The sequence below is a fragment of the Micromonospora sp. NPDC020750 genome (assembly GCF_044334565.1).
In the GTDB taxonomy this organism is placed as follows: domain Bacteria; phylum Actinomycetota; class Actinomycetes; order Mycobacteriales; family Micromonosporaceae; genus Micromonospora.
In genome coordinates, this window is record NZ_JBIRTH010000002.1 from 677,584 (window position 1) to 734,492 (window position 56,909).

49 protein-coding genes and 2 tRNA genes (2 of these 51 only partly in view) are annotated in these 56,909 nt (G+C 73.8%); 32 read left to right on the plus strand and 19 right to left on the minus strand.

Annotation, left to right across the window (positions count from 1 at the left end; translation table 11 throughout):
- Window positions 1-113, plus strand: partial view of a succinyldiaminopimelate transaminase gene (gene dapC / locus ACH4T9_RS08390; RefSeq protein ID WP_396670741.1) — the 3' portion only. Its footprint begins 1,003 nt before the window's first position; the window shows 113 of its 1,116 coding nt (coding positions 1,004-1,116); its start codon lies beyond the left edge, outside the window; the stop codon is at window positions 111-113.
- A 49-nt stretch (window positions 114-162) separates the two neighbouring features.
- Here dapC and ACH4T9_RS08395 read toward each other — a convergent pair whose 3' ends face one another.
- Complete coding sequence (locus tag ACH4T9_RS08395; protein ID WP_396670202.1) at window positions 163-2,040, minus strand: M48 family metallopeptidase; 1,878 nt, start codon at window positions 2,038-2,040, stop codon at window positions 163-165.
- A 213-nt stretch (window positions 2,041-2,253) separates the two neighbouring features.
- Between ACH4T9_RS08395 and ACH4T9_RS08400 the strand changes: the two genes are divergently transcribed.
- The 3 genes from ACH4T9_RS08400 (at window position 2,254) to ACH4T9_RS08410 (ending at window position 4,700) form a co-directional block, all read left to right on the plus strand.
- On the plus strand, window positions 2,254-3,273 hold the full coding sequence (locus ACH4T9_RS08400; protein WP_396670201.1) for a prephenate dehydrogenase: 1,020 nt from the start codon (window positions 2,254-2,256) through the stop codon (window positions 3,271-3,273).
- A 138-nt stretch (window positions 3,274-3,411) separates the two neighbouring features.
- Entirely contained in the window at window positions 3,412-4,056 is a 645-nt protein-coding gene (locus ACH4T9_RS08405; protein ID WP_396670200.1) for an SIMPL domain-containing protein, read from the plus strand.
- A complete protein-coding gene (locus tag ACH4T9_RS08410) occupies window positions 4,056-4,700 on the plus strand; it encodes a nucleoside/nucleotide kinase family protein (RefSeq protein WP_396670199.1) in 645 nt (214 codons plus the stop codon). Before ACH4T9_RS08405 ends, ACH4T9_RS08410 begins: the two co-directional genes overlap by 1 nt.
- Before the next feature lie 48 nt (window positions 4,701-4,748).
- Here ACH4T9_RS08410 and ACH4T9_RS08415 read toward each other — a convergent pair whose 3' ends face one another.
- Entirely contained in the window at window positions 4,749-5,306 is a 558-nt protein-coding gene (locus ACH4T9_RS08415; RefSeq protein WP_396670198.1) for a sugar O-acetyltransferase, read from the minus strand.
- 193 nt (window positions 5,307-5,499) lie between these two features.
- On the opposite strand from ACH4T9_RS08415, the gene ACH4T9_RS08420 reads away from it, so the two are divergent.
- Complete coding sequence (locus tag ACH4T9_RS08420; RefSeq protein ID WP_396670740.1) at window positions 5,500-8,823, plus strand: S8 family serine peptidase; 3,324 nt, start codon at window positions 5,500-5,502, stop codon at window positions 8,821-8,823.
- Between the two features lie 136 nt (window positions 8,824-8,959).
- On the opposite strand, the gene dapD is transcribed toward ACH4T9_RS08420, so the two are convergent.
- Entirely contained in the window at window positions 8,960-9,919 is a 960-nt protein-coding gene (dapD, locus tag ACH4T9_RS08425; RefSeq protein ID WP_396670197.1) for a 2,3,4,5-tetrahydropyridine-2,6-dicarboxylate N-succinyltransferase, read from the minus strand.
- Window positions 9,920-9,943: 24 nt separating this feature from the next.
- Between dapD and dapE the strand changes: the two genes are divergently transcribed.
- A complete protein-coding gene (gene dapE, locus ACH4T9_RS08430) occupies window positions 9,944-11,017 on the plus strand; it encodes a succinyl-diaminopimelate desuccinylase (RefSeq protein ID WP_396670196.1) in 1,074 nt (357 codons plus the stop codon).
- A gap of 137 nt (window positions 11,018-11,154) precedes the next feature.
- Here the strand turns inward: dapE and ACH4T9_RS08435 are convergent, their stop codons facing one another.
- On the minus strand, window positions 11,155-11,322 hold the full coding sequence (locus ACH4T9_RS08435; protein ID WP_387015379.1) for a hypothetical protein: 168 nt from the start codon (window positions 11,320-11,322) through the stop codon (window positions 11,155-11,157).
- 178 nt (window positions 11,323-11,500) lie between these two features.
- Here ACH4T9_RS08435 and ACH4T9_RS08440 point away from each other — a divergent pair, with 178 nt between their 5' ends.
- The 7 genes from ACH4T9_RS08440 to ACH4T9_RS08470 all read left to right on the plus strand — a co-directional run bounded on the left by ACH4T9_RS08440 (window position 11,501) and on the right by ACH4T9_RS08470 (window position 22,748).
- On the plus strand, window positions 11,501-12,352 hold the full coding sequence (locus ACH4T9_RS08440) for a TIGR00730 family Rossman fold protein (protein WP_396670195.1): 852 nt from the start codon (window positions 11,501-11,503) through the stop codon (window positions 12,350-12,352).
- A gap of 4 nt (window positions 12,353-12,356) precedes the next feature.
- The gene (locus ACH4T9_RS08445) at window positions 12,357-12,902 is read left to right on the plus strand and encodes a TIGR00730 family Rossman fold protein (RefSeq protein WP_396670194.1); all 546 of its coding nucleotides are present in this window, start codon (window positions 12,357-12,359) and stop codon (window positions 12,900-12,902) included.
- A 391-nt stretch (window positions 12,903-13,293) separates the two neighbouring features.
- Complete coding sequence (locus ACH4T9_RS08450) at window positions 13,294-16,920, plus strand: ATP-dependent helicase (protein WP_396670193.1); 3,627 nt, start codon at window positions 13,294-13,296, stop codon at window positions 16,918-16,920.
- Entirely contained in the window at window positions 16,917-20,297 is a 3,381-nt protein-coding gene (locus ACH4T9_RS08455; RefSeq protein WP_396670192.1) for an ATP-dependent helicase, read from the plus strand. The genes ACH4T9_RS08450 and ACH4T9_RS08455 overlap by 4 nt, the downstream gene beginning before the upstream one ends.
- A gap of 249 nt (window positions 20,298-20,546) precedes the next feature.
- Window positions 20,547-20,750, plus strand: a complete 204-nt coding sequence (locus ACH4T9_RS08460) for a cold-shock protein (RefSeq protein WP_161685538.1) — start codon at window positions 20,547-20,549, stop codon at window positions 20,748-20,750.
- A 230-nt stretch (window positions 20,751-20,980) separates the two neighbouring features.
- Window positions 20,981-22,357, plus strand: coding sequence for a DEAD/DEAH box helicase (locus tag ACH4T9_RS08465; protein ID WP_396670191.1), 1,377 nt, complete (start codon window positions 20,981-20,983; stop codon window positions 22,355-22,357).
- Between the two features lie 169 nt (window positions 22,358-22,526).
- Window positions 22,527-22,748, plus strand: coding sequence for a hypothetical protein (locus tag ACH4T9_RS08470; protein ID WP_396670190.1), 222 nt, complete (start codon window positions 22,527-22,529; stop codon window positions 22,746-22,748).
- A gap of 46 nt (window positions 22,749-22,794) precedes the next feature.
- On the opposite strand, the gene ACH4T9_RS08475 is transcribed toward ACH4T9_RS08470, so the two are convergent.
- Genes ACH4T9_RS08475 through ACH4T9_RS08490 form a run of 4 tightly spaced genes read right to left on the minus strand, consistent with a single transcriptional unit; the run spans window position 22,795 to window position 26,029 of the window.
- Window positions 22,795-23,313, minus strand: a complete 519-nt coding sequence (locus ACH4T9_RS08475) for an RrF2 family transcriptional regulator (RefSeq protein ID WP_396670189.1) — start codon at window positions 23,311-23,313, stop codon at window positions 22,795-22,797.
- A 1-nt stretch (window position 23,314) separates the two neighbouring features.
- Window positions 23,315-24,199, minus strand: a complete 885-nt coding sequence (locus ACH4T9_RS08480) for an ABC transporter permease (RefSeq protein ID WP_396670188.1) — start codon at window positions 24,197-24,199, stop codon at window positions 23,315-23,317.
- Window positions 24,189-24,968 carry an ABC transporter ATP-binding protein gene (locus tag ACH4T9_RS08485; RefSeq protein ID WP_396670187.1) on the minus strand — a complete coding sequence of 260 codons (780 nt, stop codon included), beginning with the start codon at window positions 24,966-24,968 and terminating at the stop codon, window positions 24,189-24,191. The genes ACH4T9_RS08480 and ACH4T9_RS08485 overlap by 11 nt, the downstream gene beginning before the upstream one ends.
- The gene (locus ACH4T9_RS08490; RefSeq protein ID WP_396670186.1) at window positions 24,965-26,029 is read right to left on the minus strand and encodes an ABC transporter substrate-binding protein; all 1,065 of its coding nucleotides are present in this window, start codon (window positions 26,027-26,029) and stop codon (window positions 24,965-24,967) included. Before ACH4T9_RS08490 ends, ACH4T9_RS08485 begins: the two co-directional genes overlap by 4 nt.
- Before the next feature lie 184 nt (window positions 26,030-26,213).
- Here ACH4T9_RS08490 and ACH4T9_RS08495 point away from each other — a divergent pair, with 184 nt between their 5' ends.
- The 4 genes from ACH4T9_RS08495 to nudC all read left to right on the plus strand — a co-directional run bounded on the left by ACH4T9_RS08495 (window position 26,214) and on the right by nudC (window position 31,173).
- Window positions 26,214-27,308: an LLM class flavin-dependent oxidoreductase gene (locus ACH4T9_RS08495; RefSeq protein WP_396670185.1), complete on the plus strand. Its 1,095-nt coding sequence runs from the start codon at window positions 26,214-26,216 to the stop codon at window positions 27,306-27,308.
- Window positions 27,309-27,364: 56 nt separating this feature from the next.
- Window positions 27,365-28,675 carry a M16 family metallopeptidase gene (locus ACH4T9_RS08500; protein ID WP_396670184.1) on the plus strand — a complete coding sequence of 437 codons (1,311 nt, stop codon included), beginning with the start codon at window positions 27,365-27,367 and terminating at the stop codon, window positions 28,673-28,675.
- Between the two features lie 174 nt (window positions 28,676-28,849).
- Window positions 28,850-30,193 (plus strand): M16 family metallopeptidase, encoded by a 1,344-nt coding sequence (locus ACH4T9_RS08505; protein WP_396670183.1) that lies wholly within the window; start codon window positions 28,850-28,852, stop codon window positions 30,191-30,193.
- Between the two features lie 14 nt (window positions 30,194-30,207).
- Window positions 30,208-31,173, plus strand: coding sequence for an NAD(+) diphosphatase (gene nudC / locus ACH4T9_RS08510; protein WP_396670739.1), 966 nt, complete (start codon window positions 30,208-30,210; stop codon window positions 31,171-31,173).
- Between the two features lie 156 nt (window positions 31,174-31,329).
- On the opposite strand, the gene ACH4T9_RS08515 is transcribed toward nudC, so the two are convergent.
- The 3 genes from ACH4T9_RS08515 to ACH4T9_RS08525 all read right to left on the minus strand — a co-directional run bounded on the left by ACH4T9_RS08515 (window position 31,330) and on the right by ACH4T9_RS08525 (window position 33,138).
- Window positions 31,330-31,599, minus strand: a complete 270-nt coding sequence (locus tag ACH4T9_RS08515; RefSeq protein WP_396670182.1) for a hypothetical protein — start codon at window positions 31,597-31,599, stop codon at window positions 31,330-31,332.
- Between the two features lie 245 nt (window positions 31,600-31,844).
- A complete protein-coding gene (locus tag ACH4T9_RS08520; RefSeq protein WP_387015417.1) occupies window positions 31,845-32,084 on the minus strand; it encodes a DUF397 domain-containing protein in 240 nt (79 codons plus the stop codon).
- A 76-nt stretch (window positions 32,085-32,160) separates the two neighbouring features.
- A complete protein-coding gene (locus tag ACH4T9_RS08525) occupies window positions 32,161-33,138 on the minus strand; it encodes a helix-turn-helix domain-containing protein (protein ID WP_396670181.1) in 978 nt (325 codons plus the stop codon).
- A 202-nt stretch (window positions 33,139-33,340) separates the two neighbouring features.
- On the opposite strand from ACH4T9_RS08525, the gene ACH4T9_RS08530 reads away from it, so the two are divergent.
- Window positions 33,341-34,648, plus strand: a complete 1,308-nt coding sequence (locus tag ACH4T9_RS08530) for an MFS transporter (protein ID WP_396670180.1) — start codon at window positions 33,341-33,343, stop codon at window positions 34,646-34,648.
- Window positions 34,649-34,755: 107 nt separating this feature from the next.
- Here the strand turns inward: ACH4T9_RS08530 and ACH4T9_RS08535 are convergent, their stop codons facing one another.
- Window positions 34,756-34,998, minus strand: coding sequence for a mycoredoxin (locus ACH4T9_RS08535; protein ID WP_396670179.1), 243 nt, complete (start codon window positions 34,996-34,998; stop codon window positions 34,756-34,758).
- Window positions 34,999-35,088: 90 nt separating this feature from the next.
- On the opposite strand from ACH4T9_RS08535, the gene ACH4T9_RS08540 reads away from it, so the two are divergent.
- The 3 genes from ACH4T9_RS08540 (at window position 35,089) to ACH4T9_RS08550 (ending at window position 38,140) form a co-directional block, all read left to right on the plus strand.
- Window positions 35,089-37,299: an ATP-dependent DNA helicase UvrD2 gene (locus ACH4T9_RS08540; protein WP_396670178.1), complete on the plus strand. Its 2,211-nt coding sequence runs from the start codon at window positions 35,089-35,091 to the stop codon at window positions 37,297-37,299.
- 90 nt (window positions 37,300-37,389) lie between these two features.
- On the plus strand, window positions 37,390-37,644 hold the full coding sequence (locus ACH4T9_RS08545; protein WP_396670177.1) for a hypothetical protein: 255 nt from the start codon (window positions 37,390-37,392) through the stop codon (window positions 37,642-37,644).
- A gap of 130 nt (window positions 37,645-37,774) precedes the next feature.
- A complete protein-coding gene (locus ACH4T9_RS08550) occupies window positions 37,775-38,140 on the plus strand; it encodes a WhiB family transcriptional regulator (RefSeq protein ID WP_396670176.1) in 366 nt (121 codons plus the stop codon).
- Between the two features lie 371 nt (window positions 38,141-38,511).
- Here the strand turns inward: ACH4T9_RS08550 and ACH4T9_RS08555 are convergent, their stop codons facing one another.
- The 3 genes from ACH4T9_RS08555 to ACH4T9_RS08565 form a co-directional block, all read right to left on the minus strand.
- Window positions 38,512-39,843 (minus strand): ABC1 kinase family protein, encoded by a 1,332-nt coding sequence (locus tag ACH4T9_RS08555; protein ID WP_396670175.1) that lies wholly within the window; start codon window positions 39,841-39,843, stop codon window positions 38,512-38,514.
- 202 nt (window positions 39,844-40,045) lie between these two features.
- Window positions 40,046-41,098 (minus strand): hypothetical protein, encoded by a 1,053-nt coding sequence (locus ACH4T9_RS08560; protein ID WP_396670174.1) that lies wholly within the window; start codon window positions 41,096-41,098, stop codon window positions 40,046-40,048.
- Between the two features lie 205 nt (window positions 41,099-41,303).
- Window positions 41,304-41,471, minus strand: coding sequence for a DUF5679 domain-containing protein (locus tag ACH4T9_RS08565; RefSeq protein WP_198347997.1), 168 nt, complete (start codon window positions 41,469-41,471; stop codon window positions 41,304-41,306).
- Between the two features lie 514 nt (window positions 41,472-41,985).
- Here ACH4T9_RS08565 and ACH4T9_RS08570 point away from each other — a divergent pair.
- Both ACH4T9_RS08570 and ACH4T9_RS08575 read left to right on the plus strand, forming a co-directional pair.
- The gene (locus tag ACH4T9_RS08570; RefSeq protein ID WP_396670173.1) at window positions 41,986-42,516 is read left to right on the plus strand and encodes a M48 family metallopeptidase; all 531 of its coding nucleotides are present in this window, start codon (window positions 41,986-41,988) and stop codon (window positions 42,514-42,516) included.
- Window positions 42,517-42,583: 67 nt separating this feature from the next.
- Window positions 42,584-43,183 carry a hypothetical protein gene (locus ACH4T9_RS08575; RefSeq protein WP_396670172.1) on the plus strand — a complete coding sequence of 200 codons (600 nt, stop codon included), beginning with the start codon at window positions 42,584-42,586 and terminating at the stop codon, window positions 43,181-43,183.
- A 63-nt stretch (window positions 43,184-43,246) separates the two neighbouring features.
- Here ACH4T9_RS08575 and ACH4T9_RS08580 read toward each other — a convergent pair whose 3' ends face one another.
- Window positions 43,247-44,479 (minus strand): zinc-dependent metalloprotease, encoded by a 1,233-nt coding sequence (locus tag ACH4T9_RS08580; protein ID WP_387015448.1) that lies wholly within the window; start codon window positions 44,477-44,479, stop codon window positions 43,247-43,249.
- A gap of 182 nt (window positions 44,480-44,661) precedes the next feature.
- On the opposite strand from ACH4T9_RS08580, the gene ACH4T9_RS08585 reads away from it, so the two are divergent.
- The 5 genes from ACH4T9_RS08585 (at window position 44,662) to ACH4T9_RS08605 (ending at window position 49,715) form a co-directional block, all read left to right on the plus strand.
- Window positions 44,662-45,675 carry a PDZ domain-containing protein gene (locus tag ACH4T9_RS08585; RefSeq protein WP_396670171.1) on the plus strand — a complete coding sequence of 338 codons (1,014 nt, stop codon included), beginning with the start codon at window positions 44,662-44,664 and terminating at the stop codon, window positions 45,673-45,675.
- A gap of 104 nt (window positions 45,676-45,779) precedes the next feature.
- On the plus strand, window positions 45,780-48,773 hold the full coding sequence (locus ACH4T9_RS08590; protein WP_396670170.1) for a UPF0182 family protein: 2,994 nt from the start codon (window positions 45,780-45,782) through the stop codon (window positions 48,771-48,773).
- A 71-nt stretch (window positions 48,774-48,844) separates the two neighbouring features.
- Window positions 48,845-48,918, plus strand: a tRNA-Met gene (locus ACH4T9_RS08595).
- 253 nt (window positions 48,919-49,171) lie between these two features.
- A tRNA-Met gene (locus tag ACH4T9_RS08600) sits at window positions 49,172-49,245 on the plus strand.
- 224 nt (window positions 49,246-49,469) lie between these two features.
- A complete protein-coding gene (locus tag ACH4T9_RS08605) occupies window positions 49,470-49,715 on the plus strand; it encodes a hypothetical protein (protein WP_396670169.1) in 246 nt (81 codons plus the stop codon).
- A gap of 56 nt (window positions 49,716-49,771) precedes the next feature.
- On the opposite strand, the gene ACH4T9_RS08610 is transcribed toward ACH4T9_RS08605, so the two are convergent.
- Window positions 49,772-51,100: an ABC transporter substrate-binding protein gene (locus ACH4T9_RS08610; RefSeq protein WP_396670168.1), complete on the minus strand. Its 1,329-nt coding sequence runs from the start codon at window positions 51,098-51,100 to the stop codon at window positions 49,772-49,774.
- Between the two features lie 235 nt (window positions 51,101-51,335).
- On the opposite strand from ACH4T9_RS08610, the gene ACH4T9_RS08615 reads away from it, so the two are divergent.
- Entirely contained in the window at window positions 51,336-52,169 is an 834-nt protein-coding gene (locus tag ACH4T9_RS08615) for a phosphoribosylaminoimidazolesuccinocarboxamide synthase (protein WP_396670167.1), read from the plus strand.
- Between the two features lie 37 nt (window positions 52,170-52,206).
- Here the strand turns inward: ACH4T9_RS08615 and glpK are convergent, their stop codons facing one another.
- Window positions 52,207-53,691: a glycerol kinase GlpK gene (gene glpK, locus ACH4T9_RS08620; RefSeq protein ID WP_396670166.1), complete on the minus strand. Its 1,485-nt coding sequence runs from the start codon at window positions 53,689-53,691 to the stop codon at window positions 52,207-52,209.
- A gap of 63 nt (window positions 53,692-53,754) precedes the next feature.
- On the opposite strand from glpK, the gene ACH4T9_RS08625 reads away from it, so the two are divergent.
- Window positions 53,755-54,693: a ribose-phosphate diphosphokinase gene (locus tag ACH4T9_RS08625; RefSeq protein ID WP_396670165.1), complete on the plus strand. Its 939-nt coding sequence runs from the start codon at window positions 53,755-53,757 to the stop codon at window positions 54,691-54,693.
- A gap of 12 nt (window positions 54,694-54,705) precedes the next feature.
- On the opposite strand, the gene ACH4T9_RS08630 is transcribed toward ACH4T9_RS08625, so the two are convergent.
- A complete protein-coding gene (locus ACH4T9_RS08630) occupies window positions 54,706-55,161 on the minus strand; it encodes an ATP-binding protein (RefSeq protein ID WP_396670164.1) in 456 nt (151 codons plus the stop codon).
- A gap of 121 nt (window positions 55,162-55,282) precedes the next feature.
- Here ACH4T9_RS08630 and macS point away from each other — a divergent pair, with 121 nt between their 5' ends.
- Window positions 55,283-56,410 (plus strand): MacS family sensor histidine kinase, encoded by a 1,128-nt coding sequence (macS, locus tag ACH4T9_RS08635; protein ID WP_396670163.1) that lies wholly within the window; start codon window positions 55,283-55,285, stop codon window positions 56,408-56,410.
- A protein-coding gene (locus ACH4T9_RS08640) for a response regulator transcription factor (protein ID WP_350887014.1) crosses the window boundary here: on the plus strand, window positions 56,407-56,909 show its 5' portion. The gene runs 151 nt beyond the window's last position; 503 of the gene's 654 nt are visible here — the first part of the coding sequence; its start codon is at window positions 56,407-56,409; its stop codon lies beyond the right edge, outside the window. The genes macS and ACH4T9_RS08640 overlap by 4 nt, the downstream gene beginning before the upstream one ends.

The following is a 56,909-nucleotide window of genomic DNA, read 5'->3' on the forward strand; positions in this document are numbered from 1 at the left end:
TGGTCGCGGCCGGCGTCTTCTACGGCCCGGGCGGCGCGCAGCACATCCGGGCGGCGCTGACCGAGTCCGACGAGCACATCGCGGCGGTCGCCGCGCGCCTCGCCCTGCCCTGAGTCGAGCGGGTGCGCCGGTGCCCCGGCCCGGCCGGGGCACCGGCGGAGGTCACCCGCCGATCCGGCGGAACACCGTCAGCAGCGCGTCCCGGCTGTGCTTCCCCAGCAGCTCGCTGGAGAACAGCTCCTGCATCTCCATCGTCCGCCCGCCGTGCAGGGTCAGCCCGGCCTTCAGCGGCACCTCCCGCTTCACCGCGACCGAGGTCATCTCCTCGTACGGCAGGAAGGTGTGTCGGGCCGCGAGCTCGGCCACCGGCACCGATCCGAGCAGCGCCCGCAGCCGCTCCTCGCCCTTGCTCGCCTTGCCCGGGTCGGCGATCAGCACCAGCCCACGGTCCAGGACCAGCACGTCGTGCTCGGCGCCGTCGACCTTGATGTTGGCCAACGCGCCGACGAGGTCGGCGTCCTGTCCGGAGACCCGCCGCTGCACCACCGTCGCGCAGTCCGGGTCGACGCCGGCCTCGGCGAGGCGGGCCAGCGCCTCGTCCAGGGTCTCGGGGTCGACCGCGAGCTTGGCGACCTCGGTCAGGTCCCACGGCTCGCCGTCGGGGCCGACCAGCCGGGCGGGGGCGGACCAGGACAGCTGCCAGTGCGCCTGGCCGGCGCGAATCGCGGCGTTGACCAGCAGCGAATTCATCGGGCCGGCGAAGCGGGCGGCGGCCTCCTCGCGGGAGGAGTCCGAGTAGAACTGCTCGGCGAACTCGCCGAGCCGACCCGCGCGGACCAGGTCCAGCACCGTGGGCAGGCCGGGCTCCGCCGCGCCGGTGAACCGGCCCGCGGCCCGGTAGACGGCGTCGGCCTCGCGCTGCCCGCCGGCGGCGATCGTCGCCGCGATGAACTCGGGCCAGGCCAGGACCTGCCGTCCCTCGTGCGCGATCACGTCCGCCTGCAACGCCAGACCCGCCGCGCCGATATCGGCCAGCAGGCCGGCGGCCGGCCGCTCGTCCGGCGCGGGCGCGGGCGCGTCGGCCGGCGCGTCGGCCATCGCGGCCACCCGAATACCGACGGGCGGGTGGGTGTCCCAGCGGGACGGCTTCTCGTCGGGCGCGTTCTCCCGCAGCGCGGTGATCTCGTCCCGGCGGGCGGCGAGCAGCTGGCCGAAGCCGCCGAACAGGTCGTCCGGGGCGAGCCCCGCCGACCAGCCCGGCTCAACGTACCGGCCCATGTAGAACGACCAGGCGGCGCCCAGCGCCGGCAGGGTGCGCAGCGCGGACGTGGCTGCGTCCCGGCCGGCCAGCCGCACCGCGGAGCGGTCGGCCTCCAGCTCCTGGCGGCGCGACGCGGCGTTGTCCACCAGCAGGTAGAGCTTCGCGTACCCCCGGAAGACCCAGCCGATCGGGTTGCGCCCGCCGATCCGACCGATGGTCTCGGCGATCGCCAGCCGCCCCCGGTAAGCCACTGCGCCGAGCCGGGTGTGCCGGCCCGAGTAGTGACCCAGCTCGTGTGCCAGCACCGCGCGGAACTGGTCGACCCGCATCGCCTGGAGCAGCGGCAACCCGACGTACATGGTTCGCCGGCCGCCCACCAGTCCGAGCATGCTGCTCTGTTCGGCGACGGCCGCGTTCACCTCGGGCACCAGCCGGATCTCGTCCGGGGCGCGGGTGCCGACCTCGGCGGCCAGCTCACGCACGGCGGCCCAGAGCGCAGGGGCGGCCCGCTCGTCGAGGACCAGGCCCGGCGCGGGCTCGCTCTTGGTGCGGACGGCTCGCCAGAGCCCGACCAGTACGGCGCCGAGCGCCAGCAAGAGCGGGATTATGAGCTTGGCGGTGGCGAGACCGCTGGCCCACTGGTGGATCCAGAAGCCGAATGTGACGACGGCGGCGAGCTGGAGCAGCGCGACGACGTAGAAGCCGATCAGCATGAGCACCGAGGCGAGAGCCCGGTACGTCGCGGCGGACATGATGTTGCCCTTTCCCCGTACGGACACCGATGTGGTATCCGGCGGGAGGGACCGTACTTCGTCGATCTTCGTTGAGCATCCCCCGTCCGGTCAGCGCCGGGCGGCCTGAGATCCAGGACGCCGGGCGCTCGTCCCGGGAGGCGGGCACACGAGGGGGCCGGGGTCGGGCGGGCGATATCCTCGGGGCCGAACGGGCCGAGGTGACCTCGACGCGTACCGACCGAGACGCCGAGGTGGGTGATGGTGGACAGGCCCGGTGGCAACCCGCGGGCCGCGGTGGTGGGCACCGGGCTCATCGGCGGCTCGGTCCTGCTCCGCCTGCACGAGCGCGGGACCGACGTCACCGGCTGGGACCCGGACACCGCCACCCGCGCGGAGGGACGCGCCCGGGGCATCACCTTCCCCGACGAACTGGCCGACGCTGTCCGCGGCCGGGACGCGGTGTTCCTCTGTGGCCCGCTGTCCAGCCTGCCGGAAACCCTGCTCACCGTCGCCAGGCACACCGGTCCCGACTGCGTGCTCACCGACGTGGGCAGCACCAAGGGCGGGATCGCCGGGTTCGCCGCGGCACAGGGGTTGAGCGGTCGGTTCGTCCCTGGGCACCCGATGGCCGGGGCCGAGCGCGCCGGGCTGACCGCCGCCGTCCCCGAGTTGTTCGACGGCGCGGCCTGGGTGCTCTGCCCCACGGCGGAGGGCGTCGAGCGGTTCCGTACGCTCGCCGCCCTGATCATCGACGTCTTCGACGCGCGGGTCGTCCCGATGACGCCGGACGCGCACGACGCGGCGGCGGCCCTCGCGTCGCACGTTCCCCACCTGCTGGCCGGCAGCCTGGCCGGCGCGGTGGCGGACGCCGCCCTGCGGGACGCCGTGCTGGGCCTGGCCGCCGGCAGCTTCCGGGACGGCACCCGGGTCGCCGGCACCCCGGCTGCCCGGACGGCGGACATGCTGCTGAACAACCGCGACCAGGTGCTCGCCCAGCTCGGCCGGGTGACCGGGGTGCTCGACCGGCTCGCCGCCGCGCTGCGGTCCGGCGACGCGGCGGCCCTCGTCAGGCACTACGAGCGGGCGCGAGGGCTGAGGCTGGCCCTGCTCGACCGCGAGCTGCCCCCGGTCGTCCGTGACTTCTCGCTCGGTGGGGATGTCGACGGCGAACTGGCGTACCTGCTGTCGCTCGGCGCTGCCGGCGGGCACCTGACCGGCTGCCGGGTGGCGGCGGGGACGGTGACCTACACCGGCCACCTCCCGACCTCCCCGGCCTGAGCCCCGCCCGCCCGCCCGAGCCCCGCCCGCCCGAGCTCTCACCGTTGCGCCGTCTCGTCCTCCGGCGCGGGTGCCGACAAGGGCCCCGCATCACGCAGGCGTTGATGAGGTGCCCTTTCCTTCCTCTAGGGTGAGGGCATGGTGGACGGACCAATCGTGGCGGTACGCGGCGAGGCGTACCGGGAAGTGGCTCCCGAGCTGGCCCGGTTCACGGTGACCGCGACGGCGCGGGACCGGGACCGGGAGGCCGTCCTGGCCCGGCTCGCCGAGCGGGCCGCCGCCGTGCGGGTGCTGCTCGACGCCGCCGACCCGGCCGTGGACCGCCGGGAGACCGGCGACCTGCGGGTCTGGCCGGAGACGAAGCGCTCCGGCGAGCGGGTGGTGGCCTGGCACGGCAGCGTCGCCACGACTGTCACCGTCACCGACTTCACCGCGCTGGGCGAGCTGATGCTCCGCCTGGCCGATCAGGACCAGGTCGAGGTCGCCGGCCCGTGGTGGTCGCTGCGGCCGGACAGCCCGGCGTACCGGGAGGCTCGGCACGCCGCCATCGCCGACGCGCTGGCCCGCGCCCGGGAGTACGCCGAAGCGCTGGGCTCCCGGGTGACCGCGCTGCTGGAGCTGGCCGACAACGGGCTGACCCCGCAGCCGATGATGACCCGCGCCGCGTTCAAGTCCGGCGGGCCCCCGGACGCCCCGCCGGAGCTGGAACTGGACCCGCAGCCGCAGAGCGTGCACGCGGCGGTGGAGGCCCGGTTCACGATCACCGCGCCGGTCCTCGGCTGATGCCGGACGCCCGGGTCCTTTCCCTCGGAGAGCTGGTGGCCCGCGCCCGGGCCCTGGCCGGGGCCGGGCCCCGTCAGCTCCTCGGCATCGCCGGAGCGCCGGGGGCGGGCAAGTCCACCCTGGCCGAGCGGGTCGTCGCCGAGGTGGGTGCGACTGCCCGGCTGGTGCCGATGGACGGCTTCCACCTGGCCCAGGCGGAGCTGCGCCGGCTCGGCCGGGACGCGCGCAAGGGCGCGGTGGACACCTTCGACGTCGGTGGGTACGTCGCGCTGCTGCGCCGGTTGCACCGGCTGGAGCCGATCTCGGTCTGGGCCCCGGGGTTCCGTCGGGACCTGGAGGAGCCGGTCGCCGGGGCGGTCGAGGTGCCGCCCGAGGTGCGGTTGGTGGTGACCGAGGGCAACTACCTGCTGCTGTCCGGGGACTTGTGGGACGAGGTGCGGCAGTTGCTGCACGAGGTGTGGTTCCTCGACCTGGACGCCGAGCTGCGGCACCGCCGGCTGACCGCCCGGCACGAGTCGTACGGGCGGTCGCCCGAGCAGGCGCGGGCCTGGGCGCTGGGCAGCGACGAGGCCAACGCGGCTCTGGTGGCAGGCACCGCCGTGCGCGCCGATCTGGTGGTCCGGCTGGCCGATACGCCTGCCTGAGGGACGGTGCCGGCGGCGGTGCCCCGGGCCGCGACCCGGGTCGACGGGTCAGGCGATCTCGCGTACGACCCGGGCGGGGTTGCCCACCGCGACGACGTTCGCCGGCAGGTCGCGGTTCACCACGGCGCCCGCACCGACCACCGTGTTGTCGCCGATGCTCACCCCGGCCAGCACGATCACCCCACCGCCGAGCCAGACGTTGTCCCCGATCGTGATCGGCTGCGCCGCCTCCCACTTCTCCCGCCGGGGCTCCGGGTCGACCGGGTGGGTGGCCGTCAGGAGTTGCACGTTCGGTCCCATCTGGACGTCCGCGCCGATGGTGATCCGGGCGACGTCGAGGAAGACCGCGTTGAAGTTGACGAATCCGCGCGGCCCCAGGTGGATGTTCCAGCCGTAGTCGCAGTGGAACGGCGGGCGGACCCAGGCGCCCTCGCCGACCGAGCCGAGCAGCTCGCGCAGCGCGGCCAGCCGCTCCTCGGGGTCGGCCGCCGAGCTGCGGTTGAACGCCTCGTTGAGGCGGGTGGCCCGGTCCAGGTCGGCCAGGATCTCCGGGTCCTCGGCGCGGTACAACTCGCCGGCGAGCATGCGGTCCTTCATGGAGGTCATCGGCCGATCATCCCTCGGTCGGGCCTCCACTCAGTGCCAAGTTTGTCACTTTCCTGACTTCTCCTATGCATACCAAGTATGCGATCCTTCTCTGTGCCTGTGCGACCTCTGTCAGTGATGACGCCTCACGAGGAGGAATCCGTTGCATCGAACAGGAAGAAAGTCGGCCGGCCTGGCGCTGGCCCTCGGTCTGGTGCTCGCCGCGCCGCTGACCACCCCGGCCGGGGCCGCCCCGGCCGCGTCCCCCGCCTCCGCCACCCCCGCCTCCGCGACCGCCGGTGCCGCGCCGGCCGGCCGGGCCGCCGGACGCCCGGCCACGGTCACGCTGGTCACCGGTGACCGGGTCACCGTCGCGGCCTCCGGCGCGGTGTCCGTCCGGCCCGGCTCCGGCCGCGACGACCTGCGGTTCCTGATCCAGCGGGACCGGGGCCACGTCACCGTGCTGCCCCAGGACGCGCTGCCACTGCTCCGCTCGGGCAAGGTGGACCGGCGGCTCTTCGACGTCACCGGGCTGATCGAGGCCGGCTACGACGACGCCCACCGGGACAGCCTCCCGCTGCTGGTCTCGTACCGCTCGGGTGAGGCCCGCCGGGCCGTCGCCGGCATCGCCGGCACCCGGGTGACCCGCGACCTGCCCGCGATCGGCGGCGCGGCGGTGACGGCCGAGAAGGCCCGCGCCGGCGCGGTGTGGGACGCGATGACCACGGGCCGGGCGTCCGCCCGGGTCGACACGGCGGAGGGTGTCGACCGGCTCTGGCTGGACGGCCGGCGCAAGGTGACCCTTGACCACAGCGTGCCCCAGATCGGCGCGCCCGTCGCCCACGCGGCCGGGCTCACCGGCAAGGGCGTCACCGTCGCGGTGCTGGACACCGGCGTCGACCCCGACCACCCCGACTTCGCCGGCCGGCTCGCCGAGTCGCGCAACTTCAGCGAGGCGCCCGAGTCGGGCGACACGGTCGGCCACGGCACCCACGTCGCCTCGATCATCGCGGGCAGCGGCGCCGCCTCCGGCGGGAAGTACCGGGGGGTGGCCCCGGACGCCACGCTGCTCTCCGGCAAGGTCTGCGAGAGCGCCAACTGCACCGACTCGGCGATCCTCGCCGGCATGCAGTGGGCGGCGGCGGAGAAGCACGCCACCGTGGTCAACCTGAGCCTCGGCGGAATGGACACCCCCGAGGTCGACCCGCTGGAGCAGGCGGTGCAGACCCTCACCGCGCAGACCGGCACCCTCTTCGTCATCGCCGCCGGCAACGACGGCTCCGACGGCTCGGTCGGCTCCCCGGCCAGCGCGGACGCCGCCCTGGCGGTCGGCGCGGTCGACCGGGACGACGAGCTGGCCAACTTCTCCAGCCGGGGCCCCCGGGTCGGTGACGACGCCCTCAAGCCGGACATCACCGCCCCCGGCGTGGAAATCGTCGCGGCTCGGGCGGCCGGCAGCGACCTCGGCGAGCCGGTCGGCGAGAAATACATGACGCTCTCCGGCACGTCGATGGCCACCCCGCACGTCGCCGGCTCGGCGGCGCTGCTCGCCCAGCAGCACCCCGACTGGCGGGCCGGCGCGCTCAAGTCGACCCTGATGGCCTCGGCGAAGCCGCATCCCGGGCAGACCGCGTACCAGCAGGGCGCGGGCCGGGTCGACGTGGCCCGCGCGATCGGCCAGCAGGTCACCAGCGACCCGGCGAGCGTGTCGTTCGGCCGCGCCGAGTGGCCGCACGGCGACGACCCCACGATCGCCCGCACGGTGACCTGGCGCAACTCCGGGTCCGCGCCGGTCACCCTCGACCTCACGGTCGAGGCCACCGGCCCGGACGGCGAGCCGGCCCTGGCCGGCCTGTTCCAGCTCGGCGCGTCACAGGTCACCGTGCCGGCCGGCGGCCAGGCGCAGGCCACCGTCACCGCCGACACCCGGGTCCAGGGCGCGGACGGGTACTACACCGGCCGGGTCGTCGCCCGATCCGGCGCGACGGTGGCGGTCACCCCGATCGCGGTGCACCGCGAGGTGGAGAGCTACGAGGTCACCATCGCCCACGTCGGTCGGGACGGCCAGCCCACCAGCGAGTACGGCACCACCCTGGTCGGCCTGAGTTCCTTCGCCTACACGGACGTCTACGACGCCGACGGCACGGCGACCGTGCGCGTCCCGAAGGGGCGGTACGGGCTGTCCAGCTACCTGTTCGCCAGCGACGCGAACGGCGAGCTCACCAGGGCCACCATGCTCGCCCGGCCCGAGCTGGTCGTCGACCGGGCGCTCCGGCTCACCCTCGACGCCCGCACCGCCAGGCCGGTGCTGAACACCGTGCCGCAGCGCGGCGCGACCCCGCTGCTGGTGGACGTCAGCGCGATCTTCTTCGGCGCCGACGAGAGCATCTACTCGTTCAGCCTGTGGAGCGACGGCTTCGAGGGGCTGACCAGCGGGCAGGTCGGCCCGGCCAGCACTCCCGAGCGGTTCGTCGCCACGATCGGCAGCCAGTGGGCCGACAGGCAGGCGGCCAGCAGCCCGTACCTGTACGCGCTGCTGGAGGCGTTCCCCGGCCGGATGCCGACCGGCTTCGTCAAGCACTACCGCAGCCGGGACCTGGCCACCGTCGTGCACACCTTCCGGGACGCCTACCCGGGGCTGGAGGCCGAGCGGATGGTCATGGGCGAGCCGGAGTACAACACGGGCGGCTCCGCCATGATCCTGCCCACCGCGACGCCCGGCCGGCGGGTCGAGCACTACAGCACCAACCACGTGCGGTGGGAGAGCGAGCTGGACTTCGGCACCCGCGACCCCGAGGGCTGGCTGGAGACGCAGGCGATGCTGCGCACGCCGACGACGGCGTACCGGGGCGGCCGGACATACCACGAGACCTGGGGTGTCGCCCCGTTCGCGCCGTCCTTCCCGGCGCGGCGTTGGGGGTACGAGGGGATCACCCGCACGGGCGACACCGTCGTGGTCGACCTGCCCGTGCACAGTGACGCGGCCGGGCACGCCGGCGGGTCGCTCAACGACCCCCAGTGGACCAGGCTGTACCGCGAGGGCAAGCTGGTCGGGGAGAGCGAATACCCGGGGTACGGGGAGTTCGAGGTGCCGGCGGGCGCGGCGAACTACCGGTTGGAGACCTCGGCGAAGCGCGGCTTCACCGACCTGAGCACCGAGGTCACCAGCGCCTGGACGTTCCGCTCGAAGCACGTCCCCGGCGACGACTTCGCTGCGCTGCCGGCGATGGCGGTGCGCTTCGCCCCGGCGCTGCGCGTCGACAACAGCGCCCCCGCCGGGCGGTCCTTCACCGTTCCGGTGCGGGTGGAGCGGCAGGCCGGAGCACCGGCGGCCAAGGTCGCCGCGCTGACCGTCGACGCCTCCTACGACGGCGGGAAGACCTGGCACAAGGCGGAGCTGCGCCGCCAGGGCTCCGGCTGGACGGCCACGCTGACGCACCCGGCCGGCACCGGCCACGTCTCGCTGCGGGCCACCGCGAAGGACACCGCCGGAAACACGGTGACCACGCGGATCATCCAGGCGTACCGGCTGCGCTGAACCGGCGTCCGGGCCCGGCGGCACGTCCCGCCGGGCCCGGACCCGTGCCGTCCTCCGTCGGCGGTGCCGCCGCCCGGCCTCGGTGACCCGGGGGCCGCGTCGCGCGGCACCGCCGACGGCCGTCAGTCATTGGCCGTCAGTCGTTGGCGTGCAGGGCGGCGTTCAGCTCGATGCCCCGGCCGGTGCGGGGGCGGGCCTCCAGCGCGCCGGTGACCGAGTTGCGCCAGAACAGCAGGCCATCGACGCCGGACAGGTGGCGGGCCTTGACCACCCGGCCGTCCGGGAGGGCGATCTTCGAGGCGGCGGTGACGTAGCAGCCGGCCTCGACCACGCAGTCGTCGCCGAGGGAGATGCCGACGCCGGCGTTCGCGCCGATCAGGCTGCGCTCGCCGATGCTGATCTTCTCGGTGCCGCCGCCGGACAGGGTGCCCATGATCGACGCGCCGCCGCCGATGTCGGAGCCGTCGCCGACCAGCACGCCCTGCACGATGCGCCCCTCGACCATCGAGGTGCCGAGCGTGCCGGCGTTGAAGTTGACGAAGCCCTCGTGCATCACGGTGGTGCCGGCGGCGAGGTGGGCACCGAGCCGGACCCGGTCCGCGTCGGCGATCCGCACCCCGGCGGGGACCACGTAGTCGGTCATCCGGGGGAACTTGTCCACCCCGTACACGCTCAGGTGGCGGCCGGCGGCCCGCTCGATCACCCGCAGCTCGTCCACCCGCTCCGGCGGGCACGGCCCGGCCGACGTCCAGGCCACGTTCGCCAGCTTGCCGAAGATGCCGTCGAGGTTCAGCTCGTTGGGCCGCACCAGGCGGTGGGAGAGCAGGTGCAACCTCAGGTACGCGTCGGCGGCATCCTTGATCGGCTCGTCCAGCGCCCCGATCACCGTGACCACCTGGGCGGTACGCAGGCCGGGCAGCGCCCGCCCGCCGACCGCCCCCGGCGGCAGGTCGAGCACGTCCGCCTCGTCCTCGCCGGGGACCAGTGGCAGCTCGCCGAGCCCCAGCTTGCCCGTCGGGTACCAGGTGTCGAGCACCTGCTCGTCCGCGGTGATGGTGGCCAGGCCGATGCCCCACGCAGGCTGTGCAGTCGTCACCTCTGTGACGGTACCGTGCGAACCATGGAGAACCCGCTGACCCCCGAGGTCCTCGCCGATCCGGTGGAGCTGACCCGCGTACTGGTCGACATCGAGTCCGTCTCCCTCAACGAGAAGGCGATCGCCGACTGCGTCGAGGAGGTGCTGCGCGCCGTGCCGCACCTGACCACGTTCCGGCACGGCAACACCGTCATGGCGCGTACCGACCTGGGGAGGGACTCCCGGGTGGTGCTCGCGGGGCACCTGGACACCGTTCCGCTGAACAACAACTTCCCGTCGACCATGCGCGGCGACCTGATGTACGGCTGCGGCACCTCGGACATGAAGTCCGGGGTGGCGTACGCGCTGCACTTGGCGGTGACCCTGCCCGAGCCGAAGTACGACGTGACGTACTTCTTCTACGAGGCCGAGGAGATCGAGTCGAAGTACAACGGCCTCTTCCTGGTCGCCGAGGCACACCCGGAGTGGCTCCAGGCGGACTTCGCGCTGCTGCTGGAGCCGACGCACGGGATCGTGGAGGCCGGCTGCCAGGGCACCATGCGGGCGGAGGTGACCACCACCGGCGTCCGGGCCCACTCGGCGCGGTCCTGGCACGGGGTGAACGCCATCCACGCCGCCGGCGAGGTGCTGCGCCGCCTGTCCGGGTACGAGGCGCGGCGGGTCACCATCGACGGCTGCGACTATCGCGAGGGCATGAACGCGGTCCGGGTCGGCGGGGGGGTCGCCGGCAACGTGGTGCCGGACCACTGCGAGATCGAGGTGAACTACCGGTTCGCGCCCGACCGGACGCCGGCCGAGGCCGAGGCGCACCTGCGTGAGGTGTTCGCGGGCTTCGAGCTGCGGGTGACCGACATGGCGGCCGGGGCTGCACCCGGGCTGGACGCGCCCCCGGCGAAGGAGTTCCTGGCGGCGGTCGGCGCCGCGCCGATCGGCAAGCTGGGCTGGACGGACGTGGCCCGGTTCGCCGCGATGGGCATCCCGGCGCTGAACTTCGGCCCGGGGGATCCCAACCTGGCCCACCACCCGGACGAGCACGTCGAGATCAGCAAGATCCGCGACGGGGCGGCCACCCTGCACCGCTGGCTCACCCCCGCCTGAACCCGCCGCGCCCAGGGCTTGCCTGTCCGGGGGCGGGGCCTGGTTGGGGCGTGGTCCGGCCGGGGCGTGTGGTCCGGCCGGGCGGCCCGCCACCCTGTTCGGCGGGCGGGCCGCCCGGCCGGCAGCCGTACGGTCGGTCAGGCGGTCGGGGACAGGGACGACTCGGCGCGGGTGTCGGCCGGGTCGCCGGTGAGGTCGGCGGTGGTGGCTTCCATTTGCCGGGCGCGGCGGCGCTCGGCCACCACGTCGTGGATCCGTCGCTGCATCTGCCGACGGATCCGGATCATCTCGCTGTTGCTGATCACGCTGGCTCCTCCCCCGAAGGCGCGTGCCGGGGCATACCCGGTATGTGAATAGTAAGACGTGCGTGCGACCGAATTAGTTGCCCCGGTCGTGGAAAATCTGTCCGCCCCGCCGCTGTCCTTCCGCCACCCGGTACAGGTGCCACCCCCGAGGGGGTGCGCCTCCACTACGGTTGCTCCCATGAGCGACAGCAACGGACGAGACCCGGGCCGCGAGCGGGGGCGGGAACGGCACCGGGGCGCCGTCACGCTGCGCCGCCAGGCCATCCCGACGAGCACCGCCGACCAGCGGCTGCTGGACTCCCGGGGACGCGGCGACTGGAAGACCAAGGACGCCTGGCGGGCCCTGCGCATCCTGTCGGAGTTCGTGGAGGGCTTCGACACCCTGGCCGACCTGCCACCGGCGGTCAGCGTCTTCGGCTCGGCCCGGAGCAAGCCGGACAGCCCGGAGTGCCGGATGGCCGAGGAACTGGGCGCCGCCCTGGCCCGGGCCGGGTACGCGGTGATCACCGGCGGCGGGCCCGGCGTGATGGAGGCGGCCAACCGGGGCGCCAGCGACGCCGGCGGGCTCTCCGTCGGGCTCGGCATCGAGCTGCCGTTCGAGCAGGGCCTCAACGACTGGGTCGACCTGGCCATCGACTTCCGGTACTTCTTCGCCCGCAAGACCATGTTCGTCAAGTACGCCCAGGCGTTCGTGGTGCTGCCCGGCGGCTTCGGCACCATGGACGAGCTGTTCGAGGCGCTGACCCTGGTGCAGACCGGCAAGGTCACCCGGTTCCCGGTGGTGCTGATGGGGACGGATTACTGGCACGGCCTGCTCGACTGGCTGCGCGACACGATGGCGGTCGAGGGCAAGATCGGACCGGTCGACCTGGAGCTGATCTGCCTCACCGACGACGTCGACGCGGCGGTCCGGCACATCGTTGAGGCCGAGGCCGCGCTCTCCGCCGAGCAGGAGGCGGTCCGCGCGGAGGCCGTCGCCCAGACCGCGGCGGACCAGCAGGCCGCCGCCGAGCAGGGCCGGGAGCGCTGAGCCGGTGGCGGCGATCTGCGTGTTCTGCGCGTCGTCCCGTACCCTCGACCGGCGTTGGCTCGACCTCGCCGCCGAGGCGGGCGCGGAGATCGCCCGCCGCGGCCACACGCTGGTCAGCGGCGGCGGCTGCGTCGGGATGATGGGCGCGGTGGCGGACGGGGCCCGGTCCGCCGGCGGGGCCACCCTGGGGGTGATCCCGCAGTCCCTGGTCGACCTGGAGGTGGCCGACCTCGCCTCGGACGAGCTGCTGGTCACCGGCAGCATGGCCGACCGCAAGACTCTCATGATCGACAAGTCGGACGCGTTCCTCACCCTGCCCGGCGGGCTGGGCACCCTGGACGAGCTGTTCGAGGTCTGGACCACGGCCACCCTCGCCCTGCACGCCAAACCGATGGTGCTGGTCGACGTGGACGGCTTCTACCGCCCCCTGATCGACTGGCTGGGCGGCCTCGCCGACCGCAACTTCCTCAAGCCGGCCGGCCTGGGCCTCCTCACGGTCGTCGACAGCATCCCCGCCGCCCTGGACGCCCTCACCCCCAACCTCCCCTGACCTCCACCCCACCCCACACCCAGCCCCGCTCACGCCTCGCGCCGGTGATCAAGAAGTCTGAGTCAGGATCCGGCGCGCTGTTGGCGCAACCCTCTTGACCACAGAGGCGGGGCGGGCGGGGCGCGGGGTGTGGGGTGTCGTAGGGGCGTGGTGGGATGGGGGGATGCAGGCGTACCGGCTGGTGCGTCGGCCTGCCGAGGCGGCCCGGGGGGACCGCCGGTCGGGTGGGGCGGCGCGGGGGGACGGTCGGCCCGAGGGCGCGACCGGGCGGGATCATCGGGCCGGGGGGCCGGGCGGCGATGACGCGCAGGCCGGTGAGGGCCGCGGGGGCGACGACACGCACGCCGACCAGCCTGCCGGCGGTCTGACGCGCGCCGAGGAATCGCCTGCGGTGCCGGCAGAGAAGGCTGAGCTTGCCGAAGGGGCTGACCGGGGCGAAAGGGCTGACCGGGGCGAAGGGGCTGAGCCTGCCGAAGGGGCTGAGCGGGCCGAGGACGCGGAGCTTGCCGAAGGAGCTGGGCGGGGCCGGGAGCGGCGGGACGACTCGCTCCAGGCCGAGGTCGTGGCGCACACCGGTGGGCCGATGCTCGTCGTCGGCGGGCCGGGCACCGGGAAGACCAGCACGCTGGTCGAGGCGGTCGCCGCGCGGGTGGCCGAGGGCGTCGACCCCGAGCGGGTCCTGGTGCTCACCTTCGGCCGCAGGCAGGCCACCGACCTGCGCCGCCGGATCGAGGCCCGGGTGGCCGGTGACGGGCACCGCGTGCTGCGTGAGCCGTTGGTGCGCACCTTCCCGGCGTACGCGTACGGGCTGCTGCGCCGGGCCGCCACCGAGCGGGGGGAGCCGTCCCCACGGCTGCTCACCGGCCCCGAGCAGGATCTGATCATCCGGGAGCTGCTCGACGTCATCGGCGAGGAGCCCGACGACGACCCGGTCGGCTGGCCGGAGGACCTGCGTCCCGCCCTGCGTACCCGGGCGTTCGCGGCCCAGCTCCGCGACCTGCTGATGCGGGCCGCGGAGCGCGGGGTGGGTCCGGTGGAGCTGGCCCGGCTGGGGGAGAGGCTGGGCCGCGCGGACTGGCCGGCCGCCGCCCGCTTCCTCCGCGAGTACGTCGCCGTGCTCGCCCTGCGTGACGTCAGCAACCGCGGCTCGATCGCGTACGACCCGGCGGAGCTGGTCCGGGCCGCCACCGGGCTGCTGCTCGACGACCCGGAGCTGTTGGAGGCCGAGCGCCGCCGCCTCGCCCATGTGTACGTCGACGAGCTGGCCGACACCGACCCGGCCCAGCTCGACCTGCTCGCCGTGGTGGCCGGCGGGGGAAAGTCCCTCGTCGCCTTCGCGGACCCGGACTCCGCCACGTACGCCTTCCGGGGCACGGACCCGGCCGGGGTGAGCGCCTTCCCGCACCGGTTCCGCACCGTCTCCGGAGCGCCGGCCGCCCAGGTCGTGCTGAATACGTCGTACCGGGCCGGTGCGGGGCTGCTCACCGCGACCCGGCGGCTCACCGGCCGGCTGCGCGGCCCGGCGGCCCACCGCCGGCCGCGTCCGGTCCCGGCAGCCCCGGCCGGCTCGGTCGAGGTGCGTACCTTCCGCTCGGCCACCAGCGAGGCCGCCTGGTTGGCCCAGGCCCTGCGCGCGGCGCACCTGCTCGGCGGTGTGCCCTGGTCGGCGATGGCGGTGCTGGTCCGCTCGACCGCGCGGCAGCTTCCGGTGCTACGCCGGGCGCTGCACACCGCCGGGGTGCCGACCGTGGTGCACGGCGAGGACCTGCCGCTGCATCTACAGCCGGCGGTGGCCCCACTCCTGCTCCTGCTGCGCTGCGCGCTCGAGCCGGAGCGGCTGGACGAGGAGGCGGCGGTGGCGCTGCTGCACTCGCCGCTGGGCGGGGCCGATCCGCTGGCCGAGCGGCGGCTACGCCAGGGGCTGCGGGCCCTCGCCCTGGCCGGTGGGGACCGGCGTCCCTCCGGCGAGCTGATCGTCGACGCGCTGCGCGACCCGGAGGAGTTGGCGGCCATCGACCGGCGCTGGGCGGAGCCGGCGCAGGCGGTGGCCGGCCTGCTCGCCATCGCCCGGGAGGTGGCCGAGCGGCCCGGGGCGACCGCCGAGGACGTGCTCTGGGAGGTGTGGAACGCCAGCGGCCTGGCCGAGCGCTGGGCCGGGGCGATCACCCGGGGGCAGGCGGCGACCGGCGAGCACGAGACCGCACGGCGTTGGCGGGCCGAGGCCGCCGACCGGGACCTGGACGCCGTGCTGGTGCTCTTCGACGCGGCGGCCCGGTTCGCCGACCGGCTGCCCGGTGCCCGTACCGAGGTCTTCCTCGACCACGTGCTCGGCCAGGACCTGCCGGCGGACACCCTGGCCGCGACGGCCGACCGGGGCGAGGCCGTCCGGCTGCTCACCGCGCACGCAGCCAAGGGGCTGGAGTGGGACCTGGTGGCGATCGTCGGGGTGCAGGAGGGCGTCTGGCCGGACCTGCGGCTGCGTGGCAGCCTGCTCGGCTCCGAGCGGCTGGTCGATGTGCTTGCCGGCCGTGGCCAGGGCGACGGCGGGCGGGCGGTCCTGATCGGGCAGACGTCCGCGCTGCTGGACGAGGAGCGCCGGCTCTTCCACGTGGCGGTGACCCGGGCCCGGCGTCGGCTGCTGGTCAGCGCGGTCGCCTCGGCCGCGGTCGGCGGCGACGACCACGAGGAGCAGCCCAGTCGGTTCCTGTACGAGCTGGACCCGACCGAGCCGCCCGGCCGGGCCGATGTCGACCCGGCCTCCGCCGATGTCGACCCGGCCCTCGCCGACGTCGACCCGGCCCTCGCCGATGTCGACCCGGCCTCCGCCGATGTCGACCCGGCCCCCGCCGACGTCGACCCGGCCTCCGCCGAGCTGACCGGTGGTCCCGGTGGAGGCTCGGTGGACGGTCCCGGTGCCGGCCCGACCGGCGACGCCGGGCCGGCAGCCCCGGAGGCCGGTGACCCGGAGGGCGGGGGCGAGTACCGGCCCGTCACCCTGCCGATGGCCGGGCCGCCCCGGGCACTGACTCTGCCGGCGCTGGTCGCGGAGCTGCGTACCGCCGTGGCCGACCCGGCGGCGCCGCACCACCGGCGGCGCGCGGCGGCAGCTGAGCTGGCCCGCCTGTCCGCCGCCGGGGTGCCCGGCGCGCACCCCGACGACTGGTGGGGGCTGCGTGGCCTCTCCGACGACCGGCCGCTGGTCGACGAGGGGCAGCCGGTGAAGGTCACCCCGTCGGCGATGGAGAGCGCCCTGCGGTGCAGCCTGCGCTGGCTGCTGGAGCGGCACGGCGGCAGCGGCCCGGCCAGCGCCGCGCAGGGGGTGGGCAACCTGGTGCACGCCGCCGCGATGCTCGCCGAGGACGCCAGCGCGGACCGTTCCGCCCTGCTGGAGTACGTGGCCGCCCGGTTCGACGCGATCGAGCTGGCCGCCCGGTGGATGGTCGGTCCGGAGCGGGAGCGGGCCGAGGCCATGGTGGACAAGCTGCTGCGCTGGTTGGCCGGCAACCCGCGCCGGCTGCTCGCCATCGAGCACGAGTTCGCGGTCCGGCTCGACGACCCGCACCGGCCGGTCGAGTTGACCGGCCGGGTGGACCGGCTGGAGGTGGACGACGCCGGCCGGCTGGTGGTGGTCGACCTGAAGACCGGCAAGTCCACCGCCGTCACCGAGCACGAGATCGGCGAGCATCCGCAGCTCGGGGCGTACCAGGCGGCGGTGGAGTCGGGGGCGTTCCCGGAGTTCGGCGACGAGTCCGGGGGCGCGGCCCTGGTGCAGCTCGGCACCGGCGCGAAGGACGCCAAGGAGCAGAGCCAGTCGGCAGCGGGGCAGGGGCCGGAGGCGGGCTGGGCGACCGCGCTGGTGCGGCGCACCGCCGATACGATGGCCGCCGCCACCTTCGCCGCGGTCGCCAACTCGAAGTGCCGGGTCTGCCCGGTGCGTACGAGCTGCCCGGTGTCCGGGCAGGGGCGCCAGGTCGTCGAGCCGCCGACCCCCCGCCGCCCGGAGAACGAGAACCCGTGACCCAGCCCGCCCTGTTCAGCGCCGCGACCCCGGCGCCCCGGGCCGCCGACTCCGGCCCCCGGTACACGCCGGTCGAGCTGGCGAAGCTGCTCCGCCTGCCCGCGCCCACCCGGGAGCAGGCGGCGATCATCGCCGCGCCGGTCGAGCCGCTGCTGGTGGTGGCGGGCGCCGGGTCCGGCAAGACCGAGACGATGGCCGCCCGGGTGGTCTGGCTGGTCGCCAACGCGTACGTCCGGCCGGAGCAGATCCTCGGGCTGACCTTCACCCGCAAGGCGGCCGGCGAGCTGGGCCACCGGGTGCGTACCCGGCTCGACCAGCTCGTGCGCCGGGTCGGGCGGCGAGGGCGGGACCCGCTCGACGACCCGTTCGCGGGCGAGCCGACCGTGTCCACCTACCATTCGTACGCCGGGCGGATCGTCACCGAGCACGGGCTGCGCGCCGGGTACGAGCCGTCCACCCGGCTGCTCACCGAGGCGTCCCGCTGGCAGCTCGTCGACCTGCTGGTGCGCAACTACGACGGCGACATGGCCAGCGTCGACCGGATGCCCAGCACCATCACCGACGCCGTGCTGGCCCTGGCCGGCGAGCTGGACGAGCACCTGGTCGCCCCGGACGCCCTGGCCGCCTGGACCGGCCGGTTCTTCGCCGACGTGCAGTCCCGCCCCGGCCGGGTCTACACCGACGTGCGGAAGTCCCTCGCCCTCCAGCAGACCCGGCTGAAGCTGCTGCCGCTGGTCCGCGCGTACGCCCGGCGCAAGGCGGACTTCGAGGCGATGGACTTCGCCGACCAGCTCGCCCGGGCGGCCCGGGTGGCCCGGGATCACCCGGCGGTCGGCGCGATCGAGCGGGACCGTTACCGGGTGGTGCTGCTCGACGAGTACCAGGACACCAGCCACGCGCAGGTGGTGCTGCTCAACGCGCTGTTCGGGGGCGGCCACCCGGTGACCGCCGTCGGCGACCCCTGCCAGTCCATCTACGGCTGGCGCGGGGCCAGCGCCGGCACCCTGGACCGCTTCCCCGCCGAGTTCGCCCGCCCCGACGGCGTGCCGGCGGCGGTGCTCGGCCTCACCACGAGCTGGCGCAACCGGCCGGAGATTCTCGGCGTGGCGAACGCCCTGGCCACCCCGCTGCGGGCGGCCGGTGCCCGGGTGCCCGAGCTGCGCGCCGCGCTGAGCGTCGCCGACCCGATCCCGCACCGCACGCCGGGTGGCCTGGCCGCCGGCACCGTGCACTGCGCGCTCCTGCCGACGTACGCGGACGAGGCGGACTGGATCGCCGACAGCGTGCTGGCCGCCTGGCGCGGGGCGGCCCGGATGCCGGAGGCGCTGCCCGAGCACATCCCGGTGCCGCAGCGGCCCACCACCGCCGTGCTGGTCCGGCTGCGCAGTCAGATCCCGGCGCTGTCGACCGCGCTGCGGGCCCGGGGACTGCCGGTGGAGGTGGTGGGCCTGGGTGGCCTGCTGGACACCCCCGAGGTGCGGGACGTGGTGTGCACCCTGCGGGTGCTCGCCGACCCGACCGACGGGGCGGCGTTGCTGCGGCTGCTCACCGGGGCGCGCTGGCGGATCGGGCCGCGTGACCTGGTGGCCCTGCACCGCCGGGCCCGGGCGATCGCCGCCGGCCGCCGCCGGCTCGCCGCCGACGAGGAGCCGCAGATCGCCGTCGACCTGCTCGACGAGGCCACCCTGGTGGAGGCGCTGGCGGACCTGGGGCCCGCCCAGGCGTACTCGGTCCAGGGCTATGCCCGGCTGCGCGCGTACGGCGAGGAGTTGGCCCTGCTCCGCTACCGGCTGGACCAGACGCTGCCGGAGCTGATCGCGGACGTCGAGCGGACCATCGGCCTGGACGTGGAGGTGGCGGTCCGGGCCGGTCGGGACGGCACCGGCGACGCCGGCCTCGCCCGGGGCCACCTGGACGCCCTCGGCGACGTGGCGGCCCGGTTCAGCGGGGAGTCCCCGGCGGCCACCCTGTCGGGGTTCCTGGCCTACCTCGCCGCGGCCGAGGACGAGGAGCGCGGGCTCGCCCCGGGCGAGGTGGAGGTGGTCTCCGGCGCGGTGCAGATCCTCACCGCGCACGCCGCGAAGGGCCTGGAGTGGGACGTGGTCGCGGTCGCCGGCCTGACCCGGGGCGGCTGGCCGGGGCCGGTGCGCAACTCCGACCACTGGCTCGGCGGGCTGGGGGTGCTGCCTTTCCCGCTGCGCGGGGACGCCGACGGGCTGCCGGAGCTGGGTCTGGCCGAGGCGGCCGACCAGCGCGCGGTGGCCCGGGCGCTGACCGACTTCGTCGACGACTGGCGGGCGCACGACGAGCGGGAGGAGCGTCGGCTGGCGTACGTGGCGGTGACCCGCCCCCGGCGGCTGCTGCTCTGCTCCGGCTACTGGTGGGGCGAGGGGACGAAGCGCCCGCGCGGGCCGTCGGTGTTCCTGCGCGAGGTGCACGACGTGTGCCTGGACGGCGACGCCGGGCACCTGGTCGACCGGTGGACCCCCGAGCCGGCCGGTGACGCCACCAACCCCACCACCGAGGTGGTGCTGCGCGCCGAGTGGCCGGCCGACCCGCTGGGCGGGCGCCGCCCGGCGCTGGCCGAGGCCGCCGCGCTGGTCCGCCGCTTCCTCGCCGAGGATCCTCCGGCCTCCGGCGTCGGGGTGGCCGAGGTCGAGGATCCGGAGGTGACGCGCTGGCGGCGGGAGTCCGACCTGCTGCTCGCCGAGCGGGCCGAGCTGGCCGCCGGGGCGGGGGCGGTCGAGGTGGCCCTGCCCGGCCAGCTCTCGGTCACCCAGCTCGTGGCGCTGCGCCGTGACCCGGAGGAGCTCGCCCGCGCCCTGCGCCGCCCGATGCCCATCGAGCCGAACCCGTACGCCCGGCGCGGCACCGCGTTCCACACCTGGCTGGAGCGGCGCTTCGGCGCGGACCGGCTGCTCGACGTCGACGAGTTGCCGGGCGCGGCCGACGCCGACGCGGCGCCCGACGAGGCGCTGGCCGAACTCCAGGCGCGCTTCCTGGCCGGGGAGTGGGCCGACCGGGTGCCGGTGGAGGTGGAAGTGCCGTTCGCCACAGTTATCGCCGGGGTGGTGGTGCGCGGCCGGATGGATGCGGTGTTCGCCCGGCCCGGCGGCCGGTATGACGTGGTCGACTGGAAGACCGGGCGGCAGCCCGTCGGCGAGGAGGCCGAGGCGGCGGCGGTGCAGCTTGCCGTCTACCGGCTGGCCTGGGCGGAACTGGCCCGGGTGCCGGTCGACCAGGTCGGCGCGGCCTTCCACTACGTGCGGGACGGGGCGACGGTCCGCCCGGCGGACCTGCTCGACGCTGAAGGGCTCACCGCGTTGATCGCGGGAGTGCCGGAGGTGCCGCCTGCGGTCCGTCGCCCCGGCCGATGAGAATTGCCGGCGGTGGGGTTCCGGCGGGCCGAATCCGTGGTACGGTATCCGGGTTGCAGTTTTGGTTACCAGAGACTCTGTGTGCGCCTGGCGGATTGTAGCCCCAGGCGCTCTTTGTTGTGTCCGGGGCTCTCCGGGCGGGGCGACCAGAAGCGACAGGTGGTCCGCGCATACCGGGCGCGGTCCGCTCCTCCCTCTTCGGCTCGCAACAAGTGCGAGGCCGAACGTTCCGTCAAGGAGACAGAACACATGGCAATTGGCACCGTTAAGTGGTTCAACGCTGACAAGGGTTTCGGCTTCATCACCCCGGACGGCGGCGGCGCTGACGTCTTCGCCCACTTCTCGGCGATCCAGTCCTCCGGCTACCGGAGCCTGGACGAGAACCAGCGGGTCGAGTTCGAGATCACCCAGGGCCAGAAGGGCCCGCAGGCGGAGAACATCCGTCCGATCTGATCGTCGGCAGCACTGTTCCTCGGAACAGGCACGACTGTTCATCTGAACAGGCACCACCGTTCTTCGGAACACCCCATCGCGCCTCAGGCGCGGTGTCGCGGCCGGTCCGCCCCGCGCGGGCCGGCCGCACCCCACCTTCGGTTCGTGCTTGTGACCACCGCGGCCCTGCCGCCGGTGCAGCGCCATTCCGGCGCCTCCTCGACACGTGCCGCGTCGAGGAAGGCTCTCGCATGACCACCGTCATCCCCTCGTTCTCCACCACCGGCCTCGCGCCGGAGCTGCTCGCCGAGCTGACCGCGCAGGGCATCACCGAGCCGTTCCCGATCCAGTCGGCGACGCTGCCGGACTCGCTGGCCGGCCGGGACGTCCTCGGCCGGGGCCGCACCGGCTCGGGCAAGACCCTCGCGTTCGGGCTGCCGCTGGTGCACCGCACCGTCGGCCGCCGGGCCCGCCCGGGGCGTCCGCTGGCCCTGGTGCTCGTGCCGACCCGGGAGCTGGCCCAGCAGGTGACCACCGCGCTGGCCCCGTACGCCCGGGCGGTCGGGCTGCGCGTCACCACCGTGGTCGGCGGCCTGTCCCTGCAGCGGCAGGCGGACGCGCTGCGCGCCGGCGCCGAGGTGGTCGTGGCCACCCCCGGCCGGCTGCACGACCTGATCAACCGCGGGGACGCGCGGCTCGACCAGGTCGCCGTGACCGTGCTCGACGAGGCCGACCAGATGGCCGACATGGGCTTCCTGCCGCAGGTCACCAAGCTGCTGGAGCAGGTGGCCGGCGACGGCCAGCGGATGCTCTTCTCCGCAACTCTGGACGGCGGCGTCGACAAGCTGGTCCGCCGCTTCCTCACCAACCCGGTCTCGCACTCCGTCGACCCCGGCACCGCCACGGTGACCGCGATGACGCACCACGTGCTGCACGTCGACGCGGAGGACAAGCCGGCCGCGCTGACCCAGATCGCGGCCCGGGAGGGCCGCACCATCCTGTTCATGGGCACCAAGCACCGCGCCGACCGGCTGGCCCGCCAGCTGCTGTCCAAGGGGGTGCGCGCGGCGGCGCTGCACGGCGGCAAGTCCCAGCCGCAGCGCACCCGGATCCTGGAGCAGTTCCGCACCGGCCAGGTGACCGCGCTGGTCGCCACCGATGTGGCGGCCCGGGGCATCCACGTGGACGGCCTCGACATGGTGGTCAACGTCGACCCGCCGACCGAGGCGAAGGACTACCTGCACCGGGGTGGGCGTACCGCACGGGCTGGCGAGTCGGGCACCGTGGTCACCCTGGTCCTGCCCGAGCAGCGCCGCGAGGTGTCCCGGCTGATGGCGACCGCCGGAATCCGGCCGCAGTCGACCCAGGTCCGGCCGGGCGACGGGGCGTTGGCCCGGGTCACCGGGGCCCGGGAACCGTCCGGGGTGCCGGTGACCATCGTCGTCCCGGCTCCGGAGCGGTCCGCCTCGGGCGGTGGCCGGGGGCCGCGCTCGTCCCGCGGCGCCGGCCAGTCGCACGCCGCAGGGACCGCCGCGACGGGGGGTGCGCCGCGCGCCGCCCGCCCGTCCGAGGACGGGCACCGCGCCTCGGGCCGGTCGCGCCGCCCGCGTCGTCCCCGGATGGCCTGAACGGCTTCTCCGCGGTCACCGATCGGCGCCTGCGCCGCCCCTTCGCTGAGTCGGGAATCAGGCAGGGTGGGATCCGATCGGTGACTGTTCGGCGGCCTCGATGTAGTCGATGCTTGCCGTGGGGGGAACGCGGGTCGGCGGGGTCGGCCCACTGGGGGAGGGGTTGACCATGGCGTGCAACGCCGAGTCGGGGGCGCTTCGGGAGCTGACGGTGGTGCTGGCGGTCGCGGGGGCGGGGCTGGCGCTCGCCACGGTCGCGGCGTTCTCGCCGTGGCATCCCACCCGCAACGGCCGGACACCGGCGGGGGTGGTGGGGCTGCACGTTCCGGGGGGAACGGGCAGCGACCTCAGCGCCTCCATCGTTGAAACGACCGACGAATCCGCCGGCTGAGCCCGCATCGCTCAGCCGGCGGATTCGTCGGGCCAACCGGGGTCGGTCAGTGGCCGCCGACGGGGCGGGCCCCCAGGGCGTCCGTCCTGTCCCGGTTCGGCCCGTCGGCGCGGCCCTCCCGGGTGAGCAGGTCGGCCAGGGTGGTCCGGTCCACCACCAGGGCGATGGCCCCGTCCACCGCCAGCCATACGTCGCGCAGCCCGGTGGCCACCCCGTGGTAGCCGGCGTGCCCGGCCGGCAGGCCCCGTACCGAGGTGAGCGACCCGCCGACCGCGCGGAGCACGTCTCCGACGCTGATCTCGGCGGCCCGGCGGGCCAGCGCGTAGCCGCCCTCGGTGCCCCGGTGGCTGTGCAGCAGCCCGGCCCGGCGCAGGTCCAGCAGGATGCCCTGGAGGAAGCTCAACGGGATGGCCTGGCTCTCGGCCAGAGCCGCCGCCTTGACCAGCTCGCCGCCCGGCTCGGGAGGGCCGCCCCGGGCGTCGGCCCGCCGGTCGCCGCCGGTCGAGGCGGCGGCGACGGCGAGCATGGCCCGGAGCGCGTAGTCGCTGCGCGCGGAGACGTACACGTCACTGCCCGGCCTGGTCCAGCACGCCCCAGCGGCGGCGGATCGTCCGGTCCGCCGCCCCGAACGCGGCGTCGACCACCAGGCCGATGACCAGGATCACGATCATCGTGGAGAGCAGCCAGGGCGCGTCGGACAGCTCCCGCGAGTAGGTGAGCTGCGCGCCGAGCGAGGTCTGCGAGATGCCCACCACGATCAGCTCGCCGGCCATCAGGCTGCGCCAGGAGAAGGCCCAGCCCTGCTTGAGCCCGGCGACGATGGCGGGCAGGGCGGCCGGGGCGATCACGTACCGGTAGAGGTTCAGCCCTCGGGCGCCGAGGTTGCGCCCGGCGCGTAGCAGCAGCGGCGGGACGTAGTCCACGCCGCTGATCACCCCGTTGGCGATCGACGGCGCCGCGCCGAGCACCACGACGAAGAAGATGGCCTTCTCGCTCAGCTCGAACAGCAGGATCGCCAGCGGGAACCAGGCGATCGACGGCATGGTCTGCAACGCGGTGATCATCGAGCCGATGGCCGCGCGCAGCACCCGGGACCGGGCCACGGCGAGCCCCAGCAGCAGGCCGACTCCGACGGAGAAGATGTAGCCGAGGGCCGCCCGGCGCAGGGTGGTGGCCATCCCCTCCCAGAGCTGCGGACCACTGACCTGTCGGAGCAGCTCCTGCCCGACGGCGGCCGGCCCGGGCAGCGAGTACGGTGGCCAGAACCCGGCCCACACCACGGCCTGCCAGGTGCCGATGGCGATGGCGAGCGCCGCCAGCTTCGGCCAGGTGGACGCCCAGACCGTCGCGGCCCGGGTCGTCGTCTTCTGCCGGCCGGCGATCTCCAGCGCGTCGAGCCCGGAGATCTCCGCGTCGGCGCGCGGGGTGCCGGCGATCGTGTCACTGGCCATGGCGGCCCACCTCCGTACGGAGCTTGTCGGTGACCTCGGCGGCGATGGACGCGATCTCCGGGGAGTCGATGCGTCGCGGCCGGGGCACGTCGACCCGGGTGGAGTAGATGATCCGGCCGGGCCGGCTGGAGAGCAGGATGATCCGGTCGGCGAGCCGCGCGGCCTCCCGGACGTTGTGGGTCACGAAGAGGACGGTGAGCTTGCGCTCGGTCCAGATCCGCTCCAGCTCGTCGTGCAGGAGGTCCCGGGTCATCGCGTCGAGCGCGCCGAACGGCTCGTCCATCAGCAGCACCGGCGTGTCCAGCGCGAGGGTGCGGGCCAGCGCCACCCGTTGCCGCATGCCGCCGGACAGCTCGTGCGGGCGCTTGCGGGCGAAGTCGGCCAGGTGCACCGTGTGCAGCAGTTCGGCGACCCGCTCCCGGCGCGCGGACCGGGGCATGCCGCGTAGCTTCAGCGGCACCTCCACGTTGCCCTCGACGGTGAGCCAGGGGAACAGGGCGGACTCCTGGAACATCAGCCCCGGGTTGACCCCTTCGCCGAGCTCGATCCGCCCGCCGCTGATCCGGTCCAGGCCGGCGACCAGGTTGAGCAGGGTGCTCTTGCCGCAGCCGGAGGCGCCGACGAGGCAGACGAATTCGCCGGGCGCGACGTCGAGGGAGACCCCGTCCAGGGCTAGGACGGCGCTCTCGCCGTGCCCGTACACCTTGGTGACGCCGTGCAGCGCGACCGAGCCGGTCGCGCTGCGTGGCGTCGTCGTGGTCGACGTCATGGTTGGGCGACCTCGGGCTTGCCCTGGGCCTTGAGCACCTCGTTGAGGTACTTCAGGTCGTAGAGGCCGTCCAGGCTGACCGGTTGGGTCAGCTCGACGGCGACCGCGTGGTCCAGGCCGGTCTTCAGCGACGAGGCGATCGGGTCGTTGGTGAACTCCAACGTCGGCCACGCCTGCTTGATCAGCTTCACGTCCAGCGGCTTACCGCTGATCTTGCCGATGTGCTCGGAGATGGCCTGCTGCGACTCGTCGGGCTTGGTGTTGACGAACTCGTTCGCCGCGACCTGACCCTCGACCAGCTTCTTCACCACGTCGGGGTGGGCCTTGAGGAACTTGGTGGAGACGATCAGGTTGGTGATCACGAACTTCTTGTCCGGCCACAGGTCGCGCTCGTCGATGAGCACCTTGCCGCCGGCGTTGACCAGCCGGGAGACGAACGGCTCGGGCACCCACGCGCCGTCGATCGCCCCGCTGTTGAACGTCTCCACGGTCTGGGCGTTCTCCTGCGGGACCACCTTGACGTCGCCGCCGCCCTCCTTGGTGGCGGTCAGGCCCTTCTCCTTGAGCCAGTAGCGCAGCGCGACGTCCTGGGTGTTGCCGAGCTGCGGGGTGGCGATCTTCTTGCCGCGCAACTGCTCGACCGAGGTGATCCCGGGCTTGACGACGAGCGCGACGCCGCCGGACGCCGCGCCCGAGATGACCCGGACCGCCTCGCCCTTGGACTTGGAGAAGGCGTTCACCGTCGGGTTCGGACCGATGTACGTCGCGTCGAGCGCGCCGGAGAAGATCGCCTCGATCGCCGCCGGGCCGGCGTTGAAGGTCTTGGTGTCGAGCTTGACGTCGCCGCCGAGCTTCTCGGCGAAGATGCCCTTCTCCACCCCGACCACGGCCGGGGCGTGGGTGATGTTGGGGAAGTAGCCCAGCCGCAGCGTCACCGGGCCGGAGTCGCCCCCGGCCGCGCCGTCGTCCTCGCCGCACGCGGCGGTGACGCCCAGCGTCGCCGTGCCCACCACGGCGAGGGTGGCCAGGGAGAGCACCCGACGGAAGGGAAGCCGTCTCATCGTATGTCCAATCCGAAGTATTCCTACTTAGTTGGTAGGAAGAGTGGGGCAGCGTCCGGGCGGCGTCAAGACCAGTCCACATCGCGGGATTCGCGCTCGAAGTTATTCCCGGTTTTCCTACCTTCTTGGTAGGTTGTCCGGCGTCCCTCGGCCGGGTGGCGGGGGCGGCGGAGAGGCGGTCGGCATGACCTTCCACTGGTTCCTTCCCACCTCCGGCGACGGGCACCAGGTCGGCGCCGCCACCGTCGCGGCCGGCGCGGCGCGGCACGACCGGGCGGCCACCGTCGGCTACCTGACCGAGGTGGCCCGGGCCGCCGAGGCGGCCGGCTTCGCCGCGCTGCTCACCCCTGTCGGCTCCGGCTGCCCCGACCCGTGGATCGTCTGCGCGGCCGTCGCCCAGCACACCGACCGGATCGGCATGCTGGTCGCCGTGCGGGCCGGATTCGCGCTGCCCACCCTGATCGCCCAGCAGGCCGAGGCGTTCCAGTCGGTGTCCGGGGGGCGCCTCGCGCTCAACGTCGTCACCGGCGGCGACCCGGCCGAGCAGCGGGCGTACGGCGACTTCCTGGACCACGACGCCCGGTACGCGCGGACCGGCGAGTTCGTCGAGGTGCTCCGCCGGGCCTGGCGCGGGAGCCCGTTCGACTTCGTCGGCGAGCACTACCAGGTCACCGGCGGCGGGCTGGCCGCCCCGCTCGTGGCCCCGCCCCCGGTCTACTTCGGCGGCGCGTCCTCGGCCGCCGAGGCGGTGGCCGCCCGACAGGCCGACACGTACCTGATGTGGGGCGAGCCGCCCGCCGCGATCGCCGCCCGGGTGGACCGCGTCCGCAGCCGGGCCGCCGAGGAGGGGCGGACCCTGCGCACCGGGATCCGGCTGCACGTCATCGCCCGCCCGACCGCCGCGCAGGCGTGGGCGGAGGCGGACCGCCTGCTGGCCGGGATGAGTCCTGAACGGATCGCCGCCGCGCAGGCGCGGTACCGCCGGATGGACTCGGTCGGCCAGTCCCGGATGGCCGCCCTGCACGGCGGGAGCGCCGACGGGCTCACCGTCGCGCCGAATCTCTGGGCCGGGGTCGGCCTGGTCCGCGAGGGCGCCGGCACCGCGCTCGTCGGCAGCTACGCCGAGGTCGCGGCCCGAATCGACGAGTACGCCGCGCACGGCGTCGACGAGTTCGTCCTCTCCGGCTGGCCGCACCGGGAGGAGGCGGAACGGGTCGGCGCGGAGGTGCTGCCCCGGGTGACCGCGCCCGTCCCCGTGGCCCCGGCCCCGGTGGGCTGAGCCGCCCTGCGGGAGGTCGCCGCCGTCGGGGGCGTGAACGCGCTAGGGTCGGTCCCGTGGCGGCGCGGAGATCGAGAATTCCAGCGACGAAGTATCCGGTCGAGCGGTTCACCCTCGACAACGGCCTGCGGGTGGTGCTCACCCCCGATCGCAGCGCCCCGGTGATCGGGGTGGCGGTGATCTACGACGTCGGCATCCGGTCCGAGCCCGAGGGGCGTACCGGCTTCGCCCACCTCTTCGAGCACCTGATGTTCCAGGGCTCGGAGAACCTGGAGAAGTTGGCCCACTTCCGGCACGTGCAGGGGGCGGGCGGCACCTTCAACGGCTCCACCCATCACGACTACACCGACTACTACGAGACCCTGCCGAGCAACGCCCTGGAACGGGCGCTGTTCCTGGAGGCCGACCGGATGCGCGCCCCCCGGCTGACCGAGGAGAACCTGCGCAACCAGGTCGACGTGGTCAAGGAGGAGATCCGGGTCAACGTGCTCAACCGCCCGTACGGCGGGTTCCCGTGGCTGACCCTGCCGCCGGTCATGTTCGACACCTTCCCTAACGCGCACGACGGCTACGGCTCCTTCGACGACCTGGAGTCGGCCACCGTCGCCGACGCGGCGGACTTCTTCCGCCGCTACTACGCCAGCGGCAACGCCGTGCTCGCGGTCAGCGGGGACGTCGACGTGGCCGAGGCCACCGCGCTGATCGAGCGGCACTTCGGCGACGTGCCGGCCCGGCCCGCACCGCAGCGCCCCGACTTCGACGAGCCCGACCTGACCGCCGAGCGGCGCTCGTCGTACACGGATGCCCTGGCCCCGCTGCCCGCGGTGGCCGCCGCCTGGCGGGTGCCCGACCCGATCACCGACTTCGCCGGCTACCTGCCGTACGTGGTGCTCGCCGAGGTGCTCACCGACGGCGACGCGTCCCGGCTGGTCGAGCGGCTGGTCCAGCGGGACCGCGCGGTGACCAGCCTCGGCGGGTACGTCGGCTTCATGGGCGACCCGTTCGACGTGCGTGGCCCCACCGCGCTGCTGCTCCAGGCACACCTGCCACCGGGCGGCGACGTGGACAAGGTGTTGCGCACCGTCGACGAGGAGCTGGACCGGCTGGCCGCCGACGGTCCCACCGACGGTGAGCTGGCCCGTACCCAGGCCCGGATGGCCACCCACCTGCTGCGCGACACCGACGCGGTGCTCGGCCGGGCGCTGCGGATGGCGGTGCTGGAACAGCAGCGCGGCGAGCCTGGCCTGCTCAACGAGCTGCCCCGACTGGTCGGCGAGGTCACCGACGAGCAGGTCCGGGCCGCCGCCGCGGCCCTGCGGCCGGAGCGCCGCGCGTCCGTCGAGGTCATCGCAGGAGGGGCTCGGTGAGCGCGAGGAGTGAGTGGGGTTTGCGAGCCCCGCAGTCGCGAACGGAGCTGAACCGGTGAGCGCGAGGAGTGAGCCGGGTTTGCGAGCCCCGCAGTCGCGAACGGAGCTGAACCGGTGAGCGCGAGGAGTGAGCGGGGTTTGCGAGCCCCGCAGTCGCGAACGAGGGAGGGTCAGGTGACGGCAACCGCCCAGGCCGGGGCGCGGGCGCTGCCGCCGCTCGGCCCGAACCGCAGGTTGAAGGTGCCCAAGCAGGTCGAACGCCGGCTCAGCAACGGCCTGACCGTCATCGCGGTGCGCCGGCCGTCGGTCCCCCTGGTCGAGCTGCGGCTGTGGATGCCGGCCGGCCGGATCCCCCTGGCCCGGGGCGCGATGCTCGCGCAGACCCTGCTCTCCGGCACGGCGTCGATGACCAGCGTGCAGATCGCCGCCGAACTCCAGGCGGTCGGCGGCGGGCTCTCCGCCGGCATCGACCCGGACAGGTTGATGCTCTCCGGCGCCGGCCTGGTCACCGGGCTGGACCGGATGCTGGAAATCCTCGCCGAGGTGCTGACCGGGGCGACGTACCCGGGCGAGGAGGTCGGCACCGAGCGGGACCGGCTGGTCGACCGGATCCAGGTGGCCCAGAGCCAACCGGCCCACCTGGCCCGCAACGCTTTGCTCCGGCGGGTCTACGGCAAGCACCCGTACGCCGTGCAGACTCCCGAGCCGGAGCAGGTGCACGCGGTCCGGCCGGCGGCGCTGCGTCGGCTGCACGCCGAGCGGGTGCACCCGGCCGACGCGGTGCTGGTGCTGGTCGGTGACGTGCAGCCGGAGCGGGCGCTGGACGCCGCCGACAAGGCCCTGTCGGGCTGGAGCGGCGCCGGGCACGACGGCGAGCTGCCGCCCGCCCCGCCGCTGGAGCCCGGCCCGCTGCTGCTGGTCGACCGGCCCGGATCGGTGCAGTCCTCGCTGCGCATCGCCCTGCCGGCGGTGCCCCGCACCCACCCCGACCACGCCGCGCTGCAACTGGCCAACCTGCTCTTCGGCGGCTACTTCTCCTCCCGCTGGGTGGAGAACATCCGCGAGGACAAGGGCTACACGTACGGCCCGCACTCGCTGGTCGAGCACTCGGTGGCCGGGTCGGTGCTGATCGCCGCCGCCGAGGTGGCCACCGAGGTCACCGGTCCGGCGTTGTTGGAGACGACGTACGAGTTGGGTCGGCTGGCCTCCCTGCCGCCGAAGCCGGACGAGCTGGAACAGGCCCGCCAGTACGCCCTCGGCACCCTCCAGCTCGGCATGTCCACCCAGGCCGGGCTGGCATCGCTGACCAGCGTGTTTGCGGCCAACGGGCTGCGCCTGGACTTCCTCACCGAGTACGCCGCCCGACTGGCGAAGGCCACCGTCGCCGACGTGGCGGAGGCGGCCCGGCGCTACCTGGCCCCGGCACGGGCGGTCACCGTGGTGCTCGGCGACGCTGAGCGGATCGCCCCCGCCCTGTCCGCGCTCGCCCCGGTGCGCACCGAGCCGGCCAAACCGTGACCGCCGGGCGGGGGCTGGTCCGGGGTTCCGGCACGAGCGGGGAGACCGCCCCGCCGCTGGCCCGGTCCACCCTCGATCGGGCCGCGCACCGGCGGGCCGACCCGGCGTGGCTGGCCGAGGCCTGGGAACGGGCCCGGGTGCTGGTGCTCGACTCGGCCACCGACGGGCGGACCCTGGTCCGGACCGACGCCTCCCCGCCGGAGTTGGTGCTGCTCGGCCCCGGCGAGCTGCCCGAGGTGCCCCGCTCGGTCCCGATGTTCCTGGGCGTCGAGCCGGACGGGGTGCCGGTGTTCGCCGTGGACAGCCCGCTGCCCGAGCTGCCGGGCACCCGGGCGGCGCACCTGCGCGACATCGGTCACCTGCTGCTCGACCGGGACGCCGGCATCTTCACCACCGCGCTGGCGCTGACCAACTGGCACGTCCGGCACGGCTACTCCTCGGCCACCGGTCACCCCACCCGGGTCGACGAGGCCGGCTGGTCCCGGACCGACCCGAACGGCGACCGGGTCTGGCCGCGTACCGACCCGGCGATGATCGTCCTGGTGCACGACGGGGTCGACGGGCTCGAGGGACGCTGCCTGCTCGGCAGCAACGCCGCCTGGGCGGGTGTGCCGGGCGAACGCCGGTACTCCTGCCTCGCCGGGTACGTCGAGCCGGGCGAGTCGGCCGAGGCCGCCGTGCTGCGCGAGGTCGGCGAGGAGGTCGGCGTCGCGGTCGAGGAAATCGTGTACGCGGGCAGCCAGTCCTGGCCGTTTCCCGGCTCGCTGATGCTCGGCTTCCTCGCCCTGGCCGATCCGGAGCACCCCGTGCACCTGGACCCGGCCGAGATCACGCACGCCCGCTGGTTCACCCGGCGGGAGATCGGCGCGGCGCTGGCCGGGCGGCCGGTGGGCGTGGGCGGCGGCGACCGACTGGCGCTGCCCCCGCCATCGTCGATCGCGCTCTTCCTGATCCACCGCTGGCTCGACGGCCACTGCTGACCATTCCGGCCCGGCTCCGGCCGGTCCCGAACACGGTCCCGGCCCGGGACCGCCGTTGCCGCGACGGGTCTCGGGCCGGGAACACGGGCCGCCCTGGTCGGGTGAGGCGAGGAAACGGCGGGGGAGCCGGTCCGACCACGACGGACGTCGGGTGGGTCAGCCGCCGGAGTCGAGCCGGCGGCGGCGGGGAGCGGAGTCGTTGAGGGGAAGCACCTTTACCCGTTGCCTGCCGTAGCGGACCGCGCCCACCGTCGACAGGGCCCGGGCCAGCATCAGGGCGGCGTCCCGGTCCTCGGCGTGCACCACCTGGCGGCGCGGCTCCGGGCTGGTCGTCTCATCCCGGACCCGACCCCCGCCGGCCCAGGCCGCGGCGATGTCGATGTCGGCGGCGGCGCGGATGTCGGTGCGAACGATCAGGAACCGCATGGGTAACTCCGGATGCGACCGTGACGGACGGTACTCCGTGGAAGTTCCACGTCACTCTGTCGACATGTTACGCCCGGACGGCGTCCCAGCAAGTGAAACCCGCCGATCGGTCCGTAGGGTCGCCCGATCGGATGAACCCTGCTCAGCAGGGGTGGCATGCCGGATACGCGTCGGGGGCCGCCGGGCACGCCGGGTACGCGTCGGGGCCGCCGGCACACCGCCGACGGCCCCGCCAGATCACCGGATCAGGTCAGATCGAACTGCCCGGCCCTTGTCCCGGCGATGAACCCCCGCCAGCCGGCGCGGTCGAACAGCAGCACCGGGCCGCCGCGGTCCTTGCTGTCGCGTAGGGCGACCGCGGCCGGGCCCACGCTCAGCGGGGCCACCTCGACGCAGTTCGACGTCTGGCTGCGGGTGCTGGTCCGCCACGGCAGATCGGCCAGCTGCCCGGCGAGTGCGGACGGCGTGTTGCGGATGTCGTTCATGGTCTGCTCCTGACTGGAACTGCTCCGACGGGACGAGTGGCGCCGCACGCCCGGACGGGGCGGGTTCCGCGGTGGGTCACCGCTCCGTCAGTCGTCCGGAGTGTCGGCTGCGCTGGGCCGGCGCCGTTGCCGGCCCGTGGCCGACTGCGGACGGGCCCACCGCCTCGGCCAGCCGCCCCGAAGCCTCGAAGAGCCAGGTGATGGTGTCCGATTCGGAGAGCGCGGCCGAGCGCAACCACTCGAAGACCACTTTATAGCGATTTAGTACGTTTGCCTCGGTTGACATGACGTTGGTGAAGCCACCTTCTATGGCCAGCGTCTCCGGGTCGAGCGGGTCGGCGAACAGGTAGATCGAGAAAGCGGTCGGCGGGAGGTACCAGTCGCCGATCGGGGTGTCCCGCGGCAGCACGTGCAGGGTGACGTGCGGCAGCATGGCCAGCTCGCAGAGCTGCCGGAGCTGCTCCCACAGCACGTCCGGCGGTCCGGCCCGCCGGCCCAACGCCGCCTCCTCCAACACCGCCGTGTAGCGCGGCGCGTCGGTGCGGTCCAACAGCGACTGGCGGGCCAACCGGGCGGCCACCTCGGTCTCCGGGGCCTCACCGGGCTCCGGAGCCCCCGCGCCGGACTCGACCTGCTGGGCCGAGACGATTCGCAGCCGGGCGTACCCCTGGGTCTGCAACAAGCCCGGGACCAGCACAGGGTTGTATTCCCGGATCTCGGTGCAGCCCGCCTCCAACTCGGCGAAGGTGCGCTGCTGCGGTGTCATCACCGGGTACTTCTTCAGCCATCCCCGCATGTCACCGGCCTCCCGGGCGATGCCCAGCAGCTCCGCGCGTGACTCGCCGCCGGCGCCGTAGAGATCCAGCAGAGCGAGGACGTCGTCGGGGTCGGGACGGCTGCGGCCGTTCTCCAAGCGGGACAGCTTGGACGCGGAGGCCCAGCCGATTCGCGCGATGACCTGGTCCCCGGTGAGGCCCGTGGCCTCGCGTAGTTGGCGCAGCTCATTGCCCAACCTGCGGCGACGCATGATCGGGCTGGGTCCGGCTGGAGGCACGGTGTCCTCTTTTCCGTCGACCGCCGCAGACGCGACGGTAACTGTATGAAACTCGCCCCCCACGGTCAGTATGGACGGCGCGACTGGAGTCGGACGCCCCGACGGGGGCGTGTCTCGCAGAAAAGAGGACCGCAGGCGAGCGATCCCGACGACGTCGCCGTCGACCCCCGTGGCCCCCGGCCACCCTCCGAGAGGAAACCCGATGCGCACCGTCCTGCGCCGCCCCGAGTTCCGCCTGCTGTTCGGCGGGTTGCTGGCCAGCATGGCAGCCGAGTCGATCCTGCTGCTCGCCCTCGCCATCTGGGTGAAGGACCTGACCGGCTCCGACGGGCTGGCCGGGGCGACGATCTTCGCGATCATCGCGCCGATGGTGCTCGCGCCGCTGGTCGGCTGGGCGGTGGACCGGTACCCCCGGCGGCCCTTCTTCATCGTCGCGAACCTCGCCACCGCCGCCCTGCTCACCCCGCTGTTCACCGTCTCCGAGAGCGCTGACGTCCGGATCATCTACGTGGTGGCGGTCCTGTACGGGCTGTCGTACCTGACGCTGAGCGCGCTGGTCAGCGGCCTGATCCGGCAACTGGTCCCCGTCGAGCTGCTCGCCGACGCCAACGGCGTGCTGCAGACCGTGCGCCAGGGGCTGCGGCTGATCGGGCCGCTCGCCGGGGCCGCGCTCTACGCCGCCGTCGGCGGCTGGCTGCTGACCGCACTGGCGATGACCGGGTTCGTCGTGGCCGCCGCCGTGGTCGTCCTGCTCCGGGTGCCCGAGACGCCGGCGGCCGGCGGTGAGCTGCGGTGGTCGGCCGAGCTGGGGGCCGGGCTGCGCCACCTGGCCGGCGAGCCGGCGCTGCGTCGGGCGCTGCTCGGCTACGGCCTCGGTTCGCTGGTGATGGGCTTCACCGAGTCACTGATCTTCGCGTACGTCGACCACGGGCTGCGCCGCGACGCCGCGTTCGTCGGCGTGCTGGTCACCGTGCAGGGCGTCGGCGGGCTGGTCGGTGGCCTGTTCTCCGCCGCCGTGGTGCGCCGCGCGGGCGAGGTGGGCACGCTGGCCGCCGGGGTGACCCTGTTCGGCCCGGCCGCGTTGGCCCTGGCGTACCCGACCCTCTGGCTGGGCTGCGCGGCGCTGCTGCTGGCCGGAGCCGCGCTTCCGCTGATCACGGTCGGGCTGAACACGCTCATCCAACGGCGTACCCCGACGGGCCTGCTCGGTCGGGTCTCGGCGGCGTCGGAGGCCCTGGTCAGCGGCCCTCAGGCGGTCTCCATCGGCACCGGCGCGTTGCTCGTCGGCGTGTTCGACTACCGGCTGCTGTTCGCGCTGGTCGGCCTGACCACCACGGCCGCCGGCGTCTTCCTGTGGCAGGGCCGCCGCCTCTCCACCCCCACCCCCACCCCCACCCCCACTCCCACTCCCACTCCCACTCCCACCCCCACTCCCGCCCCCGCGGTCCGCATCCCGCACCAACGCCGCCCGCCCGCGCCAGCCACCCCCGACCCCCGCCTCACTCCCTGACCCCCCATCCCCCTGCAAATACACGGAAAGAGTGGCCATTCCAGGAGGAATGGCCACTCTTTCCGTGAAAGTGCGCGCGCCCCATCGGAGAGGGCGCGGGGTGATGGTCAGGTGGGTAGGGCGGCCAAGTGCTGCTTCACCTGGGTGATGGACGGGTTGGTGAGGGCACTGCCGTCGGCGAAGTGCAGCGTCGGGACGGTCTGGTTGCCACCGTTGACCTTCATCACGAACTCGGCGGCCTTCGTGTCCTGCTCGATGTCGACCACCTGGTACGCGATGCCCTCCCGGTCGAGCTGCGACTTGAGCCGGTGACAGTAGCCGCACCACGGGGTCGAGTACATCGTCAACATGATCGGGTGTCCTCCAAGGTCCGTTCCGCCCGTCCGGTCAGGCCAGGCTAACCGTTGCAACATCAGATGGAGCTGAGATGATTCCTCGCTGTGGGGGTTCACTCAGCGTCGGAACTGGTGCTCGCCGGGCTGGACCCGGAGCAGCGCGCCGCGGTGACCGCCCCCGCCGGCCCGGTCTGCGTCCTGGCCGGCGCCGGCACCGGCAAGACCCGGGCGGTCACCTCGCGCATCGCCCACCGGGCGCTGACCGGCGAGGTGTCCCCTCGGCACGTGCTCGCGGTCACCTTCACCGCCCGCGCCGCCGCCGAGATGCGGGCCCGGCTCACCGCCCTCGGGGCGCAGGGCGTGCAGGCGCGCACCTTCCACGCTGCCGCGCTGCGCCAGGTGCGCTACTTCGCCCCCCGGCTACTGGCGGGCCGGGCGATGCCCGAGCTGCTGGACAGCAAGGCACGGGTGGTCACGCTCGCCGCCGCCCGGGTCGGCCTGCGGACCGACCGGGCCGCCGCCCGGGACCTGGCCGGCGAGATCGAGTGGGCCAAGTCGTCCCTGGTCGAGCCAGGGGAGTACGTCGTCGCGGCGGCCAAGGCGCTGCGCGACACGCCGCACGAGCCGGCGAAGGTGGCCGAGGTGTTTGCCGCGTACGAGAGGCTCAAGCGGTCCAACGGGGTGATCGACTTCGAGGACATGCTGCGCGCCGCCGTGTGGGGCATCGAGGAGCATCCGGACGTGGCCGAGCAGGTTCGCGGCCAGTACCGGCACTTCGTGGTCGACGAGTACCAGGACGTCAACCCGCTGCAGCAGCGGCTGCTGGAGACGTGGCTCGGCGGCCGGGACGACCTGACCGTGGTCGGCGACGCCAGCCAGACGATCTACTCGTTCACCGGGGCCACCTCGGCGTACCTGGTCGATTTCCCCCGCCGGCACCGCGGCGCCACCGTGGTCCGGTTGGTCCGGGACTACCGTTCCACCCCGCAGGTGGTCGGGCTGGCCAACGCCGTCATCTCCCAGGCCCGGGGCACCGAGGCCCGGCTGCGGTTGGAGCTGCGCGGGCAGCGCCCGACCGGGCCCGAACCGGAGCTGCGGATCTTCACCGACGAGCCGGCCGAGGCCGCCGCCGTGGCGACCCGCTGTCGGGCGCTGGTCGACGCCGGCACCCCGGCCCGGGAGATCGCCGTGCTGTTCCGCACCAACGCTCAGTCCGAGGCGTACGAGAAGGCGCTCACCGACGCCGAGGTGCCGTACGTGGTGCAGGGCGCCGAGCGGTTCTTCGAGCGGCCCGAGGTGCGCCAGGCGATGGTGGCGCTGCGGGCCGCGACCCGCTCGATCCCCGGCGACACCCCGCTGCGTGATGCCGTGGTGGAGGGCCTGTCGGCGGTCGGCTGGGCCCCGGACGCCGCCCCGGCCGGGGGCGCGGCGCGGGAGCGGTGGGAGGCCCTGGCCGCGCTGGTCCAGCTCGCCGAGGAGTACGGGGCCAGCCCGCCGGTGCTGCCGATCGGCGAGGCCGCCGCCGTGGAACGCCCGGTGACGCTGGCCGACTTCAACGACGAGCTGGCCCGCCGGGTCGCCCAGCAGCACGTGCCGACGGTGGAGGGGGTGACCCTGGCGTCCCTGCACTCGGCCAAGGGCCTGGAGTGGGATGCGGTCTTCCTGGTCGGGCTCTCCGAAGGCACCCTCCCCACCACGTATGCCCGCACCGCCGAGCAGGTCGAGGAGGAGCGCCGCCTGCTCTACGTCGGGATCACCCGGGCCCGCGAGTGGCTCTGGCTGTCGTACGCGGTGGCCCGCTCGCCCGGTGGGCGGGCCCGGCGGCCGTCGCGTTTCCTGCCCCAGCTCGACCGCTCCGGCGGCGGGACCGAGCGGGTCGGGGCCGGGGCCGGGGCCGGCCCGACGACCCGGCGGGTCGAGCGCCGCCGTCCCCAGATGGTCCCCTGCCGGATCTGCGGCGCGACCCTGCTCGCCGGCCCGGACCGCAAGCTCGGCCGCTGCCCGACCTGCCCGTCCGACATCGACCAGGGCCTGTACGAGCGGCTGCACGACTGGCGGGCGCGGGTGGCCGGGGCGCAGAAGGTCCCGGCGTACGTGGTGTTCACCGACGCCACCCTCGTCGCGTTGGCGGAACGGCGACCAGGCCGGCCCGAGGAGCTGATCGCGATCGCCGGCATCGGCCCCCGCAAACTCGGCCTGTACGGCGAGCCGGTGCTGGCCCTCGTGGAGGGCGCGGCGGTCGACGACGTCTGCTCTGAGAAAACTTTCGAAATCAAGCCGAAAATTCGTTTGCCCTCGCCCCCGGGCGAGGAATAGCCTCGGGACACACCTCGCGAGCAGCGCCATTCCGGCTGCTCAGGGGGTAGAGACCAGTCGACTTCGAGGAACGTGAGGGAGGTGTCACCAATGGAGATCTTCACCTATGAGCCCCCGGCGGGGATGCCCGCAACCGTTACTCCGCTGTCGGCTGTCCGGGTGGCCCTCGCCGCTCGACCGTCGGCTCCGCAAGCGCACCAGGTCCGGGTTCAGGCCGAGCTGAATCTGACCGTCGCGCCGCTGACCGGAGTCGAGGGGGCCAGTGGCTTCACGGGCATGGATATCGATGGCGCTAAGAAGCGCACGGATGTCCGCGGCGTTCCACCTCGAGGTAGACCGGTCTGATCCTCAGACTCCGGCTCACCTCGAGGCCGCGGAACCCGCTACTGGGATCCGCGGCCTCAGTTTTTTTGCCCGCCAAAGTATGTCGGAAGTCTGATCCACGAGATCGATGTGAGAGAGAGGTGACCGGGAGATGAGTCTGGCGTTGGCCCCCGTCGACGTGAACGTCGAAATGGAGGCGAACCTGTCCTGCCGGAAGTTCGACCCCGACCTGTGGTTTTCCGACTCGCCCACCGAGCTCGAGCTGGCCAAGTCGCTCTGCGGGGACTGCCCGCTGCGCGTCGAGTGCCTCGCCGGGGCGGTGGAGCGGGCCGAGCCCTGGGGCGTCTGGGGCGGCGAGATCTTCGAGCGTGGCGCGGTCGTTCCGCGTAAGCGGCCCCGGGGCCGCCCGCGCAAGGAGGATGTCGCCCGTGACGCCGCGCTGAAGGTCGAGGCTGAGGCGCGCCTGGCGGCCAGTGGGCTGTCCTCGTCGCGCAACACCGTCCGGCTTGCTGCCTGACACACCCGATCCGCACCATCCCCGCCGGTGCCACACCGGCCACGAGAGAGCTGAGACCCATGATGAACACGCCCATCGGAGCCGTCGAGATGCAACTACTTCACGAAGCGTTGTCCCGGGCCCGAATGCCCCGGCCTCAGGCCGGTCGTATCACCACGAGCACTGAGGCAACCCGATCCGCCCGTACCGTCGCGATCAGCAGCCGCAGCCAGTCGGCTCGCGACCTGGGCGTTCTGTAACCGAACACGACACACGCGGGGGCGTGTCGGCCGACCGGCCGACACGCCCCCGCGTCGTCGGCCGGTCCGGCCCGCGGGTTCCCGGCCTGCGGCTCGCGCCGCCGGTTCCGGCCGCTCGTTCGAGCGGCCGGTTCAGGCCACCGGGGCGAAGCCCGGCAGCCAGCGCTCCAGGATCGACCGGTACGGCGCCTTGGCCTCGAGTTGGCAGAGCACCCCGATCGAGCCGAGCGTCACCCGGTGGATCAGCAGGTACGACGGGGGCAGGTTGAGCTGCCGGCTGAGCTGGTACGCCGGTGAGCGGGGGCTGGCCAGCCGGGTCGCCTCGGCCCGCAGCCAGGCCCGGGTGAACCGGAACTCCTCCTCCGCGACCGGGGTCAGCATGGGCCGGATGAAGTCCAGTACGGCCTGGGCGTCGATCGGCTCGGTGGGGCTGACGAAGCCCTCCTCGCGCAGCCCTTCGACCACGCCGGCGGCCTCGCCGCGTAGGGCCAGCCCGGCGAGCCGGCCGATCGGCTCGGGCGTGCCCTCCGGCATCCGGGCCACCGCCCCGAAGTCGATCACGCCGAGCCGGCCGTCCGGCAGCAGCCGGAAGTTGCCCGGGTGCGGGTCGGCGTGCAGCAGGCCGGCCCGGGCCGGCGCGGACAGGTGCAGGATGGCCATCAGCCGGCCGGCCTCGTCGCGCTGCTCCTCCGTGCCCGCTCGGATGATCTCGGCCAGCGGGGTGCCCTCGATCCACTCGGTGACCAGAACCCGAGGGGTGGCCGCGAGCACCGCCGGGATGAAGATCTCCCTGTCTTCCGCGTACGCGGCGGCGAAGGCGCGCTGCGACTCGGCCTCCAGCTCGTAGTCCAGTTCCTCGGTGATCCGTTCGCGCAGCTCGACCAGCAGCGGTTTGACGTCCAGCCCCGGCTGGATCGCCCGGAACATCCCGCCGAGGCGGGAGAGCTGCTTGAGATCGGTGAGCAGCGCGTCGCCGGCCCCCGGGTACTGGATCTTGACGGCCGCGTCGCGGGACGCCCCACCGTCCGGGTCCCGCCACACGGCCCGGTGCACCTGCCCGATGCTGGCCGCGGCGGCCGGGGTGTCGTCGAACCTGTCGAAGCGCTCCCGCCAGGCCGGACCGAGCTGCTCGGCGAGCACCTTGTGCACGGTGGCCGCGGGCAGCGGCGGCGCTGCCTCCTGGAGCTTGGTGAGGGCCTGCCGGTAGGGGGCGGCGACCTCCTCGGGCAGGGCCGCCTCGAACACCGACAGCGCCTGGCCGAACTTCATCGCCCCGCCCTTGAGCTGCCCGAGGACGCTGAACAGCTGCTCGGCCGTGCGTTGCTGGATCTCGGCGGAGATCACGTCGGAGGCCAGCCCGGTGACGCGCTTACCCATGCCGAGGACGGTCCGGCCGGCGAAGCCGAGCGGCAGAGCGGCGAGCTTGGCGGTCCGGGACACGGCCCGGCGCGGGATGTCGGTCACTCGGCCATTGTTACCGACTCGGCGGCCTCGCGGCTGCTCCGTGGCCGGGCCGGGTCGCCCGACCCCCGGATCGGTGGCCGCCGTGCCCTGCCCGTCGGCCCGCCCGCCTTCAATCCGGGGTTCCTGCCCGGCGGTCGTGCCGGACCGGCGGCCGGTCCCCCCGACCTCGCCCGTCGACGCCTGAGGGAGCCGTCGCGGCCTGTCAGCGGCCCCGTCCGGCACAGCGGCAGGACGGGTGGGGCGGCCAGGTGCGCCGGCGCAGCCGGCCGGGGCTGGTCACCTCCACGGCGCAGCCCAGGGTCTCCGGCGTGCCGCCGTCGAGGTGGGCCAGCGCCTCGGCGACGGCGTACCCGACTGCGGAGAGCAGGGTGGCCGTGCCGCAGGACTGGTCCGAGGCATCGGCGGCGAGCTGGGCCGCGAGCGCCGGCCAGCCCGGGTCCCGCTCGGTGCGGTACAGGTCGACGCAGCGTAGGCAGGGCCCGACGGGCGGACGGACGAGCGGGCCGATCGTCGGCACCCCCTCGCGCAGGGTGAGTAGCAGGTGCGGCTGGCGACGCTGGGCGAACCCGGCCGCGAGCAGGGCTGCCGGCCGGTCGATGCCGAGCTGGAGCACGAGGTCGGGCCGGTTCCGGGGCAGCGGGCGGGTGGCGGTGCCGGGGGCGGCCCGGTCCACCGCGGCGCGTACCGCAGGGGCGAGCGGGTGCCCCACGTCGGTGGCGGCCAGCCCGCTGCCGACCAGGTCGGCCGGGCGCACCGACCCGGCGAGGTTCGCGTGTACGTGTCCCACCCCGGCCTGGGCGAGCGCGACGGCGACGGGAGCGCCGAGCCGGCCACCACCGGTCACCAGCACCCGCGCGGCCCGGCGTCGCCGCAGCACCTGGGCCGGCGTGCCGGGCAGGTCGGGTGCGGCCAGGGCCAGCGCCCCGGCCTCCGCGGCGAGGCGGTGCCGCGCCGGGCCGGCGAGGTCGCGGGGGAGCAGCGTGTGCGCTGGTACGACCAGCCCGGCGTCGCGCAGCGCGTCGAGCAGCCCGCGCGCCTCGTCCTGGCGCACGTCGACGCCGGCGGCGTCCGCCAGGACGAGCCGTTCGCTGCGGGAGCCGTCGAGCAGGTCGAGCACCCGCACGGCGCGGGGGTTGGCCACCTCGACGAGGACGGCGCGGCTCGACCCCAGCCCGAGCTGGAGGGTGTGGCGGTCCCGCCACAGGCGGGTCAGGCCGGGAAGCAGAACGGGCCGGGGCAGCGCGGGACGGCTCATGACGACGAATCGTTACCGATTCCCTGCTGTCCGTCGATCGTTGTCCACAGGTGCGCACCGCCCTGCCCGGTGTTGTCCACAGAAAAGGCCGGGTTATCCACAACCGGTCGGTAACCATGTCGGCCAGCCGACACCCGGGCGGGCGCCGAAACGGTACGGGGGAGGGCGGCCGCAGCCGCCCTCCCCCGTACCGGACCCGTACGGGTCAGACCTTCGCCTTGCCCAGGATGCGGTTCACTGTTGTGCCGCATACCGGACACTTGCCCTTGGCCATGTTCATCCCGGTCTTCGAGACCTCGACGTGCCCCTCGAAGTCCCGCTTCTCCTTGCACTTGACGCAGTAACCGTTGTAGGTCTGGGCCTTGTCGGCCACGGGTGCCCTCCTCGTCTCGTCCGCCGGTCGATCTGGCTCCGGCGGTTGCCCGGCGGCGGGCCACGCGGGGCGCCGACGCTGGGTCTTTCTCCGCGGCCACCCTCGTGACCGCTGGTCCGCGGACCCTACCCAGGTACGGGCGGTTCCATGTCAGCTGTGCTTCGACACTGTGAGCAAGTCGACGTCGAGAGTGTGCATGCCGAATAAGGTCGGATAAGTCAGTTTGGCGGGGACACGCCGGGTGAAAGCACCCAGATGCCCCACGGGGCGGCCCTGGGGAGGCGGTCGGGACGGTGATCACCTACGGTGGGGATCGAGCCCTCGGGCCGCCCGACACGGTCCTCTCGACCGTGACGGAGCGTCTTCGTGACAGTCTGCAAGGTTTTTTTTCGGGACTTCTGACCACCAACCATGACTTTTCAGGCGCGTGTCGTGGTGTTGACTCTTGCGGACCCCTGGTCAGTACCCATTAGCTTTCCTTCGTGACAGCAAAACGAGGCTGCGCGGCCCACTGATGGCAGGGGTGCGGAAGCCGGTCGTCGAAGTACGGCGCAGCCAGCGCCGGCGACGCACAGTGTCCGCCTACCGCGACGGTGAACGAGTCGTGGTGCTCATCCCCGACCAGTTCTCCCGGGCCGAGGAGACCGAGTGGGTCGACCGGATGCTGGCCCGGCTGGAGGCCAGGGAAGGGCGCCTCGCCCGCTCCGACGACGAGCTCTTCGGCCGCGCCACCCGGTTGCGCAGCCTCTACCTCGCCGAGTACGGCGACCGGGCGGTGCCGTCGAGCGTCCGCTGGGTGACCAACCAGAACGGCCGCTGGGGCTCCTGCACCCCGGCCGACCGGACCATCCGCCTCTCGCACCGGATCCAGGACATGCCCGACTGGGTGATCGACTACGTCCTGCTGCACGAGCTGGCCCACCTCATCGTGCCCAGCCACAACGCCCGGTTCTGGGCGCTGGTCGGGCGCTGTCCCAAGGCCGAGCGGGCCCGTGGGTACCTGGAGGGCGTCGCCGCCGCCTCCGGCGGCCCGCTGACGGACTGACCGAGTCGGTGAGCCACCGCCCGGCACCGGGCGCGCGGTGGTGTGGCCGACGGCCTAGGGTCGGGGCGTGGCCCGACGTGTGGTGGTGGCGTTGCTCGGACCGGTGGCGTGGGCGCCGCCGGGGATCGACCCGGTGGCTTGGCGGGCCGCGCTCGCCGAGGACGTGGTGGACCTGCTCGCCACGCTCCAGGAGGTGGAGACGGCGATTGCGGCCACCCCGCAGGACAGGTCGCTGGCCGAGGCCATCGTCTGGCCGGGGATGGCCGTGTACGAGGTGCCCGAGGCCACCGTCACCGCCGTCCTGGCCGCGCTGACCGGTTACGACCAGGCGGCCGTCGTCGCCGCCGACGCCCCGGACCTGCCCGGCCTGACCGTCGGCAAGCTGCTCCGCCCGCTGACCACCCGGTCGGTGGCGGTGGCTCCCGCCGAGGGGGCCGGTCCCGGCCTGCTCGGCGTCGCGTCCCGGCTGCCCGCGCCGGGATGGCTGCCCGAGGTCGACCTGGACACCGCGCTCCCGGCGGACGTGCGGCGGGCCGCCCCGCAACCCGGGGACGTGGCTGTCACCGCCGCCTGGCGGCGGCTGCGCGGCCCAGCCGACCTGGCCACCCTCGACCCCGCCGTCGAGGGCTGGGAGACCACCCGCGCCCTGCTCTCCGGCCGCCGCTGACGGACGAGGGCCGCCGACGCGGTGCGTCGGCGGCCCCCCCCGGGTGTGCTCGGGAGAACGGGGTCAGGACTCCTCGGCGTCGTCCCCGGTGCCCTCGGGGCGTGGACGGGGGGAGCCCGGGGCCTGCTCCTCCGGGCCGCCCGGCGCGCTGAAGTCGAAGTTGGCCAGCTCGTCGTCGAGGTCGAGCCGGGCCGTGGCGAACGCCGCCGGGTCGGCGAAGTCGTCGTCGGAGGGGAGCAGGTCCGGGTGGCCCCAGACGGCGTCCCGGCCGGAGATGCCCCGGTGCTCGGTCAGCGCCGCCCACAGGGCCGCCGCCTCGCGAAGCCGGCGCGGGCGTAGTTCCAGCCCGACCAGCGCCGCGAACGTCTGCTCGGCCGGCCCGCCGGCCGCCCGCCGCCGCCGGAACGCCTCGCCGAGGCGGACGACGTTGGGCAGCCGCTCGCCGGCGGCGTTGTCGACCACGTGGCAGACCCAGCCCTCCACCAGTGCGAGCGCGGTCTCCAGCCGCGCCAGCGACGCCTTCTGCGCCGGAGTGTCCTCCGGGGTGAAGATGCCCTCCAGGGCGATCGCCTGCATGGACTCCGGGTCGGTCGGGTCGACCCGCCCCATGGCCTCCTCGATCGCCTCCCGGTTGACCCGGATGCCCGACGCGTACGTCTCGACGGCGTTGAACACGTGCCCGCGCAGCCACGGCACGTGCTCGAAGAGCCGCTGGTGGGCCGCCTCGCGTAGGGCGACGTAGAGGCGCACCTCGTCCTCTGGCAGCTCCAGGCCCTGTCCGTACGCCCGGATGTTGGCCGGGATCAGCGCGGCGGTGCCGGCCGGGCCGAGCGGGAGCCCGATGTCGCCGGCGGAGAGCACCTCCGCGGCGAGCGAGCCGAGGGCCTGCCCGAGCTGCCCGCCGAACAGCGCGCCACCGAGGGTGGCCATCATCGACTGCATCGGGCCGAGCTGGGCCCGCGCCTCCGGCGGCACCAGGTCACCCATCGCGCCGACCATCCGGCTGGCCACCGGGTCGCAGAGCTTGCGCCAGACGTCCAGGGTTTTGTAGATCCACTCGTTGCGGTTCCACGCCAGCGAGGTGCGGATGCCCGTCGGCCAGGCGGTGACCGGCTCAAGCCAGAGGTCGGCGAGGCGTAGCGCCTCCTCGACCGAGTGCCGCTCGTGCGGCGAGACCGCCGGGTCGCCCGCTGCGGCGAGCTGGCTGGCGGCCACCTGCCGGGCCAGGTCCCAGTTGACCGGCCCGCTGCCCGGCGCGGAGAGCAGGTGCTGCAGCTGCGACATGAACTGCTGCATCTGCGCGGGATCGTTGGGATCTGGTGGTTGCCCACCCGGGAGCGCGAAACCGAACGGAATATCAGGCACGACGTCTACGGTACGCGGGCTGCGCCCCAGGTAGCCGCCACCGGCGTTGCGCTGAGGGCGAAGTCGTCGTCACCGTCCGGGGCCTCGCCGGCCCGGTCGGTACGCTCTGCGCCATGAGACGTCGCGGCGTGACCGTCCTCCTGGGTGCCCTGCTGACCACCCTGCTGAGCTTCGGTGTGCTCAACGCGCCCATCCCGTACGTGGTGCTCGGCCCCGGGCCGACGGTGAACACGCTGGGCACCGCGGACGGCAAGGAGGTCATCCAGGTGTCCGGGCGGGCGACGTCCACCTCCGCCGGCCAGCTCCGGCTGACCACGGTCGGCGTGCAGCCCACCGTCCGGCTGCGCTCGGCGCTGTCCGGCTGGTTCTCCTCCGACGAGGCCGTGGTGCCGCGCGAGCTGGTCTACCCGCCGGGGGAGAGCCGGCAGGAGGTGGAGCAGCGCAACGAGGAGGACTTCCGCAACTCCCAGACCAGCGCCGAGACGGCGGCCCTGCGAAAACTGGGGTACCCGGTCCGGGTGCAGGTGAAGACCGTGACGGCGGGCGGCCCGTCGGCCGGGGCGCTGCGGGTCGGCGACGTCGTCACCTCGGTCGACGGCACGCCGGTGACCAGCGCCGGCCGGCTCACCGAGCTGATCCGGGCCAAGCCGGCGGGCACCGTGCTGACCATCGGCTACACCCGCGACGGCGCCGCCGCCACGGCGCAGGTCACCAGCCGGGAGCAGGACGGCCGGCCGCGTATCGGGGTCGAGATCGACCAGCAGCAGCCGCACCCGTTCACCCTCTCCATCGACCTGAACGACATCGGCGGCCCGAGCGCCGGCCTGATGTTCGCCCTGGGGATTGTGGACAAGCTGGAGCCTGCCGACCTGACCGGCGGGAAGATCATCGCCGGCACCGGCACGATCGACGACGAGGGGAGGGTCGGCCCGATCGGCGGGATTGCCCAGAAGCTGGTCGGCGCGAAGCAGGCCGGGGCCAAGGTGTTCCTGGTGCCGGAGGCCAACTGCGCCGAGGCGGTCCGCAACCCGCAGCCCGGACTTCCGCTGCTCAAGGTGGGCACGATCGACGACGCGCTGACGGCCCTGACGGCGCTGCGCGAGGGCGGTGAGCCGACCCGCTGCTGACCGACCGGCCGCTGCCGGCGTGACCGTGGGCCGTCGCTTTCAGGAACACCCCGTACGCTGGGTGCCTGGTCGGAGCCGATCACATCGAGCGTGCGGAGCCAAGAGTGGTCATGCGTAGCAGCCCCCTGCCGAGGATGAGCCGACGCGGACGCGTCACGATCGGGGTGCTGATCGGGGTGTTCGTGCTCTTCACCCTGCTGGGCTGGGGGGTGCAGGCCTGGACCGACTGGCTCTGGTTCGACGAGGTCCGCTACACCAAGGTGTTCACCGGGGTGCTCACCACCCGGGTGCTGCTCTTCCTCGTCGTCGGCCTCGCCATGGCGGTAATCGTCGGCGGCAACCTGTGGTTGGCCCACCGGCTGCGGCCCCGGCTGCGCCCGCACTCGCTGGAGCAGGCCACCCTGGAGCGGTACCGGATGGTGCTCGGCCCGCGGCTCGGCCTGTGGATCAGCCTGGTCGCCGTGGTGGTCGGGCTCTTCGCCGGGCTCTCGGCGCAGAGCCGGTGGAACCAGTGGCTGCTGTTCCGCAACGGTGGCGACTTCGGCGTCAAGGACCCCGAGTTCGGCATCGACATCGGCTTCTACGTCTTCCAGTTGCCGTTCTGGCGCTACCTGCTCGGCATCGGCTTCACCGCCGTCGTCCTCGCCCTGCTCGGCGCGCTGGCCGTGCACTACATCTTCGGCGGCGTGCGGCTGCAGGGCGTCGGAGACCGGATGACCAACGCCGCGCGGGCCCACCTGAGCACGCTCGTGGCCGTCTTCGTCCTGCTCAAGGCCGTCGCGTACGTGCTGGACCGGCGCTCCATGCTGCTGGACTACAACGAGGGTGCGAAGCTCTACGGCGCCGGGTACGCCGACATCAACGCCCTGCTGCCGGCCAAGGAGATCCTCGCCTACATCTCGGTCGTGGTGGCCATCGCGATCATCGTGTTCTCCAACGCGGTGATGCGAAACCTGGTCTGGCCGGGCATCTCGCTGGCCCTGCTCGGCGTCTCCGCGGTCGCCATCGGCGGCATCTACCCCTGGGCGGTGCAGACCTTCGAGGTCAAGCCGAGCGCCAAGGACAAGGAGGCCCCGTACATCGAGCGCGCCATCGGGGCCACCCGGTCGGCGTTCGGGCTGGCCGACACGAAGACCTCGCCGTACGCGGCGAGCAACCTCGTTCCACCGGGGAGCCTGGCCACCGACACCTCCGTGGTGCCGAACGTGCGGCTGCTCGACCCGCAGCTCGTCTCCGAGACGTACACCCAGCTCCAGCAGGTCCGGGGCTTCTACGACTTCGGCCCCAAGCTGGACATCGACCGGTACGCCGTGTCCGGCAAGACCTCCGACTACGTGGTCGGGGTCCGGGAGGTCAACTACAACGAGCTGACCGACCAGCAGAACACCTGGATCAACCGGCACACCGTCTACACCCACGGCTACGGCCTGGTCGCCGCGCCGGCCAACCAGGTGGTCTGCGGCGGTCAGCCGTACTTCGTCTCGGGCTTCCTCGGCGAGAAGACCCAGGAGGCGTGCTCCTCGCAGGTCGAGCAGATCCCGGCCAGCCAGCCGCGCATCTACTACGGCGAGCGGATGGGCCCGGACGACTACGCGATCGTCGGGCAGGCGAACCCGGAGCGGAACGCGGAGTTCGACCGGCCGACCCAGACCGGCGGCGAGCAGTACTACACCTACACCGGTGAGGGTGGCGTCGAGATCGGCTCGTTCACCCGCCGGCTGCTGTACGCGATCAAGCAGCAGGAGTCGAACTTCCTGCTCTCCGAGGCGGTCAACGACAACTCGAAGCTGCTCTACGTGCGCAACCCCCGGGACCGGGTGGAGAAGGTCGCGCCGTTCCTCACCGTCGACGGCGACCCGTACCCGGCGGTGGTCGGTGGCCGGGTGCAGTGGATCGTCGACGGCTACACGACGGCCGCGACCTACCCGTACGCCGAGCGGGTGAACCTCCAGGCCGAGACGACCGACGAGCTGACCGGACGGGGCACGTTCCAGCTCGCCCGGGAGAACGTCAACTACATCCGCAACTCGGTCAAGGCCACGGTCGACGCGTACGACGGCACGGTCCGGCTGTACGAGTTCGACCAGACGGACCCGGTGCTGAAGGCGTGGAACAAGGCGTTCGGCGGGGACCTGGTGCTGCCCAACGACAAGATCCCGGCCGAGCTGCGGGAGCACCTCCGCTACCCGGCCGACCTGTTCAAGGTGCAGCGCAACCTGCTGACCAAGTTCCACGTCACCGCCCCGGGCGACTTCTACTCGGCGCAGGACTTCTGGCAGGTGCCGAACGTGCCGGACAACCCGGACGGCGGGCAGAAGCAGCCGCCGTTCTACCTGTGGACCCAGTTCCCCGGCCAGGACGCGCCGCGCTTCCAGCTCACCTCGGCGGTCACCCCGAACGGCCGGCAGAACCTCGCCGCGCTGATCTCCGGCTCGTACGTGGACGGCAAGCCGCAGCTGGAGGTGCTGGAGCTGCCGGACCAGACCCGGATCTCCGGCCCGGTGCAGGTGCACCAGCAGATGACCAACAACGCCAACATCCGGCAGCAGCTCAACCTGCTCTCCTCGAACCAGGCCCAGGTGCAGTACGGCAACCTGCTCTCGCTGCCGTTCGGCAACGGGATGCTCTACGTCGAGCCGGTGTACGTGAAGAGCAACCAGCAGGACGCGTACCCGCTGCTGCAGAAGGTGCTGCTGTCGTACGGCGACGGCGGTTCGTACGTGGTGCTGGCCAACAACATCACCGACGGCATCAAGCAGCTCGTCGAGCAGGGCAAGGAGGCCGCCCAGGGTGCCACCCCGCCGTCCGGCGGCACGCCGCCGCCCAGCGGCGGAACCAACGCGCCACCGCTGACGGGCGAGCTGGCCGAGGCCGCGGGCAAGGTGCAGGTGGCCATCGCCGAGGTCAAGGCCGCGCAGACGTCCGGTGACTTCGAGCGGTACGGCCGGGCGCTCAAGGCCCTGGACGACGCGATGACGGCGTTCCAGCGGGCGCAGCAGGCGGCCACGCCGGCCTCGCCGACGCCGGGCGCCACGCCGAGCGGCAGTCCCGCCCCGCCGAGCGGCAGTCCCGCCCCGTCGCCCTCGGCGGGCGGCTGACCTGCGCGGAGCCGCCCGGGTGGGGCCGTTTTGCGGTCCGCCCGGGCGGTGCGCTAGGGTTAACCAGTCGACGCGGGGTGGAGCAGCTCGGTAGCTCGCTGGGCTCATAACCCAGAGGTCGCAGGTTCAAATCCTGTCCCCGCTACTCGTCGGAAAGGCCCCGGAGGTTTACTCCGGGGCCTTTCGCGTTGCCGGGAGGGTTCGGCCTCGGCGCTCGACCCCGGCTCCTCCGCCTGCGATGCCCGGCACGGTGGCTTGCGATGCTCGGCACTGTGCGGGATATGGAGGACTGCCGGCACCCGGAGGCGCGACGCGACGCCCCCCGGGGTTCGGTCATTCGCCCGACCCGGGGGCCGGCTGATCTCCGCCCAGGGGATGCGCTAAGCTTTAGAAGCCGACGCGGGGTGGAGCAGCTCGGTAGCTCGCTGGGCTCATAACCCAGAGGTCGCAGGTTCAAATCCTGTCCCCGCTACGAGCCAGAAGGGCCCGGAGGAAACTCCGGGCCCTTCTGCTTTTCCCATTACCCGCCGGCCGGCTTCCGGCGTCGCTGCCCGGGATGACGTTCCTGGTCCCGCCCGGGTTCCGGTTCCTGTTCGCGACCCGTCCCCCTCGTCCTGAGGCGGTCCGTCCGGAGGATGCCGGTGAATCCGGTCCGTCCGGGTGCCGCTGTTGCGCCGCTGGGCGAGGATGGGGGGCATGTCTTCATGGAACAAGTGGTGGGGCCGGCTGAGCACGGTCCTCGGTGCGGTCGTGTTGTCGGTCTTCGCCCCGGTCGCGGCCTGGGCGTCCACCGGTCCCGGCGAGCTGGTGGTCGAGGCCGCCAAGCGACGCCGGGGCGGCGGCGGCTTCCTGGGGCTGCTCTGCTGCCTCGTCGTCGTCGGCGGAATCGTCCTGCTGGTGCTGATGCTGATGCGCAACCGGCGCAACCGGCCGCCGCGCTGACCGGTTCGCGCTGACGGAGTGGAGTCGACCCGCCGCGCTCGGCGCGGCGGGCCGGGTCACTCGGCCAGCGCGGCGTTGGCCTGGGCGATGAACCGGGACGTCGCCGCGCGCATGCCGGACCGGCCGGAGAGGACCCCTTCAGCCGTGGCGACGAGCAGGGCCCGCACCCGGGCGTGCCCCTTCGGGGGTGGACTGGGCGCGGGGCCGAGGGCGTCGGCGAGGGCCTCGGCGAGGGCGGCGGCCCGCTGCTGTCCGGCGTCGGTGACGCTCTCCTTGACGTACCGGCGGTTGGCGAGGTTCGGGTTGACCCCCCGCTCCTGGCCCAGGGCCACGCCCGCCTCCATGTTCGTGGTGAGAAAGTTGATCACTTCCGCCACCACGTCGGGTCGACGCGTGCCACGGAACGCCGCCCAGTACATCGACGCCCGCGCCCACTGCGCGCCCGGCGGGCCGGGGAACGCGGCCAGTGCCAGCTCGTCGTCGGTGTAGCGCTGAAGCTCGGGGAGCTGGTGGGCCCACGCGAAGGAGGCGGCCGTGTGCCCGGTCACCACCAACTGGCGGTTCGGCTCGCCGCTGTCGGCCTGGTCGACCAGGGCGGCGCTCGGGGTGGCCCGACGGGTCCGGGCGGTCTGCCACAGCTCGAACCAGTCGACCAGGTCGGCCGCGGTGAAGCCGAGCTGCCGGCCCTGGTACAGCTCGCCGCCCCGGGACCGCAGCCAGAGCCAGAGCGCCCGGTGGTCCCCGGACGGGTCCATCGTGCCGGCCACCCGGCCTTCGGCGGCCCGGGTGACCCGCGCAGCCCAGTCGACGTACTCCTGCCAGGACATCCCGGTGCGGGGCTCCGGGACCTTCAGCCGGCGCAGCAGGGCGCGGTTGTAGACCACGGCGGCGGTGGTCTGGGCCGCCGCCACGCCCACGGTGCGGCCGTCGACCTCGCCGTAGCGGACCAGGCCCGGGGAAAGCCCGCGCAGGTCGAGCCGGTTGTCGGCGACGTACCCGCCGAGGTCGAGCAGGATGCCCCGCCGGGCGTACTCGGTGAGGACGGTGTCGTCGACCTGGATCAGGTCGGGCACGTTTCCGCCGGCCGCCTGGGTGGCCAGCCGGTCGTAGTAGCCGTCGAAGCCCTGCCAGGTGACCCGGAAGCTGACCCGGGGGTTGCGCGCGGAGTAGAGCCGCAGCGCCTTCTCGGTCAGCTCGGCCCGCTTCGTGCTGCCGTACCAGAAGACGGAGAGCTCGATCAGCCCGTCGTCGACGGGCGTCTCCTCCGCGTCGCCGCACCCGGTCAGGCCGGTCGCCGCGAGCGGCGCCCCGAACAGCGCCCCCAGCAGTCGCCGGCGGCCCGGGTCGGCGCCGACGTGGGGGAGCGGGGGACGGGCGGTGGGCACGGGGCTCCTCCTGGTCGTCCGGCGGGCGGTCGGACCATTTACACAGCCGGCGCGGGCGGGTGTCAACGGCCGTCCGGCCGGGATCGGGCCGAGGCGACCCGGAGATCGACCGGCCTCGCCGGGCGGCTCGTCGGTCCGTTCCTCCCGGCGTCCCGATCCCGCGGCCGGCCGCGGCCGGTGGACCCTCCCGGGTGGCCGGCCCGGCCGGTTCGGGGGCCGTGGTGTACTAGGCCGCGTGGAACTTCTGCACTCGGGCAAGGTTCGGGACGTCTACGCCGACGGCGACGACCTGATCCTGGTCGCCTCGGACCGGATCTCGATCTACGACGTGGTGCTGCCGACCCCCGTACCGGACAAGGGCCGGTTGCTGACCGCGCTGTCGCTGTGGTGGTTCGAGCAGCTCGCCGACCTGGTGCCGAACCACGTCGTCTCCGCCACCGACGTGCCGGCGGAGTTCGCCGGCCGGGCGATCCGCTGCCGGCGGTTGGAGATGGTCCCGGTCGAGTGCGTCGCCCGGGGGTACCTCACCGGCGGCGGCCTCACCGAGTACGAGCGCACCGGCGCGGTCTCCGGCGTCGAGCTGCCCCGCGGGCTGGTCGAGGCGTCGATCCTGCCCGAGCCGATCTTCACCCCGTCGACGAAGGCGCCCAAGGGCGAGCACGACGAGCCGATCACCTACCAGCAGGTGGCGGACAAGGTCGGCGCGGAGACCGCCGGGCGGCTGCGGCAGATCACCATTGACGTCTACTGCCGTGGTGCCGAGCTCGCCGCCGAGCGGGGCATCCTGGTCGCCGACACCAAGATCGAGCTGGGCTGGGCGGCGGACGGCACGCTGGTCCTCGGCGACGAGGTGCTCACCTCCGACTCGTCGCGGTTCTGGCCGGCCGAGTCGTACCAGCCGGGCCGGGCGCAGTTCTCCTACGACAAGCAGTACGTCCGGGACTGGGCGACCGGCGGCGGCTGGGACAGGCAGCCGCCGGCCCCCGAGGTGCCCGCCGAGGTGATCGAGGCGACCCGGGCCCGCTACGTCGAGGTCTACGAGAAGCTCACCGGCAACACCTGGGACTGAACGCGACCCGTAACCGCGTTCCGCCGCTCCCGCTCGATCAGTCTTCCCAGTCGAGGGTGCGCTGGACGGCCTTGCGCCACTGGCGCAGCTCCCGCTCGCGGTGCTCCGCATCCATGACGGAGGTCCACTGGGCGTCGGAGCGCCACTGGGCGCGCAGGGTGGCCAGGTCCGGCCAGAAGCCGACGGCGAGCCCGGCCGCGTACGCGGCGCCGAGGCAGGTGGTCTCGGTGATCCGGGAGCGGACCACCGGCACGTCCAGCACGTCGGCGAGGAACTGCATCAGCAGGCCGTTCGCGGTCATGCCGCCGTCCACCCGCAGCCGGCGCAGCGCCACGTCCGAGTCGGCGTTCATCGCGTCGACCACCTCGCGGGTCTGCCAGGCGGACGCCTCAAGCGACGCCCGGGCCAGGTGCCCCTTGGTGATATAGCCGGTCAGCCCGGCGATCACCCCGCGCGCGTCGCTGCGCCAGTGCGGGGCGAACAGCCCGGAGAACGCCGGCACCACGTAGCAGCCGCCGTTGTCGTCGACCGTGCGGGCCAGGTCCTCCACCTCCGGGGCCGTGGCGATCAGCCCGAGGTTGTCCCGCAGCCACTGCACCAGCGAGCCGGTGACCGCGATCGCCCCCTCCAGGGCGTACGCGGCCGGCTGGCCGCCGATCCGGTACGCCACCGTGGTCAGCAGGCCGTGCGTCGAGGTGACCGGGCTGGCCCCGGTGTTCAGCAGCAGGAAGCTGCCGGTGCCGTAGGTGCACTTCGCCTCGCCCGGCTGGAAGCAGGTCTGCCCGAACAGGGCGGCCTGCTGGTCGCCGAGGGCGCTGGCCACCGGCACCCCGGCGAGCAGCCCGTCGGCGGTGCCGTACACCTCGGCCGAGGAGCGGATCTCCGGCAGCATCGCTGCCGGCACGCCGAGCGCGTCGAGCAGCTCCGGGTCCCAGTCGAGGGTCTCCAGGTCCATCAGCATGGTCCGGCTCGCATTGGTCACGTCGGTGACGTGCCGGCCGGTCAGCTTCCAGATCAGCCAGCTGTCCATGGTGCCGAACAGCACCTCGCCCCGCTCGGCGCGCTCGCGCAGCCCGTCGACGTGGTCGAGCAGCCAGCGCAGCTTCGGGCCGGCGAAGTAGGTGGCCAGGGTGAGCCCGGTGCGGGCGCGCAGCCGCTCCTCGCCGTACGCGTCGGCCAGCGCGCGCAGCTGCGGCCCGGTGCGGGTGTCCTGCCAGACCACGGCGTGCGCGACCGGGCGGCCGGTGGCCCGGTCCCAGACCACGGTGGTCTCCCGCTGGTTGGTGATGCCGACCGCCGCCAGCCCTTCCGGGCCGGTGCCGGCGGCGTCCAGCGCCTCCCGCACCACGAGCTGGACGTTGTCCCAGATCTCCTCGGCGTCGTGCTCGACCCAACCGGGCCGGGGGAAGATCTGCCGGTGCTCGCGCTGGGCCACGGCGACGATCTCCCCGGCCCGGTCGAACACGATGCACCGCGAGGAGGTGGTGCCCTGGTCGATGGCGGCGACGTACTCTCCGGTCACGGCAGCACCGTACCCGGCCGGCCCCGCGTCCGTCGTCCGCCGACGGCCGTACGATTGGTCAACGTGCGCGACATCGCCGTTTTCAGTGGAACCGCCCATCCCGACCTCGCCGCCGAGATCTGCGCTCATCTCGGGGTGCCGCTGCACCCCGTGCGGGTGTCCCGGTTCGCCAACGACTGCCTGGAGGTGCAGTTGCAGGCGAACTGCCGGGAGCGGGACGTCTTCCTGATCCAGCCGCTGGTGCCGCCGGTGCAGGAGAACCTGGTCGAGCTGCTGCTCATGATCGACGCGGCCCGGGGCGCGTCGGCCGGCCGGATCACGGTGGTGCTGCCGCACTACGCGTACGCCCGGTCGGACAAGAAGGACGCGCCGCGCATCTCGATCGGCGGCCGGCTGGTCGCGGACCTGCTCACCTCGGCCGGCGCGAACCGGGTGCTGGCGATGACCCTGCACTCGCCGCAGGTGCACGGGTTCTTCAGCGTCCCGGTGGACCACCTGCACGCGCTGCGCGAGCTGGCCGGCCACTTCCAGCGGTACGACCTGAGCAACACCGTGGTGGTCTCGCCCGACCTGGGCAACGCCAAGGAGGCCGCCGCCTTCGCCCGGATGCTCGGCACTCCGGTCGCGGCCGGCGCGAAGCAGCGGTTCAGCGACGACCTGGTCAAGATCAGCACCGTGATCGGTGAGGTGGCCGACCGGGACGTGATCGTGCTCGACGACGAGATCGCCAAGGGCAGCACGGTGATCGAGCTGATGGCCCACCTGCGCGAGCTGAAGGTCCGCTCGATCCGGCTGGCCTGCACCCACGGCCTCTTCTCCAGCGGCGCCCTGGACCGGCTCAGCGGGCAGGACGGGGTGCTGGAGGTCGTCTGCACGAACACGGTGCCGATCCCGGCGGAGAAGCGGGTGCCCAAGCTGGAGGTGCTCTCGGTCGCGCCGGCGCTGGCCGAGGCGATGCGTCGGATTCACAACGGGGAGTCGGTCAGCGCCCTCTTCGGCTGAGCCGGCGCGGGGTCAGCCCTTGGCGCGCCGGAGGGCGCCGAGGGTGGCGCTGATCCGGACCGTGGTGCCGGCCGTGCCGGTCTCGACCTCCATGGCGTCGCTCAGCTCGCGGGCCAGCCAGAGGCCCCAGCCACCGGCGCTGTCGGGCGCGGGGCGGTCGCGGTCGTCGAGCCGTCGGACGCTGATCCCCCGCCCGTGGTCGGCGACCTCGCAGACCAGCCGCCCCGAATGGCACCACATCCGCAGCCAGCCCTGCCCGCCGCCGTGGCGTACCGCGTTGGTGATCAGCTCGTTGACCGCCAGCACGAAGTCGTCGAGGCGCTGCCCGTCCAGGCCGGCCGCGTGCGCGCAGGAGGTGACCGAGTGACGCAGCTCGGTCACCTGTGCCTGCTCGAAGGCCTCGGCGATCAGGGGGGAAGTGTCGATGGGCACAACCGTACGCGGTGCGGGCAGTTCTACGTTCGTCATGGCCCCGTCCGGGGGTGGGTCGCGGACCTGATTTGCGGCTTTTCCACCGTACGCCAGGATTGGTGGTCGCGCATCCGCCACCCCTGCGGGCCCCGTACCGGGCTGTGGCATCGTGACGGGCGTGCCGTCGCCGCCCGGTGGATTCGAGGTCCCGCTCTGGCGGGCCGTAGCGGTGTTCCGGTTCGCGGCCCTGGCGTACGTCGGCGTGCTGGCCCTGCGCGACGCCGACCGGTACGCCCACCCGGTGCCGGCCGGGGTGGTCCTGCTCGCGATGCTCGGCTGGACGGTGACCACCGCGTACGGCTACGCCCGCCCGGCCCGGCGGCGCTGGCCGCTGCTGGTGGCCGACCTCGCTGTCGTGCTCGGTGTCCTGCTGGTCAGCCCGTGGGTGCAGGGGCGGTCGGCGCTCGCCACCGGCGCGCCCAGCCTCGCGGTGGTCTGGCTGGCCGGGCCGGTGCTCGCCTGGGCGGTCTCCGGCGGCCGGCGCCGGGGCACGGTGGCCGCGCTGCTGGTCGGCGGGGTCGACCTGGCGACCCGGGACCGGATCGGCCAGTCCACCTTCACCGGGGCGATCCTGCTGCTGCTGGCCGGCGCGGTGGTCGGCCACGTCGCCCGGCTCGCGGTGACGGCCGAGCAGCGGCTGCACCGGGCGGTGGAGCTGGAGGCGGCCACCCGGGAACGGGAGCGACTGGCCCGGGACATCCACGACTCGGTGCTCCAGGTGCTCGCGCTGGTGCAGCGGCGCGGCGCCCACCTCGACGGGGAGGCCGGCGAGCTGGCCCGGCTGGCCGGGGAGCAGGAGGCCGCCCTGCGTGCCCTGATCGGGCGGGCGGGCATCGTCGCTCCGGCCGGGGACGGGAACACCCGCGACCTGCGGGCCATGCTCGACCGGTACGCCTCGGCGACGGTCGCGGTCTCCGGGCCGGCCACCCCGGTGCCGCTGCCCGGGTGGGTGGCCGCCGAGCTGGCTGCCGCCGTCGGCGCGGCGCTGGACAACGTGACCCGACACGCCGGCGGGCGGGCCTGGGTGCTGATCGAGGACGAGGGGGAGAAGGTGACCGTCTCGGTACGCGACGAGGGGCCGGGGATCCCGGCGGGCCGGCTGGCCGAGGCCGCGGCGCAGGGGCGGCTGGGAGTGGCGCAGTCCATCCGGGGACGGGTCGCCGACCTGGGCGGCGAGGCGCGGATCGTCTCCACCGCCGGTGCGGGGACCGAGATCGAGCTGAGCGTGCCGAGGAGTGGGCGATGAGCACCGGCGTCCGGGTGATGGTGGTCGACGACCACCCGATGTGGCGTGAGGGGGTGGCCCGCGACCTCACCGAGGCAGGGCACCTGGTGGTCGCGACCAGCGGGGAGGGGCGGCAGGCCGTCCGCGTGGCCGCCGCGGCCCGGCCCGACGTGGTCGTGCTCGACCTGCAACTACCGGACATCTCCGGCGTCGAGGTGATCCGCGGCCTGCGCGCCGCGCTGCCCGAGGTGCGCGTGCTGATGCTGTCGGCCAGCGGCGAGCCGCAGAGCGTGCTGGACGCGGTGAAGGCCGGCGCCACCGGCTACCTGGTCAAGTCGGCCGCCCCGGCCGAGTTCCTGGACGCGGTGCGTCGGACGGCGGCCGGCGAACCGGTCTTCACGCCAGGTCTGGCGGGGCTGGTGCTGGGGGAGTACCGGCGGCTGGCGGTCGGCCCGGCGACCCCGGACGCCGCCGCGCCCCGGCTGACCGACCGGGAGACCGAGGTGCTGCGGCTGGTCGC

Bases quoted from the DNA above. Each gene is read 5' to 3' on its own strand.
- ACH4T9_RS08400 (WP_396670201.1), top strand. From the start codon at position 2,254: ATGGTGGACAGGCCCGGTGGCAACCCGCGGGCCGCGGTGGTGGGCACC.
- ACH4T9_RS08405 (WP_396670200.1), top strand. From the start codon at position 3,412: ATGGTGGACGGACCAATCGTGGCGGTACGCGGCGAGGCGTACCGGGAA.
- ACH4T9_RS08410 (WP_396670199.1), top strand. From the start codon at position 4,056: ATGCCGGACGCCCGGGTCCTTTCCCTCGGAGAGCTGGTGGCCCGCGCC.
- ACH4T9_RS08415 (WP_396670198.1), bottom strand. From the start codon at position 5,306: ATGACCTCCATGAAGGACCGCATGCTCGCCGGCGAGTTGTACCGCGCC.
- dapE (WP_396670196.1), top strand. From the start codon at position 9,944: ATGGAGAACCCGCTGACCCCCGAGGTCCTCGCCGATCCGGTGGAGCTG.
- ACH4T9_RS08440 (WP_396670195.1), top strand. From the start codon at position 11,501: ATGAGCGACAGCAACGGACGAGACCCGGGCCGCGAGCGGGGGCGGGAA.
- ACH4T9_RS08460 (WP_161685538.1), top strand. From the start codon at position 20,547: ATGGCAATTGGCACCGTTAAGTGGTTCAACGCTGACAAGGGTTTCGGC.
- ACH4T9_RS08465 (WP_396670191.1), top strand. From the start codon at position 20,981: ATGACCACCGTCATCCCCTCGTTCTCCACCACCGGCCTCGCGCCGGAG.
- ACH4T9_RS08470 (WP_396670190.1), top strand. From the start codon at position 22,527: ATGGCGTGCAACGCCGAGTCGGGGGCGCTTCGGGAGCTGACGGTGGTG.
- ACH4T9_RS08480 (WP_396670188.1), bottom strand. From the start codon at position 24,199: ATGGCCAGTGACACGATCGCCGGCACCCCGCGCGCCGACGCGGAGATC.
- ACH4T9_RS08485 (WP_396670187.1), bottom strand. From the start codon at position 24,968: ATGACGTCGACCACGACGACGCCACGCAGCGCGACCGGCTCGGTCGCG.
- ACH4T9_RS08490 (WP_396670186.1), bottom strand. From the start codon at position 26,029: ATGAGACGGCTTCCCTTCCGTCGGGTGCTCTCCCTGGCCACCCTCGCC.
- ACH4T9_RS08495 (WP_396670185.1), top strand. From the start codon at position 26,214: ATGACCTTCCACTGGTTCCTTCCCACCTCCGGCGACGGGCACCAGGTC.
- ACH4T9_RS08515 (WP_396670182.1), bottom strand. From the start codon at position 31,599: ATGCGGTTCCTGATCGTTCGCACCGACATCCGCGCCGCCGCCGACATC.
- ACH4T9_RS08520 (WP_387015417.1), bottom strand. From the start codon at position 32,084: ATGAACGACATCCGCAACACGCCGTCCGCACTCGCCGGGCAGCTGGCC.
- ACH4T9_RS08530 (WP_396670180.1), top strand. From the start codon at position 33,341: ATGCGCACCGTCCTGCGCCGCCCCGAGTTCCGCCTGCTGTTCGGCGGG.
- ACH4T9_RS08535 (WP_396670179.1), bottom strand. From the start codon at position 34,998: ATGTTGACGATGTACTCGACCCCGTGGTGCGGCTACTGTCACCGGCTC.
- ACH4T9_RS08545 (WP_396670177.1), top strand. From the start codon at position 37,390: ATGGAGATCTTCACCTATGAGCCCCCGGCGGGGATGCCCGCAACCGTT.
- ACH4T9_RS08550 (WP_396670176.1), top strand. From the start codon at position 37,775: ATGAGTCTGGCGTTGGCCCCCGTCGACGTGAACGTCGAAATGGAGGCG.
- ACH4T9_RS08560 (WP_396670174.1), bottom strand. From the start codon at position 41,098: ATGAGCCGTCCCGCGCTGCCCCGGCCCGTTCTGCTTCCCGGCCTGACC.
- ACH4T9_RS08570 (WP_396670173.1), top strand. From the start codon at position 41,986: ATGGCAGGGGTGCGGAAGCCGGTCGTCGAAGTACGGCGCAGCCAGCGC.
- ACH4T9_RS08580 (WP_387015448.1), bottom strand. From the start codon at position 44,479: ATGCAGCAGTTCATGTCGCAGCTGCAGCACCTGCTCTCCGCGCCGGGC.
- ACH4T9_RS08585 (WP_396670171.1), top strand. From the start codon at position 44,662: ATGAGACGTCGCGGCGTGACCGTCCTCCTGGGTGCCCTGCTGACCACC.
- ACH4T9_RS08605 (WP_396670169.1), top strand. From the start codon at position 49,470: ATGTCTTCATGGAACAAGTGGTGGGGCCGGCTGAGCACGGTCCTCGGT.
- ACH4T9_RS08630 (WP_396670164.1), bottom strand. From the start codon at position 55,161: ATGACGAACGTAGAACTGCCCGCACCGCGTACGGTTGTGCCCATCGAC.